This is a genomic window from Bdellovibrio sp. BCCA (assembly GCF_037996825.1).
Classification (GTDB): Bacteria; Bdellovibrionota; Bdellovibrionia; order Bdellovibrionales; family Bdellovibrionaceae; genus Bdellovibrio.
The window spans coordinates 166,438-209,039 of the sequence record NZ_JBBNAC010000002.1 but is presented as its reverse complement, the minus strand read 5'-3'; the positions used below and the strand labels follow the sequence as shown (position 1 = coordinate 209,039).

At 41.9% G+C, this 42,602-nt stretch carries 42 protein-coding genes (1 of these 42 running past the window's edge); 36 read left to right on the top strand and 6 right to left on the bottom strand.

All coding sequences use genetic code 11. The features are described from left to right. Both AAAA78_RS19665 and AAAA78_RS19660 read left to right on the top strand, forming a co-directional pair. Window positions 1-307 (top strand): hypothetical protein (locus AAAA78_RS19665; protein WP_340593974.1); only part of this gene is annotated, 307 nt, incomplete at its 5' end. 160 nt (window positions 308-467) lie between these two features. Then, on the top strand, window positions 468-1,808 hold the full coding sequence (locus tag AAAA78_RS19660) for an AAA family ATPase (RefSeq protein ID WP_340593973.1): 1,341 nt from the start codon (window positions 468-470) through the stop codon (window positions 1,806-1,808). Here the strand turns inward: AAAA78_RS19660 and AAAA78_RS19655 are convergent. Further along, window positions 1,805-2,728 carry a tyrosine-type recombinase/integrase gene (locus tag AAAA78_RS19655; RefSeq protein WP_340593972.1) on the bottom strand — a complete coding sequence of 308 codons (924 nt, stop codon included), beginning with the start codon at window positions 2,726-2,728 and terminating at the stop codon, window positions 1,805-1,807. The two genes, AAAA78_RS19660 and AAAA78_RS19655, sit on opposite strands and share 4 nt — an antisense overlap. A gap of 224 nt (window positions 2,729-2,952) precedes the next feature. Here AAAA78_RS19655 and AAAA78_RS19650 point away from each other — a divergent pair, with 224 nt between their 5' ends. The 5 genes from AAAA78_RS19650 to AAAA78_RS19630 all read left to right on the top strand — a co-directional run bounded on the left by AAAA78_RS19650 (window position 2,953) and on the right by AAAA78_RS19630 (window position 8,292). Continuing rightward, window positions 2,953-3,450 (top strand): helix-turn-helix domain-containing protein, encoded by a 498-nt coding sequence (locus tag AAAA78_RS19650; RefSeq protein ID WP_340593971.1) that lies wholly within the window; start codon window positions 2,953-2,955, stop codon window positions 3,448-3,450. Between the two features lie 735 nt (window positions 3,451-4,185). Beyond that, the gene (locus tag AAAA78_RS19645) at window positions 4,186-4,989 is read left to right on the top strand and encodes a ParA family protein (protein WP_340593970.1); all 804 of its coding nucleotides are present in this window, start codon (window positions 4,186-4,188) and stop codon (window positions 4,987-4,989) included. Further along, window positions 4,986-5,522 (top strand): hypothetical protein, encoded by a 537-nt coding sequence (locus tag AAAA78_RS19640; RefSeq protein ID WP_340593969.1) that lies wholly within the window; start codon window positions 4,986-4,988, stop codon window positions 5,520-5,522. Before AAAA78_RS19645 ends, AAAA78_RS19640 begins: the two co-directional genes overlap by 4 nt. An 880-nt stretch (window positions 5,523-6,402) precedes the next feature. Further along, the gene (locus tag AAAA78_RS19635; protein ID WP_340593968.1) at window positions 6,403-6,564 is read left to right on the top strand and encodes a hypothetical protein; all 162 of its coding nucleotides are present in this window, start codon (window positions 6,403-6,405) and stop codon (window positions 6,562-6,564) included. 69 nt (window positions 6,565-6,633) lie between these two features. Further along, window positions 6,634-8,292, top strand: coding sequence for a hypothetical protein (locus AAAA78_RS19630; RefSeq protein WP_340593967.1), 1,659 nt, complete (start codon window positions 6,634-6,636; stop codon window positions 8,290-8,292). Here AAAA78_RS19630 and AAAA78_RS19625 read toward each other — a convergent pair. Then, window positions 8,282-8,974, bottom strand: a complete 693-nt coding sequence (locus AAAA78_RS19625) for a hypothetical protein (RefSeq protein ID WP_340593966.1) — start codon at window positions 8,972-8,974, stop codon at window positions 8,282-8,284. The genes AAAA78_RS19630 and AAAA78_RS19625 overlap by 11 nt on opposite strands. Window positions 8,975-9,074: 100 nt before the next feature. On the opposite strand from AAAA78_RS19625, the gene AAAA78_RS19620 reads away from it, so the two are divergent. The 3 genes from AAAA78_RS19620 (at window position 9,075) to AAAA78_RS19610 (ending at window position 12,138) form a co-directional block, all read left to right on the top strand. Next, window positions 9,075-9,833: a hypothetical protein gene (locus AAAA78_RS19620; protein ID WP_340593965.1), complete on the top strand. Its 759-nt coding sequence runs from the start codon at window positions 9,075-9,077 to the stop codon at window positions 9,831-9,833. 168 nt (window positions 9,834-10,001) lie between these two features. Then, window positions 10,002-10,274 (top strand): hypothetical protein, encoded by a 273-nt coding sequence (locus AAAA78_RS19615; RefSeq protein WP_340593964.1) that lies wholly within the window; start codon window positions 10,002-10,004, stop codon window positions 10,272-10,274. Further along, complete coding sequence (locus tag AAAA78_RS19610; protein WP_340593963.1) at window positions 10,261-12,138, top strand: hypothetical protein; 1,878 nt, start codon at window positions 10,261-10,263, stop codon at window positions 12,136-12,138. Before AAAA78_RS19615 ends, AAAA78_RS19610 begins: the two co-directional genes overlap by 14 nt. 8 nt (window positions 12,139-12,146) lie before the next feature. Here AAAA78_RS19610 and AAAA78_RS19605 read toward each other — a convergent pair whose 3' ends face one another. Continuing rightward, window positions 12,147-13,034: a restriction endonuclease gene (locus AAAA78_RS19605; protein ID WP_340593962.1), complete on the bottom strand. Its 888-nt coding sequence runs from the start codon at window positions 13,032-13,034 to the stop codon at window positions 12,147-12,149. A gap of 283 nt (window positions 13,035-13,317) precedes the next feature. Between AAAA78_RS19605 and AAAA78_RS19600 the strand changes: the two genes are divergently transcribed. The 4 genes from AAAA78_RS19600 to AAAA78_RS19585 are packed head-to-tail and all read left to right on the top strand — an operon-like array spanning window position 13,318 to window position 15,359. Continuing rightward, entirely contained in the window at window positions 13,318-13,965 is a 648-nt protein-coding gene (locus tag AAAA78_RS19600; protein WP_340593961.1) for a hypothetical protein, read from the top strand. A 1-nt stretch (window position 13,966) separates the two neighbouring features. After that, window positions 13,967-14,290 (top strand): hypothetical protein, encoded by a 324-nt coding sequence (locus AAAA78_RS19595; protein ID WP_340593960.1) that lies wholly within the window; start codon window positions 13,967-13,969, stop codon window positions 14,288-14,290. Continuing rightward, the gene (locus AAAA78_RS19590) at window positions 14,290-14,889 is read left to right on the top strand and encodes a hypothetical protein (protein ID WP_340593959.1); all 600 of its coding nucleotides are present in this window, start codon (window positions 14,290-14,292) and stop codon (window positions 14,887-14,889) included. The genes AAAA78_RS19595 and AAAA78_RS19590 overlap by 1 nt, the downstream gene beginning before the upstream one ends. Beyond that, the gene (locus tag AAAA78_RS19585; protein WP_340593958.1) at window positions 14,886-15,359 is read left to right on the top strand and encodes a hypothetical protein; all 474 of its coding nucleotides are present in this window, start codon (window positions 14,886-14,888) and stop codon (window positions 15,357-15,359) included. The genes AAAA78_RS19590 and AAAA78_RS19585 overlap by 4 nt, the downstream gene beginning before the upstream one ends. Here AAAA78_RS19585 and AAAA78_RS19580 read toward each other — a convergent pair whose 3' ends face one another. Further along, window positions 15,360-16,346: a hypothetical protein gene (locus tag AAAA78_RS19580; protein WP_340593957.1), complete on the bottom strand. Its 987-nt coding sequence runs from the start codon at window positions 16,344-16,346 to the stop codon at window positions 15,360-15,362. It lies immediately after the preceding gene. 219 nt (window positions 16,347-16,565) lie between these two features. Here AAAA78_RS19580 and AAAA78_RS19575 point away from each other — a divergent pair, with 219 nt between their 5' ends. Both AAAA78_RS19575 and AAAA78_RS19570 read left to right on the top strand, forming a co-directional pair. Continuing rightward, entirely contained in the window at window positions 16,566-17,057 is a 492-nt protein-coding gene (locus AAAA78_RS19575; protein ID WP_340593956.1) for a hypothetical protein, read from the top strand. A 23-nt stretch (window positions 17,058-17,080) separates the two neighbouring features. Then, on the top strand, window positions 17,081-17,632 hold the full coding sequence (locus tag AAAA78_RS19570; RefSeq protein WP_340593955.1) for a hypothetical protein: 552 nt from the start codon (window positions 17,081-17,083) through the stop codon (window positions 17,630-17,632). An 8-nt stretch (window positions 17,633-17,640) separates the two neighbouring features. Here the strand turns inward: AAAA78_RS19570 and AAAA78_RS19565 are convergent, their stop codons facing one another. Then, window positions 17,641-19,491 carry an FtsK/SpoIIIE domain-containing protein gene (locus AAAA78_RS19565; protein WP_340593954.1) on the bottom strand — a complete coding sequence of 617 codons (1,851 nt, stop codon included), beginning with the start codon at window positions 19,489-19,491 and terminating at the stop codon, window positions 17,641-17,643. Between the two features lie 169 nt (window positions 19,492-19,660). Here AAAA78_RS19565 and AAAA78_RS19560 point away from each other — a divergent pair, with 169 nt between their 5' ends. From AAAA78_RS19560 to AAAA78_RS19475, 18 genes are all read left to right on the top strand, one after another. Beyond that, the gene (locus tag AAAA78_RS19560) at window positions 19,661-19,972 is read left to right on the top strand and encodes a hypothetical protein (RefSeq protein WP_340593953.1); all 312 of its coding nucleotides are present in this window, start codon (window positions 19,661-19,663) and stop codon (window positions 19,970-19,972) included. A gap of 48 nt (window positions 19,973-20,020) precedes the next feature. After that, complete coding sequence (locus tag AAAA78_RS19555) at window positions 20,021-20,185, top strand: hypothetical protein (protein WP_340593952.1); 165 nt, start codon at window positions 20,021-20,023, stop codon at window positions 20,183-20,185. Window positions 20,186-20,187: 2 nt separating this feature from the next. Next, window positions 20,188-21,612 carry a PHP domain-containing protein gene (locus AAAA78_RS19550; RefSeq protein ID WP_340593951.1) on the top strand — a complete coding sequence of 475 codons (1,425 nt, stop codon included), beginning with the start codon at window positions 20,188-20,190 and terminating at the stop codon, window positions 21,610-21,612. A gap of 8 nt (window positions 21,613-21,620) precedes the next feature. Next, the gene (locus AAAA78_RS19545) at window positions 21,621-22,628 is read left to right on the top strand and encodes a hypothetical protein (protein WP_340593950.1); all 1,008 of its coding nucleotides are present in this window, start codon (window positions 21,621-21,623) and stop codon (window positions 22,626-22,628) included. After that, a complete protein-coding gene (locus AAAA78_RS19540) occupies window positions 22,625-22,972 on the top strand; it encodes a hypothetical protein (RefSeq protein WP_340593949.1) in 348 nt (115 codons plus the stop codon). Before AAAA78_RS19545 ends, AAAA78_RS19540 begins: the two co-directional genes overlap by 4 nt. A gap of 115 nt (window positions 22,973-23,087) precedes the next feature. Continuing rightward, window positions 23,088-23,549 (top strand): single-stranded DNA-binding protein, encoded by a 462-nt coding sequence (locus tag AAAA78_RS19535; RefSeq protein ID WP_340593948.1) that lies wholly within the window; start codon window positions 23,088-23,090, stop codon window positions 23,547-23,549. 89 nt (window positions 23,550-23,638) lie between these two features. Beyond that, window positions 23,639-24,268, top strand: a complete 630-nt coding sequence (locus tag AAAA78_RS19530; RefSeq protein WP_340593947.1) for a hypothetical protein — start codon at window positions 23,639-23,641, stop codon at window positions 24,266-24,268. Then, on the top strand, window positions 24,268-24,783 hold the full coding sequence (locus AAAA78_RS19525) for a hypothetical protein (protein WP_340593946.1): 516 nt from the start codon (window positions 24,268-24,270) through the stop codon (window positions 24,781-24,783). Before AAAA78_RS19530 ends, AAAA78_RS19525 begins: the two co-directional genes overlap by 1 nt. 52 nt (window positions 24,784-24,835) lie before the next feature. Then, window positions 24,836-25,066, top strand: coding sequence for a hypothetical protein (locus AAAA78_RS19520; RefSeq protein ID WP_340593945.1), 231 nt, complete (start codon window positions 24,836-24,838; stop codon window positions 25,064-25,066). A 103-nt stretch (window positions 25,067-25,169) separates the two neighbouring features. Continuing rightward, window positions 25,170-26,285, top strand: a complete 1,116-nt coding sequence (gene recA, locus AAAA78_RS19515) for a recombinase RecA (protein ID WP_340593944.1) — start codon at window positions 25,170-25,172, stop codon at window positions 26,283-26,285. A gap of 60 nt (window positions 26,286-26,345) precedes the next feature. Next, the gene (locus tag AAAA78_RS19510) at window positions 26,346-27,998 is read left to right on the top strand and encodes a DEAD/DEAH box helicase (RefSeq protein WP_340593943.1); all 1,653 of its coding nucleotides are present in this window, start codon (window positions 26,346-26,348) and stop codon (window positions 27,996-27,998) included. Window positions 27,999-28,062: 64 nt separating this feature from the next. After that, on the top strand, window positions 28,063-30,258 hold the full coding sequence (locus AAAA78_RS19505) for an exonuclease domain-containing protein (protein WP_340593942.1): 2,196 nt from the start codon (window positions 28,063-28,065) through the stop codon (window positions 30,256-30,258). A 25-nt stretch (window positions 30,259-30,283) separates the two neighbouring features. Next, window positions 30,284-30,643 (top strand): hypothetical protein, encoded by a 360-nt coding sequence (locus tag AAAA78_RS19500; RefSeq protein ID WP_340593941.1) that lies wholly within the window; start codon window positions 30,284-30,286, stop codon window positions 30,641-30,643. After that, on the top strand, window positions 30,640-30,933 hold the full coding sequence (locus AAAA78_RS19495; protein WP_340593940.1) for a hypothetical protein: 294 nt from the start codon (window positions 30,640-30,642) through the stop codon (window positions 30,931-30,933). The genes AAAA78_RS19500 and AAAA78_RS19495 overlap by 4 nt, the downstream gene beginning before the upstream one ends. A 372-nt stretch (window positions 30,934-31,305) precedes the next feature. After that, entirely contained in the window at window positions 31,306-33,729 is a 2,424-nt protein-coding gene (locus AAAA78_RS19490; RefSeq protein ID WP_340593939.1) for a hypothetical protein, read from the top strand. Between the two features lie 127 nt (window positions 33,730-33,856). Beyond that, window positions 33,857-35,410: a hypothetical protein gene (locus tag AAAA78_RS19485; protein ID WP_340593938.1), complete on the top strand. Its 1,554-nt coding sequence runs from the start codon at window positions 33,857-33,859 to the stop codon at window positions 35,408-35,410. Then, window positions 35,403-37,955 carry a hypothetical protein gene (locus AAAA78_RS19480; RefSeq protein WP_340593937.1) on the top strand — a complete coding sequence of 851 codons (2,553 nt, stop codon included), beginning with the start codon at window positions 35,403-35,405 and terminating at the stop codon, window positions 37,953-37,955. The genes AAAA78_RS19485 and AAAA78_RS19480 overlap by 8 nt, the downstream gene beginning before the upstream one ends. Window positions 37,956-37,957: 2 nt before the next feature. Next, window positions 37,958-40,135 carry a hypothetical protein gene (locus tag AAAA78_RS19475; RefSeq protein ID WP_340593936.1) on the top strand — a complete coding sequence of 726 codons (2,178 nt, stop codon included), beginning with the start codon at window positions 37,958-37,960 and terminating at the stop codon, window positions 40,133-40,135. A 276-nt stretch (window positions 40,136-40,411) separates the two neighbouring features. Here the strand turns inward: AAAA78_RS19475 and AAAA78_RS19470 are convergent, their stop codons facing one another. Next, window positions 40,412-41,653, bottom strand: coding sequence for an RNA-guided endonuclease InsQ/TnpB family protein (locus AAAA78_RS19470; RefSeq protein WP_340593976.1), 1,242 nt, complete (start codon window positions 41,651-41,653; stop codon window positions 40,412-40,414). Between the two features lie 563 nt (window positions 41,654-42,216). On the opposite strand from AAAA78_RS19470, the gene AAAA78_RS19465 reads away from it, so the two are divergent. Further along, the gene (locus AAAA78_RS19465; RefSeq protein WP_340593935.1) at window positions 42,217-42,534 is read left to right on the top strand and encodes a hypothetical protein; all 318 of its coding nucleotides are present in this window, start codon (window positions 42,217-42,219) and stop codon (window positions 42,532-42,534) included. 28 nt (window positions 42,535-42,562) lie between these two features. Beyond that, window positions 42,563-42,602, top strand: partial view of a hypothetical protein gene (locus AAAA78_RS19460; protein ID WP_340593934.1) — the 5' end (the start) only. It continues 1,427 nt past the right edge of the window; the window shows 40 of its 1,467 coding nt (coding positions 1-40); the start codon lies at window positions 42,563-42,565; the stop codon falls past the right edge of the window.

The following is a 42,602-nucleotide window of genomic DNA, read 5'->3' as shown; positions in this document are numbered from 1 at the left end:
TGGAAAAGTCGTTAGGGTGTTCTCTCGGTATATTTTGAAGAGTAAAAACAAATTCAAGATCGTCAGGAACTATTTGTCTCCTTATGAAGCTGCTGCGTATTCATCAAGCCCAGCAGATTTTGCGACAAGGCTCCACTACATGAATCAACTCCGAAGATTTGACAAAATTGAGGACTATATCGAGTTCATAGCTGATAAAGGTCATATCGGTGATGAGAAACTAGCGCGAAAACTCTGGAGCATTCAGTTGCACGATGAAGCACGAAAAATCTTGCCGAACATTGGTGAGATTGTCGGGCGCGGATAATTTCGACGATTTTCAATAATATTTCCTTAACAGGCCTTTGACTTCGTTCTGGACAAAAGAACAAATCAGAGGTCTTTTTGCAATTTACCCCTAAAACAAAACTGTATTTGTTCGATAAGCGTATTGATAGTAGTGGTGGATAAGACTAGGATGTGTGGACATGTCTGCTATTTTGAAACAAAGTACAGCATATGACGACGATCACTTAGATTTGATCGCGTTCCTTGATAGTAAAATCAAGGGTCAAAGCGACGCTAAGACTCGCGCTGCGCTTGCATTGAAATTGCACATCATGAATTGTCTTGATGAAGACTATTCCAAAAAGAAAATAAATACCATCATAGTTGGACCAACAGGATCCGGAAAAACTGAGATTGCTGAAGCTTTAGCTTCCTATATCGGCATTCCATTTGTTCACGTAGATTGTTCCAGGCTTTCATCTGCTGGATTTAAAGGTAATTCCATCGAAGACGCGATCAAAATTGCCACAGCTCATTTTGAAGACATTCATGAGCTTGGACGAGGCGTTCTCTTTCTTGATGAAATCGACAAACTTTGTCTTTCTGTTGGTGACGTATCAGCGAATGAAAAGATCCAATTTGAGTTACTAAGAATCATCGAAGGAACAATAGTTCCCACTGAAGCCGGAAAGCTCAATACTAAAAACATGATGGTTATCGCTGCCGGATCATTTCAATTCGTAAAAGATGCAGAGCAAGAATCCTCCGGTCGAACAATTGGCATCCAGATGGTGGAGGCCGAAAAGAAAGTTTCTGGATATCAAAGAGATTTTTTGATGAATAGCGGACTGAAGAAAGAACTTCTTGGCAGACTCCATAATTTAATTGAACTCACTCCACTGTCGATTCGCGACATGTTCGAAATCATTAAAACTAGAGAGTTGAAATCTCTCCTAGATCAGTTTTCATTTTTGAACTTTGATATCCGCTTTTCGGATGATGAACTCATGACAATTTCGGAAGACGTCATTAAACTTGAATTGGGCGCAAGGGGTGCACGATCTATATTATATTCTCGAATAATAGAGCGCCTAAATTCTCCAACCACCCCGAGAGACTTAGTTGACCATGAATCACAAGAAGATGAATTGCTCCTAAATAAGTTTAAGCTCAGCAATGTGGCAAACAAAAAGATAGAAATCAAAAAAGGTAAGGTTTTTATCCGTGAGGGTGAAAAGCTGAAATCAATCTACTTGATTGCTCGTGGTCAAGTTGCAGTATTTGCTAAAGGTGCTATTCACAACTACATGAATCAAGGAACTTGCGTTGGTGGCAAGTCCGCATTTTCTGGTGTTTCATCTGCCTGCTCCATAAAAGCAACCGAAGACACTATCGTTTATGAATTCAATGCAGAGGATATCCGCAACTCACTTACTTACTCTGAGTTCTGTGAAATGATCCTTCAAATTACTTGCTCAAAGAAGAACTTGAGTGAGCGAATTAAAAAAGCAGCCAAGAATAAGAAAAGAAAAGCTGCCTAATCAGAAATGCCAGCGCTCAGATAGCTGCTTGGTGGAGTTTCGTCATCGATGTTCTGATACCAGGCAGTCACCTCAATAGACTCATGTCCCGCCATTTCACTGGTCGCCTTTAATGAGGCTCCACGCTTTAATACATGAGTAACAGCGCTATGCCGAGACCAGTGTGGCGCAATTTGAGATGGAAGACCTGCTGCTTTTATCACACCTTTATAACGCCTCCACGTCTGGCTTCGAGATAATTTAGTGTGTCTAGAAGAGATAAAAAGTGGATCGTTCGGATTTATTACTCCGTTACTGATCTTTGATCTTTCTTCATAGAGCGCATCCATCGCTTTACAATAAACCTCTATTGGAATCTTGACCCGTCTGAGCTTACCTCCCTTACCACGAATTTTGATTGTGGCCCAATTGGTATCAACAATAATGTCGGCCATCGTGAGATTAATTAATTCACTAATTCTCGCCATCGTAAAATACAGAAATATCATCATGGCTTTATCTTGGGCGTGAGCTGCATCTATAATCTGCTTGGAATTTTCAACGGAAAAGATCTTATAAATTCCATTTTTTGGCACGGAAACTTTCATTGCCTTAGCGATAGGGTTCACTTGTATGTAATCGACACTTTCTAGGTATGAGAAAGCGGACCCAAGAACTGCCTTGTACAGAGAAACTGTCTTTTGTGACTTTGTAGCAAGCATCATTCTTAAATACACGTTTATGTGAGAAGTTCGCACATCTCGGAGTGACTGGACCTTCATCGTAATAGTGAACAGCTTTAAATACCGCGAGTATACGTCTTGGGTGTTTTTAGAAGGGAAACTATTTATCCATAGCTTTATCAGCAGATTTTCACGCTGAAAGGAATGGGCGTAGTCGGTCGTCGACAAGCTAGTTGTTGAGCTATCAATTTTATCCATCGTGGAATCCTCAAAGCTGTTTCGTCTCAGCGGTCCTAAAATCCGATTTAAAGACCGTTCTACAAAGTAGTATGATTGTCCTACAAAATAGTACGAAATCCAATGCGACATAACTGGAGCTATGTTGCATATTACGCGGCGTAGTTAAGTGGCCAAAAACGTGGAAGTTTTGGAAGTTTTTTTGGTGTCGCCGAATCTAACACTGAGTTATGATTTGATTGTTGATGAAAAGAAGGCCTTCAATTTTCTCTTACCCTATCGTCTTAAAACAAACCCAAGGATACTTGGCTGTCACCTGCCCTGATCTTCAGGTCACTATCGTTGAACCGTTCCCTAAAGATGGGAAAATTTCCTCCGCATTTCTAATGCGAATTGCAGTATGCGTAGGCAAAGCCTGGGCAAAAATGAATGAGGAACTAAAGAGAATCGAAGGCTCCAACGGAGATTATCCGAAGGCATCATTTATTAGGCACGCAACCTCGAAGGATAGTGATTGGGTTTCTGTACCTATGCTAGCAAAGCTTTCCGGAGACTCAGAAAACACAATAAGAAGAGCTATTGATAGAGGTGATTTTTATGCTGAGAAAAGCCCCGGTGGACACCGCTCACTCCCCGCCTTAGAAGCAAAACGATATTTAAAAGAATTGCACGATTATGACTGGGATCCTTACGATCAAGCCGCTGATCACCATATTGCCAACGAAAAGAGTCCCACAAGCTAATCGTAAGAATCCAGGCTAATATTCTACTGAAGAAAATAGGCAATCAGGGCACCTAAAATTAAGCAGCCAATCATCAGCTGCCATTTCGTACTTCGTCTTTCATGATCCATTTCTGACCCTCTTTTTGGCGGAATTGGCAGTCTATTCATTCCAGATGGAAAAATGAAGCAGAACCTTTCGTCATTCAGTAGATCTCCATTCAATAATCGCCCACTCAGTTTCTTATTCGTAACTCCCCATCTTCTTTTATATTTGCCACAGTGATTTCGCTCGTGGAATAGTGAGAAAACACAAACCATTATGTTACGCATACCAAAAAGTCCTTCTCTCTCGAATTCGCTCCAGAATGCCCTATAACGAGACATCTTGTTGGACGATGTATAGGTGCCGGAAACTTCAAAAAGCTTCCAAATTCAACACCACAGAATCAACACCGCCTCAGCAACACCAACAATCAACACCAAAACTGGTGTTGATTTCGGAGTACACCGTATTTTCAATACCACATTTCAACACCAGAGCGATGTTGCCTCGTTAGTGTTATCTCGATGGTAATGATTGGTGTGGCACACCCACCTTACCCGTCACACCTACTGTCTACGATGGATAGGTTGTTCACCCCAAGCATGGTGTGCTTACGAAATGTACTACCTAGACCTTCCTTGTTAAATGAGGTTGATTTACTAGGGAAAGTACATACACTTTAGATAGGTTTACATCTCGAGGTACGACAACATGGCAATAGTAATTGGAATCACTCACACTAAGGGCGGAACTGGTAAATCCACAACTGCCGTTAACATGTCCGCTGGTCTAGCAAAGAAAAATAAAAAAGTTCTACTGATCGACTTTGACCAGCAGGGGACAACCAGTAAGTTTTTCGGAGTTCACTCCGATCCTGAACAAAACGACACTGTACTTAATCTTATAGAATCTGCTCGATACAATCCGAAGAACGCTATTCTTGGAGTTTCCGATAATCTTCATTTAATTCCAAATCACCCTTTTTTAAACGGATACGAGCCCGCATTAATTAATAGAGAAAATGTAAATTTCTTTCTGAAAAGGCAAATTGACGGTCTTCGTGATCTCTTCGATTACATCATTATTGATACCGCAGGGGCCGACTCGTATTTGTTCCTTCATATGGTGCTTAGAGCAGTTGATGATATTATCATTCCAAGCAAAGCGACAAATGCTGATCTTGGGGAGTTGTCAGTAATTTACAAAAATATCGCCTTAGCGATGGATGATAACCCAGCTTTAGTCCAGCCGAAGCTCCTTCTTACTCAGACTATTTCAGTTTCAAAAAAGCAGAAGGAACTTATTCAGGAAATCGCATCCAACCAGGGCGTTGCAAGCAAGTTGTTTAAGCAAACTATAAGAAATACAGCATCATTGGCCAACATGAGATTCAAGTCGTTCCTTGGTGAAGATATTGGTTTCGTGGGTGGAGATGTGTTTAGTTCAGATCCCGGAAGTCCTGGGGCGCAAGACTACGAAAAGTTCGTTGCCGAGCTTATGGAGATGCAAGCATGAGTTCACCGGAAAGTAAGCGCTTAGCTGGAATGGGCCTACCATCAATGGAAAACAATCCAATTCTTCAGCGCCAAAGAGCTTTTGGCTCTAAAGGTGAGTCATCTGGCATAACCTTCAGCAAACCATTTGCCGACTCTGAGAAGCCGCCCGTTGAAGAAGGATATGTCAATAGCACTCCCCCTTCAACACAGATACAGGCGCCCCCTCAAGTGCAGTCGATGACCAACCTGAGCCAACAGCCAACTCAAAGCGTGCCCCCTTCAATGCCTCAAACATCTGTCCAATTTACCGATGAACAGATATTGGCAATGGCCAAGGAGCGTGGTTTAGCGCTTCAGCCTGTAAAGATTAAATATGTCAAACACACGTATTCAGTTACGGCGTACAATCACGAAATGCTACCAAAGATTTCAGCAGCGACTGGCATTACAATTCAGGAGTTGATGAAAGAAGGCATGGATCACGTCATTTCGAAATACTACGCATCCTACGAATACAGTCTCAAAGCACCGACACCAAAGAAACGTAATTAAATCCATCTTAAGCACACCTGAAACTTCGGGTGTGCCTTTCAGCTTGTCATTGGCATTGCTAAATTACCTCTCAATAGCGCTAAAACTCGATATGTTGCTTAAACCTAACTCCACCATTACCGAGGTCAGGGTTACAAAGCCGATCAAACTAAAGCCAATTTTTGGACTGATAGTCATTGGTGTGCACAAGATGGATTCACGCCGCATCGCTCCACTCACAAGCCCCTTTTTTGATCATCGGATTTAAGTGAAATCTCCATCTTATGCACACTAGGTATGAATTTGAGTGTGCGTAAGATTGAAAAACAATCCATAAATTCCACCTTTCACACACTCCCTAGACCAGCAGGTGTGAGTAAGATGGATTTTAGATTAACGAAAGTGCCTATCTGTATGAAAACAACGGAAAAAGCTCCATTAAAATCCATCTTATACACACTGGAATCGCACTAGGTGTGCATAGGATGGATTTCGTTTTTCCAATAACTGACGAACGGCACTTCTACCTTCAATTTGGTGTGCACAAGATTGATTTTTCTCTTCAAGACACATCAATAAGTACTGGTAATTGCGCGGAGCATATAGGAATTTCCATCTTACTCACACTAAAACTCTCGACTTAAGACTGAAACTCTATTCAGATAAAAGCGTGTTGGTGTGAACAAGATGGATTTTGTTGGTCGTTCAATTTTCAAATATCTCACTCCATCTTGCGCACACCACCCACATTAAAAAAGCATCAAGTGTGTGCAAGGTTGAAGAATGGTGTGCACAAGATGGATGAGCAGTGTGAGTAAGATGGCGTTTTCTCTTTATTTTGACCAGAATCGAGTGTTTTGGTGCAATTTTAGGCAGAAAGCAGTGTGTGCAAGGTGGATGCATGAATCAAAGATCAAAATGTTCCATCTTACGCACACCTGGCACTGGGTCTTTAGATGGATTTTTTTGGGACTTAAGATGGACCACAAGTGTGCAGAAGATGGATTCACTGGGAGTTAAGAAACTTGTGAATTCAATATTAACAAGCACTTGTGCGAACTAGGGACTGATTTTGTGAGTACGTTGTTATTTGTTGTTAAATATTACTACATACAAGGGGAGGGGGACACCTATGGAAGTTAGTACACTGCCAAAACAGCAACTATCTTTATTTCATGGTTCAGAGGCTGAATACTTCTCTGAAGAGCAAAAAGCCACGATCTCTTTTGAAGCAATTCATACCTCCCTTATGCTTTTTCAATTCGGAAAAACAGATCGCAAAAGTGCGGTCGCAACAAAATTCACCTCCATCCTTCCAAACGGTGGAGTGCGTACTATTCGAGTGGAAGCTGAAACCCTCGAATCTAAGAACTCAGAACAAAGTCGTACAGCAAAAGGGCTTCCTGGAGCCGCAGCTCAAGACGCCTTGATTGGCATTATGGACCTAGCGATCTCTAAGATGGAAAAAGAGCAGGAGGAAGACATTCACTTTCTTGAGTGGGCTGAAGATCGCGATCAATCAGACATGGCCAAGATGATTGATCTAAATCACGAGAAGTCTCAGAAAAGACCACCAAAGGCTTGGAATACGGTGGGGTTTAAAATAAAAGATTTAGCGAAGATTATGGGAATCAACGAGAAAAGTTCCCAAATTAGAAGAAATATAGAACACCTCAAAAGAACAACCTTTAAAGTGATTGGTACGACTTACTTCAACGGTAAGGATGAGCAACTCTCTTATGATGGATATTATATAAACGAAATCTACTACGCTAAGAAAATGGGCGCTTCTAGCGAAGATGGATATTTGTACGTTACGCTAAATGAAAAGATTTTTGGAAATATCGTAGAAAACAAAATCGCGAAGATGAGTCGCGAGAAGTACAACCAACTTCCATCCGGAGTTTTAAGAAAGCTACTCACAGTTATTTCTAGTAAAGCTCAGGCAATAGCTCAACCTGGAAAAAGCACCACTTTATACATTACTGTGGATGAGTTATTAGCACTTACGCAGATTTCTGAAAAGACATTCGCGAACAAAAGAGAGTCATATTTCAGAGAACTTGTTGAAATTGGTGCTATTGAAGAATATCTATTCTCTCGTCGCGCAAATCACTCATGCGTTGTTGTGCGTGTTCCGCCTGATTTGAGTGGAGAAGAGGTTAAACACATCTACGAAGCCAAGAAGTATATGGGTGTGTTAAATGCAGCAAGAACGTACAACAAGGGTCTTAATACCTTCATGTCAAACACACAAATTTTTGATTTGAATGAAGAATATCTTGCTACTTTGATCAAGAAATATCCTGATACGGAACTCTTTAACAAGAGAGTTTACAACAAGGTAGTTCTTTTGTTGGATAAGTTGATCACGACAGAGTCTAAGGATCCGTGGATTAAAAAATCGCTCTGTAGCTTACTTGCTCACTATCTAGAAGGAAAAGGTGAATTCCGTCAGCCAGCAAACTATATCCCAATTCCTTCACTTCATTTCGAGAGAATTGCCAAAGAGAAGGCTCAAGTTGAAAGAGCCTTAGCAGAACGCCAAGAGGAAGAATTAAAGAATGCGTTGGCCATACAGGCTGATAAAATCTTCGCTAAGTTTAAGGAGTCTGATCTTTCAGGGGTCAGGGAGTTGTATAACTTCGATTTGACAACAGAAGAAGTTTTTGCGGCTACCACTAAGAGCTACATAGTCGAAGCTATTCGAGACGCAGTTTCTCTCGAAACAGCGTCTGATCTTGCCGACTATATCCGCATTCAAAAAATGAAAAGCGAACTTAGTCCGTAACCAAGTTCGTCTTTGGTTTACGTGGCATCAATCCAAGACAGAGATCATTACAAAGTCTTGCGATGTTTCTGGCAGTTGAATCTGGTTCTTCTTGCATCATGACTGTATCTGGATAAGCATACTTCGAGTGACTCACACAAGCCCCTTCCTCCAGTGAAGGGTTTTCGCCATTTAATGCGAAACTGAATCCGGCCTCAATCTTAACCTCATAAGAGTATAGATCTTCTTTATCTGCATTGAAAGATACCTTGAGAAAAGAAACCACTGGCTTTTCCAATAAGGCCTTCTCTAAAGAGACAGCGAGTCTTTCAGTAAGTGAATCTGGACCGAATAATTTCTTCTTTAAATCCATCTTGCGCACACTCTCTTCAAGGTGTCGCGAATCTTTAAATTCAACATCATTCGCTTTCGCGAAATCTTCATAGACTTTCAATTTTGTGGCTTCGATAGAAGCTTGAATCTTGTTTCTCAAGAACACATCAGGATGTGCATTTTGCACAAATGAGAAAAGACTCCATTTAGAAGCAAATACAACACCACCATAATCAGAACGAAACAATGGTTCATCAAGGCCCGCTGAATATGGAGTAGTCACAGAATGCTGATATGGACTCTCCAGAATCAATGCGGTTAGTGATTTCATCACCGCTGAATCTTCAACGAGAAATCTTGTTGGTTTCAAATTAGCCTCCAAAAAATGGATCGTTTTAAGATTTAACTTCTAAATCGTTTTTTTCATTACTCATTTTTTGCCTTTCTCCATTTAAAGAATGAGGGCACTCATGAGAAAAACACTTTTCAATACATTATTTCTAATTTCTTCTGCAATTCTGCAAGGTTGCGGATCTTACGATGAGGAAATTCATTTTTATGCCCCCAGAGTCGAAGTGTACAAAGAGAAATTCCAACTGGAATCAAATGACTATGTTGGTACAGCACTCAAACAAAGGCTCTCAATCATTGATACAGCAGAGGCTGATCTCGGGTATGGGGGAGGCGGCCAGGTTGTCGCTCAATGCTCTTTAAAAACGATCAATGGAAGAATTACGGGGCGTCTAGTAACTGTCGACACCACTTTCTTCAAAGATACATTCGATTTTGACGAACGCGGCGTGATGGTAGCTGGTGCTCCTTATGGAGAAGTACTTAGACACTCAACAGTCTTTCATGAGTTTGGCCATTGCGCTCTTGATCGATTGAAACATAACTGTGCATCGAAACCAAACGGCTATCCCGCAAGCATCATGCACACCTACGTCGTTAACTCGAGCGAATTCGTTACTGATTATCGACGTTACATCGACGAGTTGTTTATCAACTCAGAAATCTTCCCAAAGGGAGCAACTGCTCCAAGTGGCGCGACTTCAGAAACAGTCATTCCATTTGATGGTTGTGCAGGGGAGTCGGGAACCGCATCATTATCTGCCTCCGTTTCCGGCGAACAGACTCATACTTTCTTCACTAAATGCGTTGATATGAACAAACACAAAAATTCCATGGATGGAAGGAGTGTGCCGAACATTCAATGTTGGCACGAGTGACAAAGGATGAATATTTCCAAAACAAAAAACAAAAGATTGATAAGAGCAATCCAAAATATAGCTGCCTCAATCGAGCAAGATAAGAACATCTTTCGATACCTACAAGAAGTTCGCGATTCAATGTGTTCGGAAGGAGAGTCGATTCTAAATGAGATTCGCGAGAGATACATGATTGACAGATTCGTGCATCTTTCAACGAAAGATAGTCACAGTTCAAACGGTGACGTTGATAACACTGAGTTTAACGAAACGACCGGAAAAATGACAATGGTCCTTATTAACGGACGTGTTGTCAGAAAGAAACTAAATAACTTCACTCAGTACGCCCGACCGCTGATATCAACGGCCAGAAAAGAAGATGAAGTTATGATTCAAATTGTACTGATGATGGATCATGCAGAAGAGATTTTATTCTCTGAATGCGTAAATGAAATTTCATAAGGAGCACGAAGTGCAAGCCGGAGAAAAGGTAAAAGCAATGCTACAATCGCTGTGGGAAGGTTTGAATCCTAAAAACCTATCTCCTGAACTTCCATTACGCTCATTCACTGTTGGTGAGTTGGAAAAATTGATAGCAGAAGGTTTCTTCAGAGGGAAACTATGTTACGGCATCTCGGAAAAGCTTGGCGATTACTATGTTGTAAACCCTGAAATTGTCGCGGGACTTGCCTGTATTGGAACATCAGGTTCAGGAAAATCAACATCGGGTGCAACAACAGCGATGCTTGCTGATATTACTAATGGGGATCGGACGTTTTTTATCGGCATCGACCCGAAAAAGGGCCTTGGCGATCTCAGTCCACTATTCAAGAAGAACAACTTCGCTGCCGCTGTATCTACAACCAATGATGATGAAGAAGGTGGAGAGTCTGCTCTTGGAGTTTCAAAGTTCATCACAGGACTAGATTATGCTTATGAGGAGATGAATTTTAGGGAACTTGCTTTCTCCGCCGCTGGGGGCTGCAAGAATTTGGAAGAGTTTGAAAAGAAAGTTGTTGAGTACGAAAAGGGCGGAGCAATTAGAGAAAAGTGGCTCGCAAAAAGAGAGAAGCTTATTGAAGACCGCAAGAAGAAACTTGAGGCAACTCCTGGCTTAGTGCTTGCGGAGATCCCCGAGCATCCAATGTGGTATAATCCGAAAGCAAAGAAGATGAGTAGAATCTGTATAATCATTGAAGAGTTCTCATTCATCTCACGTAATAAAAAAGTATTGAACTTTGAAAGAAATTTGGACAAAGAAGGTACGGCTGCATGGCAGATGGGGAATATCATGCGTGCCGGACGTTCTTATGGAATCTACTTTATTTTGCTGACTCAAAAACTTGGTTTTGAAGACGTGCCACCAGATCTAAAGATTGGCTTAAACGTCATTCAAGCCTTCAGGGTCGCCTCATCAGGAGATGCACAGATCGCCAATGCACCACTTGCAAATGACATTTTACCACAGCAGCGTGGCCGCTGTGCTACTTCTGAGGGACTATTTCAAATACCACTCATCAATCCATCGACTTACGAAGCTCTATATGAAAAGTTCGGAAAAGAGTTTGATGCACATTTGTTCACTTTTACTCCTGATGGAATTAGAGATGCTTTTAAGCATGGTGGTGTCGAAGCTATTACCATGAAAAAGCCATTGACAGTCGTTTACGAATCATTGTGTCAGCCATTTGGATCTTCATTTGATCGAACAACCTTTATTAAGAAGTTTCTTGGTAACTTCGGATTCATAACAGAGAAAGTAAATAACCCGGCACTTTTCCTGGACTCAATCGCAACAAGGGATGGAAAGCGATATGCCGTTGTAGTTGAAGATAACGAGAGAAAGATCACTAAGGAAATCGCAGCACAGATAAATTCTGTTAAAAAGAAACCAGAAATCAACTGCCATAACGTCATTTTTATTTCTCTAAAGGACAATGGATATGGTGGATCAGAATCAATGTTTAAGGAAAAGGGAGACATTGCTCTCAGTTCTCAAAAAATGCTTGTTTATTGCTCGACACTAGAAAATAAGGACAAGTTCGAAGCTGAGACATACAAAGAGCGTTTTGACGCGATTGAACTTTCTCCGAACTTCAATTCTGAAGATGTGAATGCGTCTATTGACAAAACTAACGATCAGGTCGCAGCACCGTTTGAAGACGAGGACGATGACGAAGAGATCGTAAATCTATACAATAAGGCGTTCTCTGAGCAGCCAAAGCCTACTAACGCTGAAAAAACAGACTCAGGCCATGAGGTTGAAGTCATTTCTTTAGGGGAGATTGTTCCGAAGCTTAAAAAGAAGAAGCCGTCCGATTCGTAAGTCGGCTTCTATGCCACATTATATCGTCTCAGCATTGCGCTGAACGATTGCATATCGACCAACTGAATACCAGCTTGTTCAGCAAGATCAGTTGCCGATTTCTTAAAGGTCGAGGTCGTGATCAACACACCACCAACAATATTGAAGTTCCTTTTGTAGTATTGCATGGCTCCGCAAAGCTCTTGAACCTGTTTGTTAGTAATGGGTTTCTTAAAGTTTTTGCACTGAATGATATAGTGCTTATTGTCTTTTTCAATTACGAGATCCAAGCCCTGATCGCCAAATCGTGGAAGAATGTCCTTCAGGTCTTTCTGCTCATAAACCTTATTGCCCATGCTGCGATACAGGTCCGCTGCCAGACGCTCAAGAGCAACGCCCTTAGCGACGTTGTCATACTTTGCCTGGCGTTCACCAATAATCCCTTCGCATTTCTCAAGCAAGGCCTTCCTGGCGCCATTTAGGCGAGAATTTGTGATTGTCCAAGAAATTACTTTAGGGATTAGGTTTAAAATGACGATATCACTCATTCCGAGTGTTAATGAGGCAAGGGCTGTGGTGAATACCATCGCTGTTGCTACCATAGGGCCAACGCCGATATATTTCGCAACCGCCCAGGTTAAGGAAAGTCCAATGATTGCGATGATCAGATTTGTGAAACCAAAAGTTTTCTTACCGAAGTATTTTCCCAAGTAAGCATTAAATAAAACCTTCAGAGCTTCATGCATCGGTAAGACGATGAAATATGCCGTCGCAATGGACCACAATGCGCCATTGGCGTTAGCCTTTGACAACGCTAGGATATCGCGAAGAGCAAATGCTGACGATGCCTGGATCGCCCAATATGAGAGAATTAATAAGAAAATGGGTCCTAGGATCATAGAAATTAGTCGTTGCATACTTCACCTCCGATTTGGGTGATTCAAATTCATATGCTCAGCGTATCATGAAGATACCATGTTTATCAATGAGAAACATGGTATACCGCTATTTAATGTGGTAAATATGATAATTGAGCATTACAAATTTTCAATCTGAGACGAAAGTGTCGAAGAATGAGACAGTTTTTCGTTAATAATCCCGCCTGATTGAATAATTTCGCCTCTGTGAATTTTTCTCTCCTCGAAAGTGACCTTTATCAGCTAAGCGATCATGAACCAAGGCGAGTTGAACCACAGACGCGTGGCAAATATTGAATGCTACCTGACTATTACCATCCCGCGAGAGGGATTGACGGTAGACTTTGAAACTCTTGCGCCACAAATCCCGGACGAGAACTTGATGTACATTTTTGGCGGGATCGCACGCATGTTGAGTCCTACGGGATATGATGCTCACATAATTTTTAGAAAAAATGTTTTTAATATAAAAAGATACTTCGCTCAGAAGGAAGACGAACTCCTTGAAGAATTCCGCGACAGAAGGATTAAGTACCCTCTAAGTGGATGGGTGCACGTAGCGAGACTTTTAAACCCAACTTACGATGAATTTACTGGTGAGATGTTCCGTGCCGGAGATTTTCTTTACCTTCCTGGTGATGAGGTTAACAATCCATCTGATTCCGGAGAATTCGTTACCTACCTAATTCCAGCAATTCTTTTTGTTGAGGAATCCCTTCTCCAAAGAATGATGGAGCCGGAATTTCAACACTCTTTCCAATCTCACATCGTGAACTTTCTTGGTCATAATAATCCTTTCGGAGCAATCTACAGATCAGGGGTTAAAGAGGGTTTAGTGAGCCTGATTGACTTCACACTTTTTAAAACTAACTTGGCAATGTCAGAAAGGAATCGACGACATAGCCTGAGACAAAGACTTAGGAACAAATAAAATGGCTGAATCACATTCAACAGCAAAACACACCACAATCTTCGTGGATTTCAAGAAGAGATCCGTAAAGAGTACGACTATCCTGGAACATTCACCAGCGGCAAAGAAATCTAAGAAAAAGATTGATCCAGAGAAGCAGGCACGAATTGAAGCAGAGTTAAGAAATGATCTTAGATTCATTCAGACATGCCTGAATGATGCGTTAAGAAGAGTGGTTAAGGTGAACGGTGCCACACCTCATGACCTGGATCCCAAAACCTATGAGGAAATCATTAAAACACAAGATCTGACATTAGCATTAGGAAAAATGTTAGAGAGCGCGTGATGTCTAAGGCACAAACATCTTTTCCCATTTTTAAGAAACTTCCGCTAAACGAAGTACGATTAGCTTTTACAGCCTATCAAATGTCGCTTGAGTCCGGCAGTAAACGAGAGAAGGCGGAAGCTAAGAAGGATTTGGTGGCCTTGCGAAGCCTTTTAACAAAAAAGTACAAAATAGCATTCTATCGTTCTTTGGAATTGAGTCACAGGGTTCAAAAAATTCAGGTTCATTTCTCTTCCGCTATCGAATACTGCGAATCAAATGGCGTAAAGTTTGATCTATTGGGATATTGCAAAAGAGCCCCTCTTTACTCCGGTGTTTATGTATATCGGGATTACGAAGGGACACAAAGGACCTACGCCTTCTTATCTTCTGGGGGCCCACTGAAGGACTTTGAAAATATCACCGGACGATATTCCGAGCTTAGCCAAGGTATACTTGACGACGATCCAATTGATACGGTTGACGAAGCGACTTTAATTTTAATGTGGATGTTGGTATTCAATAAGGAATACTTGATTGGCATGGGAAGCTGCCATGCTTCAAAAGCTATCGCTAACGAGTTTGGTCAAACACAGAAAAGACAATTGAGGAACACATGAAGCACATTATGTCATTTGATTCTATGAAGGAGCTTGAGTCTTTCCAACGAAGTGAAAAACTTCACCAAGAGGAATATGATAGATCCTTTGACTTAGCGTGGAACATAATTGAGAACAAAACCAAGGGTGATAAGATGGCAAAACTTGCAATGAGAATTGTAAGCTCACACATCGCTGCGTTCTTATACTATTATGATCGCGTTCCAGGAGACCGTTTTGTAAAAGCCTTTCAAGATATGCTAGGGCAAGCCGGGCGAACAGATGAACTCGAGGTTTTTTGTGACAAGTTTCTCGATAATCAGTCGCGGTATGCGGAGGCTATATATCAGCTGTACTTAGAGTCAGTGGAAAGAAGAAGGGAGAGTGATACTCTCCCTGAAATCAGAAAGCTTTTTAAGAAACTGTCTCTTTGCCCGATTCTTGAAATTATCGCTCTTATCGAGACAATTGAGCTGGAGGATCCTGCCTAGTTAAGCAACCTCGGCAACATCGACAGTTTCAATATGTAAATTCAGATCGTTTGAAAGGTCGATGAATTTTTTAACTAATCCAGAATCAAACTCTTCAAAAGTCATACCTTTTTCGGACACGAGGCTTTTGGCTTTTCTTGAAATAGAGACCAATTCATTGAGCTTGTTTTTTCTCTCCAGCTCGACGCGTTCCTTGCCTGTAACAATTCCCCCGCTTGTGAGGCGTTTAAAGAAGCCGGATTCATTCAATTTCATTCTGATTTTCTCTGCTTGGCTTTCTGCCATTTCCGAAAGATGCATCAAAGAATCAAACGAGATATCGTGCTTAGCGATCTGTTTTGTTTTACCATTCTTTTTTTGAGGATATCGAATTGATCCTGATTCGATATATCCTTCTATAATGCCGACAGCAGCTGCTGGGTTAACAAATTTTGATTCTTTCTTCTGTTTGAATTTCTTTCGATACGTTTTGTAAAGTCGAATAATCAAGGCCTTTCTTTTTTCGTACCATATCTCTAATTCCTTTGGATCCTTTGTATCAGGAATTGTCATGATCACCTTTAGATTTTCTTCAGCAACTGCTGGTCTCCAGGTTTTTTTAGCGATCACAGCTAGATCGACAAGTTCTTCGATGACATCAAAGCCTGATTTGAAGACAATCATGTCCAAAATCTTTTGGTGATGAGTAATTTGCAGCGACTGGTCTGTAAATTTTTTGTGACGAGCAACGCCCCTGTATGCTGTCTTGACCCGATTTACCATGGACTGAGTCAGATACTTGCCCAGATCTTCTGTGGAAGCGAATTTGATTTGCTTACTCTTTGAAGCACTCAGATATCCGATAATAAACTCTGAGATATAATCGTCCAAGCGTTTGTGATTAAAAGCTGCAACCTTTTTGTTGACCCAATTATAGTCAGCCTTGTGCTCATAGATATAATCGATCACTTGGTCTGGGGTGAGGTACTTCTGCTTACGTCTGCTCATCTCTTCACATCCTGTAACGATTCAAAAACGACCCATCTTGGGGCCTGGTTGTTACACTACCAATGGTAACATGGTTATCATGGTAAACATGGTAGTACGCAAAAAGCAAAAAATCGGTAAAGAAGCGTATTGTTTTGAGAAAGGAAAGATTTTTTACCAGAAAGTCGGCATTTTGACATTAATGAGTTGTGTTGAACGAAAGCTCACACAGAGGTATTTATGAAAAGATGTCTTATGATTCTGGTCTTCTTGTTTTCGGGAAGCACTGCGATTGCAAAGAACCTCATTGCGAAATGGAGTGAAAATTCAGTCGGCATATCCGTAGCTGAGTTCAGTGGTGAAGAAAAGTCCTCCACCCAGTTTTCTCTATTGAATGAGCAGCGTCTTGAAAGACACTCCTTTCTATCTCAAGTGACGTATGCCAGTCTCCCAACGACAGAAAGGAGTTTAACCAACTATTCTTTTGGTTATGCATATGGTCCGGATTGGGAAATGCCATTTGAACCTAGAATTGACATTCGTGGTGGAGTTACTTACCTGAAAGAGGAACGCGGAGACGGTGATTTTCACCCCTCCGTAGCGCTTCGAGGAAGAATTGTGACACTGAAAATGGGGGCGCTATCTCTAGGTCTTTCCATGGAGGTTGGGCATCTATATCGTGGCGGAAGTTATCTTTCTTCGGGTATTAGTATCATTGTGGGTGCGCAATGAGTCAGCCAAATCTAATAGCCAACATGGCAGCTTTTGATTGTGAATGTTTAAAGAATCTTGATAATAACGAACGTCTTGTTGTTCTTTTCTTGATCGTTGTTCCACAGCCAAATATCGACGCTGTTATAAAGATGGGCCTTTCTGATCGTCTTTTTACGAGCACACTAAAGAGTCTCAAGCTCAAGGGTTTGATCGAAAAGGTTAAGGGGTTTGAATATCTTGGAAAGCGCACATGGAGCCCTATTTTGAAAGTAAAGTACGCTCCAAATTATGACGAAACAAGGCGTTACATTTCTCTTGAGGTACTATTTAATAGAAATCTCACCCCGTTAGCGCGTGTTCTTCATGCCTATTTGAATAATGGACAGCCACGCGTTGAGTTTTTTTCTAAAACCATAGAAACAACTCTGGATATTCCACGAAATACAGTGAATTTAAATCTCGAGCGATTAAATGAAGAAGGGGTTGTTGAAATCGTTCGTAAAGAAGGCACTCAATCAAGGGTGATAATTTTTGAAAAGGTTGAGAAAAGACACATTCTCAGCAGCATCTTCGGCGGCCAAAAGGGGGCTTAGCCCCCGTTTTAATCATTTCCAAAGTCCTTTAGAAACTCTTCGATATCTTCAGTACGGATCTGTCCATGGCTATTAGGATCTTTGTCAGCTCTCTTCTGTCGTTCGGTAATGATTTTCTTGCTGGATCTTCGCAAAGACTTGTTGAAGTCATCGCTCGTCAGTTCAGTTTGCGATTCCTTCTTTTTAACAACTATCTTTTTCTTATCGTGATCAACAACCGTGTTCTCATTGATATGATCCGACAATTCTTTTGTAGAAGTTACTCCTCGCTTAGTTGTTTTCTTGATCTCTCCAACCTTTACCTCAAAGTTTGGATTGAATCCAGTTTCGATCTTTTCCTTAACTGACTTTGTCCGCTGAGGTGGTTCGCTCTGATACCCAAAGAAACCATTTTCTTCTTCATCATAAAATGGATCTTCATCTTCTTCGCGTTCTTTCTCATTCTTATTGGCAATAGAATCGATTAAATCGGAAGCTTTTCCAGATTCGCCATTGTCAATCAAGGTTGCAATCTTTACGATGTCACCTGCATCGAGAATCTTGACCTTACTTTTTTCATCTCTTAGTGCGTGAGAAAGAACCGATGAACTTACGGTCTCTTCCGTACAGTAAATAATCCCATACGACAGCTTCAATTCTTTTACTGCATCTCTCATAGCGTCGACGTGTTTGTGTTTCAGCTTGAAATTGCAATAAGATACCGCAAAACGTCTGCTTTGCTCGTCAATTCCGAGGCCACAGTAGCTTTGAATATTTTTGTTTGGATCGACTTCTTCAAATTCATGACCCATGAATTCATGTAGTACTGAGATTACTGCCTGACCGTCCAAATTTGAAATAGACTCGGCAATCTCTTTCTTTTTTCTGATCTTATAAAGGTCTTTAGGTGATTCACCACCAAGGTACTTTTCGATGATTTCATGAGTTAAGAAAAAGTTTTTAGCCGTACATCCGAGAGTGTCATCAACATAATAGCGAATCAGCTCACCTTGTTTTGTTGAGTCCATATAAGGTACATGAACTGGATGATTGGCAGATTCGCCACGACCCTTAATGTTCGAGTTTAAAATGGCAGCACGAAGATCTTGAAATATGTACGTCGACTCAGAAGCACGAACCTTAAAAAAGATCCTATTCATAAAGTTGGAGACGATTTCAGGAGGGAAGTCAGACTTCAATGCCGACTGAGAAATCGCCACAACATAGACGCCAGCGGAACGTCCGATACGCATGATATCGAAGAATTTGGCTGCTGGGGTATGAGGAATTTGATATTCTTTTGAAAAGTTCAAAACCTTTTCCGGAATTGCGTGGAATTCCTCGTATACTAAAAGGATTCTGGAAACTTCCTCCCCAGTGATGGCTTCATATGAATCAATGTCGTTGGCGCCACGTTCGTTGAATTTATTTTGTCTATGCTCAATTTCGGCAAAAGCTAAGTCGATACCCCTTCTGATCATCTCTTCCGGTGGTACACCAAGCCTTGCACCTGCTGTTTGAGTTGCCTCATAAACATTGGGAAGGTGTTTTATGCCTTTGTAGTCATCTGCACCTTTCTTAACGTCGTTTAAGATGATTACTGTTCTGTGTGCGTTAATGAGAGTCCATAGCGCCACGATTGTAGACCCTGAACCAGATTTACCAGTACCTGTGCTGCCCACGATTAGTACGTGAGGATTGTCTTTCATATTTTCAACCCAGAACTCTCCGGTATCGACGTTGTAGCCGAGAAAAATCTTTTTATCGAATAATCCGTTTGCCCATGCTTTTAGAAAGCTCAATAGGCTCACGTCGACAACGTCTTGATGCGGAATAAACATCGAATCGAATTTTGCTTTGATCTTAGAAAAAAGGCTCATCGTAGCTCCTAAAAGTATCAATGGGGCGAGTCTAATTATGAGTTCTCAAGGTGAAACGGGCGTACTCGAATGATTTCGATGGGTTGTCTTGATTACCATGAATATTACATAAAAAGGTGGTAAAGATGGTATTTAGAGATAAACTGAATTGGTAATTAAGGAGCTGCTGTTGAGAGAGAAGCAAAGATATCAAGACAAGCAAAAACGCCTTAAACAACTTGAAGTCAAACGCCAAAAGAAGGCCGTTAAAACTCGCAGAACTATTGGTGGAGCAATTGTCGAAATCAATACGGATCCAACCCCCAAGAGAAATGTGTGCGGCTTTTTAAGTAAGTCCCAGACTGTAAATAATGCTGAAATGTTTAAATATGAGAATTTTCTAAAGTGCGAGCCATCTCCAGAGTCTGCTTCCCAGAAAGAAACTGTTCCGAAAGAAGATAATCCATACAGTTATAACAACTTCGTCAAAAAGAGTTCTTAAATTCCGTCTTTGTTACTTAACCATTCGAGAGCCTAAGAGAGGGTTCCTATGAGAAAAGTGCGTGTTGATGGCGATTTTTCTTTTGTCGTTCTTCCTATTGGCAACCAGTTGGTTGGTGAATTGAGAAGAGAAAGTGGATCCGGAATACTCTCGTTTCAAGGCCCGGCGTGCAGTAAAGAAGCTGCTCGCCGTAAACGTAAAATGGCAGGGTAGTCATGGCTAGAGAAATTCCATATTACGCGAACCTAAGGACCTACACGACGTTTTCCATTGGTGTTGGTATTGGATACCCGAAAGACATCATTAAAGCTGCGGTAAAGCACTCCCACAACGCGTTCGCAATCACAGATAACATGACTCTTGCCGCTCACATCATGGCAATCACAGACCTTGAAGACCTCAAAAGTAAAGGTTTGAACACTGATATTGGATACATTCTTGGCTCAAACATCTATCTTGCTGAAAATAAAAGACATCAAGATTCTGAGAACAGGTACACACGCCTTATGTTGTTCGCTAAGAACCAGGCGGGATATTCTAAACTCTCTCGTCTTATAGCCATCGGCGGTCGCGAGGAATACAAGTACTACAAAGCACGAATTGATATGACAGAACTTCTCGCGGATCCCAGTGACTTGGTTTGTAGTACGGGATGCCTTATGTCTATCTTTGGTAAACATATTCTTGAAGAAACCGGGGAGGAAGAGTCTATTTTTCTACGGTTCAAGGAATCCTTTAAAGAAGACTTTTATGTCGAAATTGTTGCTCAGGATACATCTCAGCGCTGGAGTAAAGAACTCGAAGAGTTCGTCGACGACGGTTTCAATAAGCAACTCAAAGTTAATCAAAGAATGTTCGAATTAGCCAAAAAACATGGAGTAACTGCCTATCTTTCAACTCCTATTTATATCCCGGAAGATCGTTTTAAATTTACTCAAGACGTTATTGCGCAAAATGCCACTGGTGGCACTGTTCGATTTTATGAATCCCACAGCTTTAAGAGTAAGGATCAAATCTTCGAATATGCACTAAAAACCACTGGATTAAGTGAAGATCAGGTTGCCCAACTTATGGCTAACACGGAACACCTGGCCAAGAAATGTCAGAACATCAAATTTGATTTCAAGCCAATCATTCCGCGAGTGCCGAAAGAAAATTTCAGCGCATGGAAGAATGCTGAATTGCGAGAAAAGTTGACCCTTCTCGGAAAGAAATTTAAGGACCGATATTTAGGCCACATCATTAACGATGTGTGCCCTAAGGATGAAGAGTTAACGCTAACTCTCTTGATCATTCTCGAGAAAGGAAAGATCAATTTCGATGACGAACAGTTCGTTGTCCGACTTGAATATGACATTTTTACTAACCAGAGAAATGGTGTCGTCAAGCTGATCGGCTACTATCTCCCAATTGCAGACGTTATCAACAACGTCATCAATGTTTGTGATGAATATGGTCCAATTGAAGAAACTCCAACTGGTCGTGGTTCAGCAGCTGCTTGCATGATCAATTACGGACTGGATATCACTTCTGTTGACCCTGTTAAGTGGAATCTGGATCCCCGCCGCTTCTTATCGCCGGAACGCGCGTATACGGTCAATACGGAAATTAAAGGCTTCCCAAAGCCGCCTATTAAATAGGGGCTGGCATGAGAATAACTACGGACTTAAATGAAGCAGAGAAAATTATTCTGATAGACTATAGCGCTATCGCTTATCAGGCATACTATTCAGCCCCTTCCAATCAAGAAGGTCGTTTCATCGATATCTGTTTAGGGATTATTCGTTCGTTCGTTCGATTCGGTGATGTGTTCGCGATCTGTTTCGTAGTAGATTCCACGCCCACCAGGAAGCTTCTTATTTATAGAGAGTATAAAGGAAAGCGCAAAAAGGGCGATGAGGATCCTAAAGAGGTAATGCTTCCCGCTCTCAGATTCTTCAAGGCATTGCGATACAAAGTCCAAGGAGAAGAAGCTGACGACATCATTGCAACATTGTGTACACAGCTGCGAGATAAGCAAAAAATTATTGCGACTACTGACTCAGATCTTAAGGCAATGATTTCTAAAAATACACGAGTGATCAATCCTCAAAGTTTTGAGTTTGTCGAAGGTGACACAACTACGGCACTTCTAACAATTCTTGAAAAGTATGTTTGTGGCGACAGCTCTGACAATATACCCCCGATTCGTAAGCGCATTCGCAAAGAACTTGTTAAAGATGCGATCATTGCATTTATTAGTGGCACCGATAAACTGACAAGCGTTCGAACTCAGTTTACAGAATACCTAAAAAGCAATGTCGACCTGAAAATAAAAGATGAGGAAATTGACAGGCTTGCGTTGAATATGGAGCTCATTACTCCCCGTAGAGACCTCAATTTGAAGCCTGAACCATTTCTTCCAACAGTCAAAGAGTATCGGGAATTTCTGGCAGTCGCGGAAGAGTCGCTGTTTGACTATCCCACTATTGGACTGGCGGATGCATTAGGTAAGATTTCTCACAAAGTGGATCCTAAAGCGGAGCTAATGTTTAGCTCCGCTGATTCCCAACAAGCCAATACCAAACCAGAAACTGACACGACTGAGGTTTTAAATGGTGAGATTGATTCCTTTCTGGGTGGAATGGACGATCTTTTTGAGGATGATGTTGCATGAGAAAAACAGGAGTAATCATGCACGACATTGAAGACGCGATTCAAGATACTCTTAATGTCCAGGAGTACCCTACTGCACTATATGTGGCGCATTCGATTTTAAAGGGAAAATACAAGAAAAACCGAGAAGTTTATACTTCGTCAGGAAAGTCGCCTGTGTTCACTCTCAAAGGGCAGATTGATAAAAGGAAAGCCTCTAAACTCAGGAAACTTTTTGCTCCAATTATTGAAGAATTGGCGATTGATCATGACCTTCAGTGGGGTGAAATTCTAAATCTGATTAATGGATATCTTCGCGTACATTCAGCGGGGAGTAGTTACGTTTTTTCATACGAGCCCAAATGAAAGTGGGTAAAAGTTTCCCAAATTGAAACGAGGTTATCATGGGAAATATGCAAAACATGGTAAACATGGTATAGTAAGTCTAACTTAATTAAACTGAGTTATTAAAGGAGAGATTATGAGCAGTGTGAACAAAGTGATTTTGGTGGGAAGACTAGGGGCTGATCCGGAAGTTAAAGCTCTCGGAAATGGCAATATGGTCGCACGATTGAACCTTGCCACAAGTGAAACTTGGATGAAGGAGGGGCAGCGTCAGGAAAAGACTGAATGGCACCGCATCTCAGTTTGGGGAAAAATGGCTGAGATCTGTGGAAAGCACCTCGCAAAAGGACGCCAGGTTTACATTGAAGGTAAACTTGTAACGCGTTCTTGGCAGGATCAACAAGGACAAAAGCGCTATGCAACTGAAGTTGTTGCAGTGAGTGTTAAGTTCTTGGGTTCGGCTGGTAAATCTTCGTCTGCGGGTGGGTCTAGTGATGGCGAATCTCAGCAGTCCGGAGGCGGAGGAGAGAGCGAATACGGTTTCCAGGATTTCGGTCCAGAACCAAGCTTCGATTCTAACGACGAAATTCCGTTCTAGTTTTTCTTGTAGAGCTCCCCTGATTTGATGGGGAGCTTTTTTCATTTTTGAATGGTGTGATAATGAGTTTGAACGACGTTTTAATTGCCATGAAAGCAGAGTTTGAGAAGTACGAAATTGTACGTCTCACGCAAGATCAGGAATACCTGCTTCGCCTTGTTTATCCTCGTGGCGTGAAAACAGCATCACCGTTTGTTCATAAAAGAGTCCACAACGGATTCTATATTCCAAATACTAATGCCATCACTCTCTATGAATGCGCTGGCCCGAATTGTTCTCTTTGCAAGATGAGTGCTGCATTTCAAAAAGAGCATGGCTCAGACAAGTACAAAGTTAAGAAACGCTACTACTACCTTCTTTTTGCGAAAACTGGCCTTTTCAAAATACTTGAACTTGATTGGTTTGCACAGAGAGCGCTCCTAGGAGTCGAATCAAATGCTAAATCGGTTCTTGCTAATTCCATGTCGGAAGGTCTTGATATTTTCTGTCCAGAAAAAGGTCGTGCTGCCATTTTTTCAAGAAAGTCTCAAAACAACCGTGAGACTAAATACGAGTTTATCGGTGTGAGTGTTGAATCAGCGTTATCAGATGATGAATTAAAGAAGTTAAAAACTGTTTCACCTGATCTGGAATCGGCAGTTTACAGGCCAACGATCAAAGAATCGGAAGAAATTGCCAGATGGACTTGGCAGAAAATCACTGAAAGGAAGGTTGCATAATGAAAAAGGCACAGTTTGATCATGCAAAAATCGTTACGATCAACATTCAGATCAAGAAATTCCTAGATAATCAAGAAGACTTTTTCAGCACTATACAGGATAAGAGAGTGCCTGTGGATACGTTAACCCTGATGGAAAAGTCACTTCGGGACCGTGCGAATCTATATGAAGAACATTTAGTAAAGGCAAACATTGTAAAAGATGCTGCAACAAAAGAGTCGGCTACAATCTTGCGAATGCTTAACTCGGCGAAACTCATACTTAAAATCAGTGAAGGTCTATTCAGGACAGGAGAGGCCGATACGTTTCTTAGAGAAATGGGTTTCCCTAAGCTTACAGAGTCTTTGCGTGATGCAGCAGTTTTCTCGGTTCCTGCTCTTAATGAACTTCGAGAACACATTAGTCGACTTGAAGAAATGATGAGATTCATTGAAAAGTACGAGTGGTATTTAAAAGAAGATGAATCCACTATGAAAAGTCTTTTGGAGAGTCTTAACAACCGTCCAATGCTATAGAATTCATTTCCAAAAATCCCTTTATGTTGGCTAAGACCACATGGAGGGATTCATGAAGGTCCTTGATAAAAACGATAAGGAAATCACGGTCGGAAGCCATGTAAAGTGCCTGGATGCCCTGGAGCATGTTTCGGCAGGCACAGTTTACAAGGTGGAGGGTGTTCAGCCGGAAGCTCTTCGAGTGGTTGTAATCAACGATCTTGGTAAAGAGCAGTGGCTCAGGGCAAATCGATTTGTCGTAGCTACGGATTTGCCAGTCCAGCTTGAGTTTGAGTGGATGTAACAATTTCCTAATTTGAGACCGTACCTGGTTATAGCTTGGTAAACATGGGAAACATGGTAAAGTAGGTATTGGAATATTAACAAAAACCAAAAGGGGTATTAGGATGGCAAATCCAAACACTGATAAAGCAAACAACGAAAAAATGAAGGCGCTTGAACTCGCAGTATCCAATATCGAAAAGCAGTTCGGTAAAGGTTCTATTATGCGACTGGCGAACACAGAGGTCTTACATACTGCTGAGGCAGTAAGTACTGGTTCATTAAGTCTTGATATTGGATTAGGAATCGGTGGCCTTCCAAAAGGTCGTATCGTAGAAATCTACGGACCAGAGTCTTCTGGTAAAACAACTCTTTGCTTGTCTGTTATTGCTCAAGCTCAGAAAAAAGGCGGCGTTGTTGCTTTCGTCGATGCGGAACATGCATTGGATGTTAACTACGCTCGTAAATTGGGTGTGAACACAGAAGATCTTTTGATCTCTCAACCAGACACAGGTGAACAAGCTTTGGAAATCACTGAAACACTTGTTCGCTCTGGCGCGATTGACGTACTAGTTGTCGACTCCGTAGCGGCGTTGGTTCCTCGTGCAGAGATCGAAGGAGACATGGGTGATTCTCATGTAGGTCTGCAAGCTCGTTTGATGTCTCAAGCTCTCCGAAAGCTTACAGCTGCAATCAATCAATCAAAAACGCTGGTCATTTTCATCAATCAAATTCGTATGAAAATTGGTGTGATGTTTGGTAACCCAGAAACTACAACGGGTGGTAACGCATTGAAATTCTACTCTTCAGTTCGTTTGGATGTGCGCCGCGTTGGCGCGATCAAAAACGGTGAAGAGGTAACTGGAAATCGTACTTCCGTCAAAGTTGTTAAGAACAAAATGGCTCCCCCGTTTGCGAAAGTTGAGTTTGATTTGATGTATGGTGAAGGTATCTCAGCAGAAGGCGATGTGCTTGACTTGGCTGTGACAGCGAACCTCGTTGAGAAATCGGGCGCTTGGTTCTCAATTAACGGTGAACGTATGGGTCAAGGGCGTGATCAAGCGAAGAAATTCTTGAAAGAGAATCCTCACTACATGGAATCACTTCGTGCTGAATTGCTTGCGAAAAAAGGTGTCGGCGCACTTCTGGCCGAAACAGGTAGCAAGTCCGATCCTGAGGAGAATAATGAACCTTCAGATGAAACTGAAGAATCGACACCAAAAAAAGGAAAGAAGAAGTAGTTTAACCCCTTTCCGCCCTCGTTAATTCGAGGGCGGATCCCCTCTGTTAGAGGCGCTGCCGTGGAAAAACCCGTTAAAATTCTCCTTAAGAATTCAAAAGCGGAGCTTCTTTTTGAAACGGAGCATACGGAATCTGTCTATAATTGCGCCAGAATTTCCTACAAAAATCATAGGCAAGAAATAATCTATCTTTCTTATATTCATAAGAGATGCATCCCACTGGGTATGGTGGATCACTTTCGAGAGCGCATGAAGCGCAAGTTTAAAATTGAAACGGAAGTTATTAACGCTCGTACAGAGCGTATTGACTATCGAAAGCTTATGATGACCACCGACAAAGTGGCCATGGAACACCAGGAGAATATAGAGGCCGGAACTGATGAATTTCCGGTCGGTAAAGTATCATCCCCAACAGGGAGTGGAAAAACTTTCATAACATCTTTGATCGTAAATCAAAAGCAGACCACAACCCTAATTATTACACCAACTGAATTAGCCCAAATGAACGCTTATGAAGAGCTTAGCTCCTGTTTTGGGAAGAAAAATGTTTCCATTGATGTTCCGCAAAGACCTCCTGAAGTGGGTCGTGAACTAAAAAGGCGAAGTACTGCCGTAAGTGAAGACCAGACAGAGGAGCAACCAGAACTTTCGAGTTATGAAATCTGGCTGCAAAAGAAGCAGCAAAAGAAAGATAAACCTAAGAAGGGAACTCCTGAACACAGGAAATGGTCCATTGATAAGGCTCGAGAGCGTCAGTTAGAAAGATTTGTCGAAAAGAATTGGGAAAAACCAATTCATATTATTTGTGCAGCTTCAATTCCAAATCTTCCTTATTGGTATATCGAAAAAATTAATCTTTTGATTATTGATGAATCTCATGGTGCATACGCAAAGTTAACAAGAAATCTTATTCTTGCGTCAAACCCAACGTACCTGTACGGCTTAAGTGCCACAAACTGGCGTGATCAAGCTCAGGAAGATCGCATCCTAAACGCGCTCTTTAATAATAAAATGATTTACGAGTTCCCAATTGATGAGGCTATTGAGAAAGGAATTCATGCAAAAGTTTCACTTCAATCCCTCAATTCTCCAGCGCCAGAAAAGTTCTACATCAAGAGGGATATTAATGTTGGTGGCAAAACGGTTACCATCAGTGAACGCCTAATGAATTCACGAGATCCTCGAACAATTATTGATGAGGGGATCATTCGTAATCGTGATCGTAACAAAATGATCGTTGAATGGGCATATCGTGATGCGACCGAGGGTCACATGGTGTTCATTGCAATTGATGAAATCGGACAGTATCGCGGCAAAGACGATGATGAGGATAAAAGCTATTGCTTAAAACATTTTTTGGATATGCGAACCGATATCCCAGTGTTTTTCATTTCGGGCGAGCTATCTTTGAAACAAAAGATGGCGGAGCTTAAGAAGATCGCGACTTCAGAAACACCATATATTGTTGTGGGAACGATGTCTTTTGGAATCGCCGTAGACGTTCCTGGTATCGATACAGTCTATCTTGGATCATGGGGAAAAAGCTCGATCAGGGCAATTCAGCGAGCTGGCCGAGGAGCCAGAACACAAATGAAAGAAAAGACCCTTCGTTTGTTCAATATTTGGGATTGGTGGAACAAATCCGCCAAAAAGCAATCAAAGATCAGGATTAAAACTCTGTGTTCATATTACGGCGTTGATTGCACGTTCTAGAACGGCGGATTTACTGAAAATCCACGTCAGCCCTATTTATGGGTGGACGAAGTTTGGGAGGAATATGGGAAGGTTAATTTGGACAGACTTAGAAACCACGGGAACAAATAAGGCTGATGACCAGGCCCTGGAATTTGCTGCTGCCGTTGATGATGAAAATGGTGATCTTATTGAAACGGTTGAAGGGTACGTTAAACTTAAAGATGGCGTTACTCCAAGTCCAAAAGCACTTGAGATCAACGGTATTAATCCATTTTCGAAAGCTTACGCTGAAGCTTCTATTACTGAAGCCCAGATGGTCCAAAAGTATATTGATCTCTTTGAAAAGCATACCGTTAACGGCGTAAAACCTCGCATTGCAGGGCAAAAAGTGTCGTTTGATACTGGGTTTCTTGCCGTGGCCTTTGCTCGTCAAGGAAAGAGACTTGGTGATTACGTTACAAAAACCCACGTCGAACTTATGAAGATCTCAGACAATGCCGTAAAAGCCGGAATTATCACCACAGAAAAAACGAAAGGCGGAAAAAGCTCTGTAGCTCAATCAGCTGTAGCGAAAGCACTTGGTTTTGAGTTCGAGGGAAAAGGTGCACATAGATCGTTGCCAGATATTTTAATGAGTCGAAAGATTGGTCATCATCTTTATCCATTGCTATCTAATGGAAAGAAAATCACCGACCCTTCACCGGATATTGCTGCCTTTGAAGAAGGAAAAGTATATTCCGTCACAACATTCTCTAAATCATCAGGAATGAAGCGTAGGAATATCAAAGTTCTCATGAATGATAATGAGAAGATGATGATTGCAGCCGTTGACGATGACGATATTTTTAACAAGAACAAGGGGAAATTCAAAGACACCGCAGTTCGACGCTTTAATTACGAGACGATTATTGATGTGCATGAAGTGTCACCAGATGAAGAGCAACGCCTTAACGCTATTTCAGACGCGAATCCTGAGATGATTAAGGATGTGTTGAGTTCTCCAGATTTCTCGAGCATGAAAAATTCAATCGAGAGCAATATTTTTCATGAGGATTCAAAAAACTTTGAGTTGATTGAGAAGGTTAGATCAAGGATGGCGACAGCTCCGAACAAGAAATTGGAGTACGATCAAGTTATGGCGGAACTTACTAAGGACCTAAAGAGTAGGGTTTCCGCGAAAACTGTTTTGACTCGTGCTGAGCGAATGCATACTGCTAGAGGTCTTCGTGGGTGGACGCGGGATATTAGTACCTTCGGAAATGTGCCGTTTTTCCGCGATGTATTCCCGAATGAAACAGTTGAGATCGCTTGCCACCCTTCTGGTCACTATATGGTGAAGGTTACTGGGAATGGTACGCTCTATCGCGAAAAGTTCACAAGCAAGGCGGCTCTAAAGGGTGCACTTGTAAAAAAGTGTTTGAACTTCGAAATGCTTGAAAAGAGGATCAAAGATTTGCCGACACCCGGTGATTTTGAAGATCCTAAACATCCTTTAGCCCTTGAAGGGGAGTTAAGGAATGCTATTGACGCTGTTCGAGGGAACCCATCTAAAATGGAGGCCATTCAGTCTTTAGCATTGCTGTTTAAACAAAAATATCCAAAGAGCTTTGAGAAGATCAACACAGATAAAGCTAATTTCTTTGCTGATTACTATCTTGATGCAAATGCTGTTGATGATTCCTATCAACCAAGCTTTGCAGGCATGACTCAGCCTCTTGAGGGTGTTCAATCTTTAAGCTCAAAAGAGACCCCAAAACTGACTCTAATTGATGGTGGTGCTGAAGCGAAGGAAGAAGGTCAATCGCCAATGCAAATGACGATTGATGACCATTTACCACCATCGGCTGCCGCCTCCAATGTCCAATGTGCAATGTGTAATCGCAAGCTTTCAAAGGAATTCTCAAAACAAATGGGAATGGGACCAACCTGCATCACGAGGGCACGATACATCGACAATTCCGCTGTTGATGCTGCGGAGTTCGTTGAATCAATGGTTGAGTACAATATTGAGACAGCCAAGCAAATGCGCAAAGGTGCAGCGATGGTTGTTAAATTCAAGGTTAACGGGGAAGAGAGATCAGTTTTCGCTGACTCAATTCGACACACTTTGGACAACAAGGTGGTATTCGTTGATCGTCGCAAACTTCAAAGCGCTATCGCAAAAGGTGAAGACTTCTTGGTCGCAGAATATATGGCAACAGTACAGGTCGCCCAGGAGGCCGTAGTATCGTTCGGTAAGGTACAGGCGAAAAAAGTAGAAGCGAAAATGGCTGCTTAGTAGTTAAAGGACTGAGAGGACTGATATGGAAACGCAAAAACAACTATTTAAGGTTCCTGAAAAGATGATCGAAAAGGTCCGCGAGAGTTATTACGCTGCAACTGAAGAAGAGCGCAAATCGATGATTCATCCAGACGATGCAGTAAACGATCCTTATTTGTACGTGGCTCATCAACTTGGTGAAATCTGCATGAACCTTTGCAAAAAGGACAGAAAGCTTGCGGCTGAAAAATATCAGATGACTCGGGACCTTGTATTCAATGGTCATAACCCATTCAGAGATACTGTCTTAGCAAAGATGAATATCAATGTGGAAGGTTGGAAGAATGCCATCAAAATCATTCGACTTAAAGAACAAAAGCCGAAACAGATGGGTTTAGCATGAAATCACTAATCTTCATTTCTGTACTTTTGATTACCGCACTGGAGGCTAACGCCTTCTTTCCAAGCAACATCAAAAAGCCAGAGCGGCATGAGTTCGAGGTTCCAAAAGATGAAGGATACAATACTCTTGCCGTCGTAAAGAGTGATGAAGGAGTACTTAAGGTTCATATTCGTGGTTGTGGTGATAAAGCGGTGTTTCCGAACAAAGAAGGTCAGATGCCACAAGATCGCGAAGTTATCAGAATTCAATCAAGTCGATGTACAATCATTGACTGGAAAGTAGCTAAGTGAAGAACCTTGAATTAGAGAGAGCCAAAACGGTAATTTTGAGAGTCGCAGTGATCGCTGCGGCTGTTCTGCTTATTTGGGCACTGTCTCTTTATTTTGTCTTCGCAATTTCGCGAACAATTTTTTTTGCGGGTTCTATATTTTGCTTATTTCTTCTCACTAATTTTAAGCTTGCAAAGATCGTTAGAGCAAAAATTAAGACTCGATTCGGAAAACTGTCATCTCAAAAAGATACCTCTCAGAACGGACATAATTAATCACATTTTATTCTTAGAATTCCACTATTTGGAGTTAACCCCATGTATGGACTCGCTCACTCATCGAGCGTGTTCGTGACTTCGGGGGTCCAAGATGGATATACGAATTACGAAATTCATGGAATACAAACCTTACTACGATCAGTTAGTAAAGGCACTTGACCAAACTCGAATCAATGAATTTTCAACAGAAGATCTTGAAAGAGAATTGTTCTATCTTGAATGTAATCCGTGGGAAGCGAAATACTTTCTTGATGTGAAGTCTCAAATCAAAGATCCAGTTGAAAACACTCCTGGAATGATCGTCGTTTACGCACTTGGAATTTCAAATGATAAACCAAAGAAGCGTTTTCCTATCAAGTACGGATCACTACCGGATAATGACTTTGATACCACATGCCGCGATAAGATCAAAGACTACAAAGTTAAGACCTATGGTCTTGAGCACGTTTGCCTGATTGGAACCAAGGGAACTTTTAAGGTAGCTGGTGCAATCAAGGCAGTAATGCGTCAGATCTATCCGGAAGTTCCGTTCGATTATGTAAACGATATCACTGACACTATCCAGCGCTGGGAAAAGGTTATTACAAAACAAGTTATGGATGAAGAAGGTGAAGATGCTGTCAAGCTCCTCACTCAGAAAGACATCCTTGAGCGCATCGTTGCTGAAGATACTAAGATCAAAACCTTCCTAGAGTCTTACCCTCAGGCCAATGACGAAATCAATAATATGATTGGACAGGCTGTAAGCCGTGGTGTTCACGCCGCTGGTCTGTGTATGTCGCCTGACCGCCCGATCTATGAGGTTTGTCCATGCGAATGGAGTGAAGACCATCAGATGTACGTGACGAGCCCAGAAATGAAGGCTGTAGAAATCAGCGGTCTTATTAAATACGATTATCTCGGTCTCTCAACTTTATCAGTCATTCGAGATACTCGCCGTAAGCTAAAACGTGATCGCGGTATCGACTTTGATAAAAACAAGATTGATTTATTTGATCAAGATGTGTGGCGAAAGTTTACCCTTCCAGCGATGACACTCGAGGGAATTTTTCAATTTAAGACTCCAACATTCGAAAAGGCAATGGTGCGTATTAAAAAGCCCGAAGCCTTCAACTCTCCTGACAGCGCCTCGGTAATGGTTGCAACAATCCGTCCTGGTCCTATGGGTGCTGGCGTGGATGACATGTTAATGGATGTCATGAATGGAAAGCTTCACGTCAAGCACGCCCTGCCGCAGTTAGAGCCAATTCTTAAAGAGTCCTATGGTCTTCTGATTTATCAGGAGCAAATCATGGGAATTATGCGTGAAATCGGCCAACTAAATGAGGGTGATATAGCAAAATTCATCAAGGCGGTTTCCAAAAAGGATCCGGACATCATGGCTTCCTACAAAGAGAAGTATATGAAGGGCGTTAAGGCTCAAAAGATTGACGAGAGCCTTGCAACAAAGATCTGGGAAGATATTTTGAAATTCGGTGGCTACGGATTCAATAAGGCTCACTCAATGAGCTACGGCTTAAACGCATACATCACGCAGTACTTGAATCACTATTACCGTGAAGACTTTATCTCTTGCTCGATCCCTCATTTAAAAGATGAAGAGTTCAGACGATTCTATCCAGCTTGGCAAGATGTGATTAGGCCACCAAATGTGAACTTATCAAAAGCTGAAGAAAACGCCACGCACAAAGGTAAAGTGTATCTGGCGTTCAATGAAATTAAATTCGTCGCATCTCAAGGTAAGGATATTGAGAAACATGCCCCTTACAAAAATGCGGATGATTTTGCTCTTCGCTCAATTACTGATGCGAACCTCGGATTAAAGCCTTTTAAGTGTGTTGTTTTGGCTGGAGGTGCTGATTGCTTGGCCCCTAAAGACATGGACGTAATGGATTTCCGGAAGGATCTCATTTCGAAATATGTCGCAATTAAAAATGGAGTTGAGCCACTCACACCGGAAGAAAAAGTCGAGGGAGTAACAATTGCTGACAAAAAAGGAAAGATGACCAAAACACTTCAAAAAGCTTTGGATGAACTTCAAGTTATCAACAAGATGCCGAAGATTTCGATGTTATTGAGGCAAGTTGGACTCTTAAATACCTCATCGTGCGACTACCACCTCTACATGATCGACAGAATTCCGCATATTGAAAGTGTCATGCGAGCTCCAGTTAAGAGATTCCGCGAACTTTATGAATGCGATGATCGAGATCTCGTAACAATCATTGGGTTTGTAACAGAAGCTCCAATGATTAAAAAAGTCAAAAAGCAGGGAAAAAACCAAGGCCGCGATATGGCTTTCATTACCGTCGAACAATCAGGTCAAACTCTGAAGATCGGTGTGGGGGCTGACGTGTTGGAACGAGATCGTGAGAGCGACACCTACAGAAATGGCGTAGTGGCAAATACTAAGTATTCTTACCCACTTATCGTTACTGGAAGCCTGTCGAAGAAGGACGGGGAGCTCATGATTTGGGCTGAGCGCCTTTCAGTCCCGTCCCTCAAGGATATCCTGGCAACGGAGAAACTAAAAATTTAAAGGGAGATGGGGTTGGTGGATTTGATCAAATCTAGCCCCGCCCCATTTAGATAGCATGAGAAAATCGCTATTAAAATCGACATTTTCGGCATTTTTAGTCTTCGCTTGGACTCTCTCAATTTTCACGATGGCTCCACTGAAGGCGAATGCATTTGATCTTGGTCCATTTGAGGTATCAGTTGGTCTTTGCCGTGATACTAAAAAGATTGGGTCATATCTTAATGCATTCCAATTTGGTATGTGGCCTGTCGCTGGCTTACCAGCAATCGTTACTGGTATGTCGATGCGTACATCTCCAATCGTTGACTCATGTAACTACATCATTCAGTTGTCGCAAGCTGACACGCTAACGGCAATCAACATGGGTGCTGATCTGCTTAATGAAATTACTGAGAAGAAACATGACCGGGCCTTTGAGTTTTCAAAACAAGTCATGAAACTTTCCAATTCGTATTTTGATCTTCGCACTGGTAAGCGCCGCGAGGGTTCTCTTTCTATGCATGACAATGCTGCCCGCATTGGCAACTTCATGACCAAGTACGGACGCATGAAAAAAAGATGGGATAAAGAAGATGCTGATATTGCTGAGCGAGAAGAACAGCAACGGATGATTCAGACTCTTGCAACATCAGCAAAAGATCGCGCAATCATCGCGGATATGATTTCTTGTCCGGATACTAAAGACAATCCTGATTACGATCAAATTTATAAGGAAAACTACGCCCCACTTGTTTTAGAGGCCCCTACACTGAAACAAGACTACGATTTTGCAAAGGGACAACTCGAACGACTTGCGGCTATGGCATTTGCGACAGGCGCTGAATATCGAGCCTTCTTAAAGGTTGTGAATACTGCTCTGATTGAAGGTATCAGATATGAACAGCGCCAAGTTTCAACCTCCAAGAAAACCAACAAGGTAAAAACTGGCGATAAGGATGCTGAAGGTAATGCGGTAACGAAAGATGAAGTTATCGAAAAACCAGTTTACGAATATCGCGTTGTTGATGAATCCTCGGCGAAATTCGGTCGTATCCGATCTTACCGTAGCTCATACAAATCTTGGGTGAGTAATCACTGGAGACTCGAGACAAATCGCGGGAAAACGCCAGAGCAGATCTCTGCTCAATTTGTAAAAGTATCTCCGGATTGTTCTCCATATGCACTCGCGCAAGGATTGGATCCGAACGATAAGGATTCTGAAGCTGAATACGAACGTAGAAAGTTGATGTGCTATGAAGGCAAGAAATTCACTCAACAGGAGGCGAAGAATCTTTTTGAGAACACTATTGAATACCTAAGGCTTTCAACAGTTCGTTATAAAACCAACCTGGCAAAACAGTGGACTCTTGATTCAAAGCACAGAGGTATCAATAGAGCAATCACTGTCGCTGAAAAAGATGAATATAAGCAGGAAAAGGTAGCTTGTTCAGCGGAACTTCAAATGGCTGAGATGCAATATTTGTCTCTACAGCAAGAGCAAGTGAATGTTCAGTACAATGAGATCATCGCGCAGGAGCTTGTGAAACAGAACACGATTGTTGAGCAACGTGAAGCACAAGCTCAGGAGAATAAGAAGGTAGCGGACCAGGCTGTTAACGACTCTATCCGTAAGAACGATGAATATACGGCTTCTGGAATTTCATTCCCTAAGCCTGATTCAGGAAAGAAGAACGATGAATAGATTTTATCTTTTCTTAACCTTTATCGTATTGACCATGATGGGCTTCCCAGCTTTTGCACAGGAAGCTCCGGCCTCATTCGACTTCATGGCTGAGCTCATGGGTCAAATTCCTATTGCAGTACGGAATCTCGTATCAGCTGGTAGCTCAATTACCATCATCATTGCTGGCGGTGTAATGCTGGCTTTCATGTACGAGCTGTATCACAATTTGGACAATCCGGATGCATTCTTTCCTAATGCATTTAAGATCGGACTTGGAGTTATAGTTCTCTTGATGGTTTGGGGGTTATCTCCAATTTATTCCAATTCCCTTGCAGGCTTTTTGAATCATGGAGCGAATCACCCTGATGCCGGAACTTATGTTCAGGTTGACCTCTATTATTCAGTTCAGAGATTCTCTGACTCGTTGGCGAAAGTTATGTTTCCAATCATGGACGATGACAGCATTGATGCTGTTGCGAGTAAGATCGAAAAGAAGACTAACGTGCTTGCATTCTCAAATGGTTGCAATACTGAAGAATGCTTCACAAAGCTAAAGGCATTCTATAACGAACATGATCGAGCTCCAGACGATATGACTGAACTTTATGGGACTGAAATGGAAGACCCGGATTTTGGGATGACCGAAATTGGTGCTATGTTGAAGTACTATGCAGCAAAGTTCATTAACATTGGAATGATTATTAAGGTCGTATATTTTATCTTCAAAGTACTCCTTCAGATTTTCCTTTTCATGAACAACATTTTCCTTACAATCATCGCACAATTGACGTTGTTGATTTTCATGTTTACGTCATTTCAAGTTTTGTCTCCTAGATTTCAAGGGAATTTCATTTCCTCGATCAGAACAGTTGCTACCGTTTCACTTTTCAACTTCGCATTGAATTTAGTGAATGGGCTTACGATGACACTGCTGGCTTCAGTTGATCTCACGATTGGTCGTTCTATCGCTTATCTCGGTGGGCCGGACACTTCGAGTGTAGTTTTGAAAGCAGTTTGTATGGTTGTGGCTATTCTCGTTCTCTACGCAATTTCACTGAAGATGATCCCTGCAATCTCTCAAGCCATTACTTCAGGGAATCTTGGATATCTAAACAACCTAGGGGAACAATTGTCTAATGGTGTGATGGCCGTAGGTGTTGCAGCAGCTGGTGCTGGTCTTGGAGCTGTTCCTTATTTGGGGATGGCTGCCGGGAATGCCATGCAGCGATTCTGGAATTCATTTAAGCCAGGTGCTGGAAGTATACTGAACATGGCGAAGAATGGATTCACGAACTGGAGAAACAACAGAGGCAAAGGCCCATCTAATTCATTTAGTGGTGGGGGCGGTGGGCCAATGGGAGGGGGCGGTGGAGGTATGTCCTTTGCTGGCCTTGGGGGTGGGGCGGCCTATCACGCACCAAAACCATTGTTGGCTGGAAAACTGTCGACATTAGGTGGTTCTGCTGAGCCAACCAATGATCTTTCTTTAAAGGATGTTACTCCTCCTTTGGCAGGTGGACCAACTGCTGGATTGCCTGCTGAGAAGTTAGGAATATCTCCTATTTTCACCCCTAACTTTACAATGGGCTCTGCGGCTCCAAAGACACGCAAAGATCGCAAAGGGCATGGTACGAAGGATAAAATTTCGTTTAAAGGTAAAGATGGTTCTAAATCTCGTGCACAGTTTGCTGAAGAGGATTTCGAAGAAATTCACGAGACTGGAAATGCGGGCGGGCGGACTAAAAAAGGTAAAAAAACGAAAGCAAAGAGTGGTCCTGAATCTGCCTCGTCTGGACGAAAATCCAGAAATGGTAAATCCAAAAGCAAGGAAGGTCAGAACCGTGAACAGGCTAACTTTAGTGGTTTTGGCTCAAATTCATCAGATTTTAGCTCCTTTGGTCAAGAAGAGAACAATGACAGCAGGTTTTCAGGCGAGAAGCGTGAAAGCCATGTGGATCCATTTGACGATATTCTCGATGCAGAATGGGAAGATGTTACTGACAACCCAGAAGACATTGCGGAAAATATTCGTCAGAAGCGTAAAGAGGCCGACAGGAAAATTCATGAGAATGTTAATAAAGCATCTGATAAGAAAACTATTGGAGACTTCTTTCGTAAAGAAAACTTGGCATCAGTGGCTACCGCTGCTGCGAAAGTCGCTGGGTTGAGTGCTTTATCTGCGTTCAATGTTGCTAAGGATACTGCTTTTGCGGGTGCCCTGAATGACTACGATACACTAGGAGCTATATCAGTAAATCCAACGCAGGAATTAGCAAATAAAACGAAAGAAACTTGGAGTGGAATCTCAATACAAACTCATCGTGAAATCGTTGAGAAGAAAATTGAAAAACTGCAAAATGAGTTTGATTCTAAAATTAAGATTTCCGGAACGACGGCTGAAAATGTTTTTGATGATCTTAAAACAAAATATAAGAAGTCGAAATTAGCTTCTCACGTTTTGGATAAGATGCAGGCAGATCATGATGAGAAGAAAACATATGAAGAATCTAGAAAAAATTCGAAAGCTAAATCTAAGTCTAGAACAAGAAGAAATAGGGGGTAAGATTGGAACATAGATGTGTGAATTGCGGAAAGGTTTACGATCCCAATGCCTCCAAATTCTTTATGTATGGATTTGGGCCAGAGTGCGTAAAAAAGTTTCTTTCTGGGGAGCTTGACTACGCTGACTTGGTTAGAGACGGCGCAAGTCCGTTCGGTATCACAGATGATGTGGTCAAGAGATGGTTACCTGAGCAAATCAACAAGGAAATGGACGCACTTCTCAATAGTAAACAATGGGAAGTATTCCGAGATCCAGATGAAGGACTTCCTCGTGAGCTATTGAAAGAATACGTTCTAGGCGCATCTCCAATTTCAACGGCAATTATTGACGGACGCGTGTCAAACATGCGTGCTTTTGCCGAAACAATGAGAACTCGATTCACCGACGAAAACGATGAAGAAGGTCTGGAAATGATTGAGAGCTTCCTGAGTCAGATGGACCAGGTTGAAAAGGCGTTGATTGAGCCAGACGGCATTTACAACAACGCGATTCCGACTAATCGTACTGATTACCATTATCTATTTAATTTGAATATTCACCGTCACCTTGTCGGGGAGCCAGTTCAGAAGAAAGAGCAAGGTGATTACGACTTTCGCGTGTTTGATACTGCCTCGAGATATGCATTTCAGCTCGCAAAAGTTGGGTCGGTTCCTGAGGGTATTCGAAGTGGAGTAAAAGGCATGGTTATTCAATCCGCTTTCGATGCACTGACCGATCCAAAAGGTGAAAATGAATTTTTCCGCGTTTCGTCTTACTTAAATTCCGAGTCGTTTGCGGAAAGAATGAGATCGTTCCCTAATGCGGCAGTTATGCGCGACGTTTTGTTGACTGATGCAATTCTTGCTACTTCTGACATTGACACAAATGACGATATGAAAAGTGTCCTACAGCCGCTTAGGAAATATCTTTCAGATAGTCAGATTCAGGCCGTCATTCGGTCATCTGATGCGTTGTTTGCAGTTCAAGAGGATGGAGGATCACTTTTTGACGAAAGAAAGCGTATTGCTAAAGATGGTCTTTCTCCTGCTCAGTACATTAATTCTGGAGATCTAACAGGAGCTCAGAAAGAAGTGCCGTCGCACAAACATCTTGAGCACGCAATGATTGGCCAGTTCTGGTTTAGTGTCGCTTGGGGCAATAAAAGCAAGAAACATACATCAAAGATCAGACTTGAGGATTTCCGCAGAGGTTTACAAGTTTACGATTTAACCTACGAACACTATCAAGCTCAACTACTTGCTAGAAACGAGCTCAAGCGTGTTCTTAAGGGAGAAAAGAAGCTTGGTCAAAACTCACTTGCTCCTTTAGCTCTAGCCATTTCCGCGTTAGCAAATAAAGATGAAGGTTACTTTGCCAACGTAATCCGCGTTAAGGACGGAGTCATTGATAGTATTTTGCCAGCATTATCTAAAGAAGTTACGAAAAACGAAGGCATTTTCACAGCGTCAATGCGTGCTCACGCAGCTCTTAAGGCGACGTTCTGGAAAAATGAAGATTTCTTCCGTGACTCCAAAGAGAAGGGGTATGAATACTTTGTGGCCACTTCGGGGCATAGCAGGGCGGGACATGAGTACAAGACTTCGTTCCACATCAAACCTCGTCAAGTGGATTCAAAAACTGTTTTTGATGATTCTTACGGAATTACCGAAAGCGGTCGAAAATTCATTGGTGGACAAATGACTCAGGTTTGGAGCTTAAATTCAGATCCTGAAGATGGTCATGAAGTAAGAGATGCTTCATGGTATCGTCTTGCAAATCAAGACGTTCCACGTATTCCGAAGAATACTTTCCAGGACACGGATAGGGAGCTTGTGGAGAATTCTAAGTTTATCAAGAATCTTGTTAAACGAACTTACGCAAGACAATCGGATGAATTTAGCCTTGAAGAATCTTACTTGGCTGGAGTTAACGGAATGCTTGGTCAGTGTGGAGCATCGTTTGCCTCGCAGGTGAAACGCGCACGTAACGAATTGCCCGTGACAAGTGAGGCTATGGAGCTCTTAAAAGACGCAGAAATATCTATCGCTGGTTATTCTGCGGCGGGTTTGAATTACGACCCAGCTTCAATTATGACTGGTGGTGATATCGTAACGGAACGGATCCCAGAGAATCCAGTGATTCATGAGAGTGTTCAGCCGAGTCCGATCAAAAATACACTAAACAAGATCTTTAAGACTTAAAAAAAGGGGGGCGAAGCCCCCCTTTTGTCATAAATATGTTATTTTTAAATCAAAGCACAGCCTCACCTCTGGTTAAACTTCAAAATCAGTTACATTAGAACCTTGACCTTATCTTGAACAAGAGACAATATCCTCTGGTTAAACCTCAAATCAGGTACTTTAGAACCGACCCGGTTTAAGTATCTGATTTTTTAGTTCATTCCTACTTCATCGACCCCACCAACGCAGGCATCTCAGTAGGCACTTCCCCTGCCAAGGCAAGGTGTTTTAATTCTTCTAAGCAACCTTTTTGTCATCTGTACTGGATCTAAACTTGGGCTCTCCGAGCCGCAAGATGTTGATCGCAGCATTTACGTCAGCATTCATCTCTGTTCCGCACCCAATACATTTAAAATGCTCTTGTGTTCGCCGATTATCGATGTGAATCAAACCACACGACGAGCATGTTTGAGACGTATGTTTAGGATTGACGAGAACGACTTCGCATCCATTTTTGCTTCCCATTTGAACAATTTTATTTCTAAGGGCAGCCCAGTTATTGGATAAAATGGATCGATTCAAACCACTTTTAGCAGCAACATTTCTTCCTGGATCTTCGATGGTTCCCTTTGCGGATCTCGTCATATTTTTAACCTTCAAATCCTCAAGAACGACCAAAAAATTTTCGGTGGTCAACTTGTTTGCGGTCATTTTAATGAAGTAATCTTTTGCTCGTGCGAGCTTTTGTTGGAGTTTGGCGATCTTCCTGACTTCTTTCTTCCAGCTGTTTGAGAATTTAACTTTTCGACGATCATTACGCGATTTGAGAAATTTAATTCTCTCCTCAATCAATTGAAACTCAGTAGGCATGTCAATATGTTCTCCCTCCGATGTCGTCACAGTATGAATAACTCCAAGATCAATGCCGATCATTTTGTGCGATCTATTTTCTCGCGTAAATTCGCCTTCTACTGCCAGGGTTATATACCATCCATCAGTTTCCTTTTTAACCATGCAGTTTTTAACTTTTCCGATCACCTCTTCATGGCATCTGAATCTGACCGATCCTATTTTGTCTAGAAAGATTCGTGCATAGTTCTGACCGTCTATTCTCACTGGAGTGTAACCGCGTTTGGTATTCGCATTCCCTTTAAATTTTAGAGGGATTGAGTCAGTGCTTCTTTTGTAGCGAGGCTTTCCAGCTAATCCATTTTTCTTCTTTAAGTTTGAGAAGAATAATTTGTACGACTGATCAAGAGCAGTTAAAACATTTGTTAAAGTTCCAGCTGGGGTGTCATAAAGGAACGGGAAGTCGTTTTTTAATACTGTGAGTTCTGCTGACTGGCCATATTCAGAAATGCTACCATGCGCTTCCTTATATTGAAGTGGTCCATGAGTGCTAGCTTTGTTCCAATATTCTTCTCTTTGATGAAGGGCTAGATTCCATACCAATCTACAGTGAGATTGATACATCTCCATTAGGGAAGATTGGGTTGAGTTTAAATAAAGTCGACATTTGATATTTCTAATGCTTACCATGATAAACATGGTAGCTCGACTTGCCGTGGTATTAAAGGTAAAGGTGGTAGTCGTATCAAGTTGGAACTATCCGGGTATCACTGATAACTCAAAACCAGCTAAGCTATAACTACACAATTCCGAGTGATCCCAGGCGAGTCCCTCTGGTTAAACCTTAAAATCAGTTACCTCTGAACATCTCTTGAAACACAAATATCTCGCGCAAGCCTCTGGTTAAACCTTAAAATCAATTACCTCTGAACCGACCCGGTTTAAGTATCTGATTTTTTAGTTCATTCCTACTTCACCGACCCTACTATTGCAGGCATCTCGATAGGCACTTCCCCTGCCAAGGCAAGGTGTTGAAAGGCGTCACTTCCAATCAATGGCGTGACTGACCTAACAAATCATTAAGTGGGAAAGTGGAATTTTCGATAATGAAAAAATGAATATCATTTCAATACATCTCAAATCCTACATTTTGGGGCTGATTTCTAAACTTTATGTCTTAAGGGTTTGTGGCCCTCGTTTTGGGCCCTGTCCCTATTTATTCCTCGGGACAGCTAAATCCCAAAGGGGGATATGTGAAGGTATACAGTTACTCAAATCAGACTCGCGGCCAGGAAGTTGCATCGCTATCCGATGATGAACTGCGCGGCCTTTCTGGGACCCTGTTTTCAGAACTTGGAAAGAAGTTGCAAAAAGGTGACAGGACAGATTTAGAGGTAGGTATTGGGCCGGAGTTCGTTGATGTTTATCATGACGTTGAAAGTGCCATTCAATTGGCGGAGTCCGGAAAGAAAATGTCCGTTGATGCAACAAACGAAGTCATCACGAAAGTGTGTAAAAGCCGAATTGAAAATCAAGGACTTGCTTTGGTTGTCGCTGAAATTATCAAATAAGGTTACGGAATTAAGGAGGTAAGATTCCGTGTTGAAGACGTTAACAACTTTACTTTTGGTTTCTTTGG

Excerpts from the sequence above, each read along its gene's own strand:
- AAAA78_RS19595 (WP_340593960.1), top strand. The coding sequence starts at position 13,967 with ATGGCTGAATCACATTCAACAGCAAAACACACCACAATCTTCGTGGAT.
- AAAA78_RS19470 (WP_340593976.1), bottom strand. The coding sequence starts at position 41,653 with ATGGTAAGCATTAGAAATATCAAATGTCGACTTTATTTAAACTCAACC.
- AAAA78_RS19570 (WP_340593955.1), top strand. The coding sequence starts at position 17,081 with ATGGCAGCTTTTGATTGTGAATGTTTAAAGAATCTTGATAATAACGAA.
- AAAA78_RS19565 (WP_340593954.1), bottom strand. The coding sequence starts at position 19,491 with ATGAGCCTTTTTTCTAAGATCAAAGCAAAATTCGATTCGATGTTTATT.
- AAAA78_RS19590 (WP_340593959.1), top strand. The coding sequence starts at position 14,290 with ATGTCTAAGGCACAAACATCTTTTCCCATTTTTAAGAAACTTCCGCTA.
- AAAA78_RS19545 (WP_340593950.1), top strand. The coding sequence starts at position 21,621 with ATGAGAATAACTACGGACTTAAATGAAGCAGAGAAAATTATTCTGATA.
- AAAA78_RS19585 (WP_340593958.1), top strand. The coding sequence starts at position 14,886 with ATGAAGCACATTATGTCATTTGATTCTATGAAGGAGCTTGAGTCTTTC.
- AAAA78_RS19530 (WP_340593947.1), top strand. The coding sequence starts at position 23,639 with ATGAAAGCAGAGTTTGAGAAGTACGAAATTGTACGTCTCACGCAAGAT.
- AAAA78_RS19555 (WP_340593952.1), top strand. The coding sequence starts at position 20,021 with ATGAGAAAAGTGCGTGTTGATGGCGATTTTTCTTTTGTCGTTCTTCCT.
- recA (WP_340593944.1), top strand. The coding sequence starts at position 25,170 with ATGGCAAATCCAAACACTGATAAAGCAAACAACGAAAAAATGAAGGCG.
- AAAA78_RS19645 (WP_340593970.1), top strand. The coding sequence starts at position 4,186 with ATGGCAATAGTAATTGGAATCACTCACACTAAGGGCGGAACTGGTAAA.
- AAAA78_RS19550 (WP_340593951.1), top strand. The coding sequence starts at position 20,188 with ATGGCTAGAGAAATTCCATATTACGCGAACCTAAGGACCTACACGACG.
- AAAA78_RS19540 (WP_340593949.1), top strand. The coding sequence starts at position 22,625 with ATGAGAAAAACAGGAGTAATCATGCACGACATTGAAGACGCGATTCAA.
- AAAA78_RS19575 (WP_340593956.1), top strand. The coding sequence starts at position 16,566 with ATGAAAAGATGTCTTATGATTCTGGTCTTCTTGTTTTCGGGAAGCACT.
- AAAA78_RS19620 (WP_340593965.1), top strand. The coding sequence starts at position 9,075 with ATGAGAAAAACACTTTTCAATACATTATTTCTAATTTCTTCTGCAATT.
- AAAA78_RS19520 (WP_340593945.1), top strand. The coding sequence starts at position 24,836 with ATGAAGGTCCTTGATAAAAACGATAAGGAAATCACGGTCGGAAGCCAT.
- AAAA78_RS19615 (WP_340593964.1), top strand. The coding sequence starts at position 10,002 with ATGATTGACAGATTCGTGCATCTTTCAACGAAAGATAGTCACAGTTCA.
- AAAA78_RS19580 (WP_340593957.1), bottom strand. The coding sequence starts at position 16,346 with ATGAGCAGACGTAAGCAGAAGTACCTCACCCCAGACCAAGTGATCGAT.
- AAAA78_RS19650 (WP_340593971.1), top strand. The coding sequence starts at position 2,953 with ATGAAAAGAAGGCCTTCAATTTTCTCTTACCCTATCGTCTTAAAACAA.
- AAAA78_RS19525 (WP_340593946.1), top strand. The coding sequence starts at position 24,268 with ATGAAAAAGGCACAGTTTGATCATGCAAAAATCGTTACGATCAACATT.
- AAAA78_RS19485 (WP_340593938.1), top strand. The coding sequence starts at position 33,857 with ATGGCTCCACTGAAGGCGAATGCATTTGATCTTGGTCCATTTGAGGTA.
- AAAA78_RS19490 (WP_340593939.1), top strand. The coding sequence starts at position 31,306 with ATGGAATACAAACCTTACTACGATCAGTTAGTAAAGGCACTTGACCAA.
- AAAA78_RS19535 (WP_340593948.1), top strand. The coding sequence starts at position 23,088 with ATGAGCAGTGTGAACAAAGTGATTTTGGTGGGAAGACTAGGGGCTGAT.
- AAAA78_RS19505 (WP_340593942.1), top strand. The coding sequence starts at position 28,063 with ATGGGAAGGTTAATTTGGACAGACTTAGAAACCACGGGAACAAATAAG.
- AAAA78_RS19630 (WP_340593967.1), top strand. The coding sequence starts at position 6,634 with ATGGAAGTTAGTACACTGCCAAAACAGCAACTATCTTTATTTCATGGT.
- AAAA78_RS19640 (WP_340593969.1), top strand. The coding sequence starts at position 4,986 with ATGAGTTCACCGGAAAGTAAGCGCTTAGCTGGAATGGGCCTACCATCA.
- AAAA78_RS19635 (WP_340593968.1), top strand. The coding sequence starts at position 6,403 with ATGAATCAAAGATCAAAATGTTCCATCTTACGCACACCTGGCACTGGG.
- AAAA78_RS19610 (WP_340593963.1), top strand. The coding sequence starts at position 10,261 with ATGAAATTTCATAAGGAGCACGAAGTGCAAGCCGGAGAAAAGGTAAAA.
- AAAA78_RS19655 (WP_340593972.1), bottom strand. The coding sequence starts at position 2,728 with ATGGATAAAATTGATAGCTCAACAACTAGCTTGTCGACGACCGACTAC.
- AAAA78_RS19500 (WP_340593941.1), top strand. The coding sequence starts at position 30,284 with ATGGAAACGCAAAAACAACTATTTAAGGTTCCTGAAAAGATGATCGAA.
- AAAA78_RS19660 (WP_340593973.1), top strand. The coding sequence starts at position 468 with ATGTCTGCTATTTTGAAACAAAGTACAGCATATGACGACGATCACTTA.
- AAAA78_RS19480 (WP_340593937.1), top strand. The coding sequence starts at position 35,403 with ATGAATAGATTTTATCTTTTCTTAACCTTTATCGTATTGACCATGATG.
- AAAA78_RS19495 (WP_340593940.1), top strand. The coding sequence starts at position 30,640 with ATGAAATCACTAATCTTCATTTCTGTACTTTTGATTACCGCACTGGAG.
- AAAA78_RS19605 (WP_340593962.1), bottom strand. The coding sequence starts at position 13,034 with ATGCAACGACTAATTTCTATGATCCTAGGACCCATTTTCTTATTAATT.